Raw genomic sequence first — 56,732 nt, 5'->3', positions numbered from 1 at the left:
TCACCGCGGCGGTCGCGGTGCTGCGGCGGGAAAGCTTGTTCGAGTTGCCGCGCAGAAATCCCTGGCTGTGGCTGGCGGTCATGGTGCTGTATCCCGTGCTCAGTGTGTACCCGCAGGAGCTGATCTTCCGTTCTTTCCTGTTCCACCGGTACGCGCCGGTCTTCGGCGACGGCGTCGGGTTGGTGGCCGCCAGCGCGATCGCATTCGGTTACGTGCACATCATCTTCGGCAGTTGGCTCTCGGTCGTGCTGAGCGGTGTCGGCGGCTGGATTTTCGCCACGCGCTATTTGCGGACGCAATCGCTGTTCACCGCGTCCGTCGAGCATTCGGTCTACGGAATGCTCATCTTCACAGTCGGTTTGGGGCAGTACTTCTATCACGATGCCGCTCCGGCGGCGCGCATTCAGCGTTCAGGCGCGGCGGCGTAGAGCCTCGATAACGGTGCGTGTCGCATTGGACGGGGTGCGCAGGGCGCTTCAGGCGATGGCGAGCTTCCTCGGAATCGTTTCGGCCGCTTCGGAATACACGATGCCGGTAGCTCGGATGCCGACCGGCCTCGCCATGAGTGCGACGCCGAAATCGTTGGCGGTCAACTCCAATGCGAAAATTTGGTCCGCCACCGAGGAGCGCTACTCCGAGGTGCTCGCCTCGATCTTCGCGCTCCTCCGGACTCACCCGGTGCTACGACAGCGGATGGCGCTGGGTTGGCTTGGCATGGCGTGCTTTTCCCTGGTGTGACCTCGATCGTCTTCCTGCGCGCCGGTACGCATTCCAGTCCGTACCACTCGGAGGTCACCATAGGGCTTGTTCAGTCTGGCCGTGGGGTGCGCCGGTGGTACGCCGATTGGCCGATCACGGATTCCGGCGTGAGGTCACCACAGCGGTCTGGTGACGGTGCTTTCGAGCTGGCGCTGTTGGCGTGAGTGGACACAATGTCGTGGCCTTGATTGCCGGGCTGCTGGTCTTCTCGACCTGGGTGTCCAGGGCATCCAGCTGTCGAATCAGAGCGCGATCTATGCCCTCGATCCGGCCGCCCGCAGCAGGCTGAACACCGCAGCGTGCGATGGTTTCCGACGGGCCGCTAGGTGGTCGCGACCAGGAACTGCTCCGCGGTGGGGGGCCGCAGACCGTCTGTCCTGCCGGCGAAGTAGCGCTGGGTCAGGGTGGTTGTCGAAATGTGTTGTGCCGAAGCGAAACCCGCTGCCTCGGCAAGCGCAATCAGTTCATCGGGACTGAACAGGCTGAGGAATGGAACTCCGCTTGCTCGCGCGGCATTCTCGACGGCCTGACGTATCGCGCGTTCCTCGGCGTCCAGCAGGTCCAGTGGCAGTTGGAAAGTCATCGCCAAGGTGGAGCCGGGGGCGAGTGTCGAGATCCGCTGCAGTGTCTGGACATTCGCTTCGCGCGTGAGGTACATGGAGACGCCGGTTGCGGCGACCACCGCGGGACGCGACGGGTCGAAGCCAGCGGAAATGAGCCGGTCCCACCAGGATTCGGCCTCGAAATCTACCGGGACCAGTCGTAGCCACTGCGGAATTCCGTAGCCGAGTTCGACCAACCGCTGCCGCTTCCATGCCTGCGGGCCGGGTTGGTCTACCTCGAATACGGTTAGGTCGGAAGCGATTTCGGGACGGCGCTGCGCGAAGGTGTCGAGTCCGGCACCCAGGATGACGTACTGATCGACGCCGCCTGCCGCCTGCTCGACCACCAGATCCTCGACGAAACGGGCGCGCGCCACGACGCAAGCGCGCGAGAGGCTGGTCGTTTCGGGATTCATATCCCCGCGGGCGCGCCATCCGGCGTCGGGGTCGATCAGCCGCAGCCCGATCTCGTCGTCGAGCACATGTGGCGCCGGATCGATCTCGACGTGCAAGGCGCGCCACAGTGCGACGCGCTCCGCCGTGCTCTCGGGTCCGATGACCTGTTGCATTTCAGTCGACCTTTCCGACCTGCAGACTCCAGACTCGGCCGTCCGGATCACGCACCGTCATTTCCTTTGTCCCGTAATGGGTTTCCTCGAATGGCGTCACCACCTCGACGTCATTGCTCGGCCGGAACGCATCCGGTTCGGTCACCGTCAGCACGAGCTGTGTCTGTGGGGTCCGACTGCGCGGGATCTCGGCGATGAATACATACGGACCATCGCCATTGCGGAACAGTCCGGAGTTGTGGTCGGTGGTGAATTCGGGTTCGAAACCGAGCGCCTGAAAGAACCGCGCCGCCTTGCCCCAGTTGTGCGTCTCGACGAAAACGCCTTCGATGCCCTGCGTCGTCATATCGTCTCTCCTTCTTGCGCTCGCCGTTGCTGATCGTGGGTGTCGTCGAGGTATCCGCGCAGTGCATCCGCGACCAGTGCCGACAGCGACATGCCGGACTCGATCGCCCGGAACTTGACCTGCTTGATCAACCCCACCGGCAAATACACGTTGAACTGCTTCACATCCTCGTCGCCCACATCCCGATGCTAGCATCCTAGTAAGCTAGGAACAAGATCATCATGTGCTGGTGGCGGCAAACGTCAAGAGGCGTGCGCAGTCGATGCATGGTGATCTTGATCAGATGCCGGAATGTGGGGGCATTCGGCGGGCTGCGGGGCGGCGCGATAACTTGAGCGGGTGATCAAGAGTTCGGTATCCACGACGGCGGGGGCATGGCGGGCAGGTGACGGCGTCCCGGTGACGTTGCGGGAGGCGACGGTGGCATGGGCCTTTGCGGCACATGCGGAGCTGTCCCAGATCGCCACGGGGTACGGGAACTTCATCACTGTCGATGAGTTGGCCGAGCGGGTGCAGGAGGCGTCCGGGGTGCAGACGGGTGCGCCGACGCGGACATGGATGGAGGCGATCCTGCGCAAGGTCGCGCGTCGTTGTCACAACGCGGGCGAACCGCCGCTGACCTCGCTGTGCGTGCAGGCGAACCACACCGTCGGCGACACCTACAAGTACGTGCTGGAACTCGCCGGACTGCCGATTCCGAAGGACCTCGAGTTGCACGCCTCCTACGCCCGCTGGCAGTGCTACGAGCACCACGGCGCCGCGATGCCCGCCGAGCTGACCGCCCCGCCGCTGACTCCCAAGGTGGCGGGGCGCCGCTCCGCGAACACCACCACCACGCAGGAGGCCAAGCCTGAGCCTGCCCGCGCGGCGGTGTGCGACCAGTGCTTCATCCAGCTGCCTGCCAGCGGTACCTGCGAGTACTGCGTATAGGGAGGCGTCAGGGCGCAACGGACTTCCGGACGCTCAGTGCGCCATCCATATTCGCGTGATATCGGCAGTAGAAGGGGTGCGAGCCGACTTCGTCGGGTGCGGTGAACGTGATGGTCTGGCCCGGGCCGATCTCGTGATCGAAGAGGCCGGGGCGTTTGCTGGTGATGCTGTGCTTGACCGAATCGAGGTTGACCACCGTGAGCACCGCGCCCGGCGTGATCGGGGGCGTGCCGGTGTAGTTCTGATGGTCGATGGTGATGGTGACGGCGGGTATCGGGGCCGGGCCCGATGACGTGGGCGGGGCGATTTCCTCCGACGAGCCGCACCCTGCCGCCCACACGAACGTGAGCAGACCGATCGCGAGCCTGAGCCGCCACGGCGAGTTTCGAGTGCTGTTCACCTAGACCGGCTGCCCACAATTCGAGCCGCCATGCCCAAAGGCTATAACAAGTTGGCGAGGTCGCTGGGGTGTGCGCGACGGTGTTTAGGCCACAGCCGAAACATGGTGGGGGTGCCGCACGCTGATTCCTAGGCTGCTGAACAGTGCGGATTCAGGAGTCGGCGATGGTGGACGAAGTGGTGGCGCGGCCCGTATGGCCGGCGCTTGGACGGCTGAGCGTTGGCGCGGTGGTGGCCGGGCGGTGGAAACGGTGGTGGCCGAACGGGCTGCGCTGGACGGCGACATCGGCGGCCACCGATCAACTGCTGCGCGTGGATCCGGTCCTCGCCGTGATGGTGCGAGGTCCGCGGTGATCGCGGGTACCGTGAGGTGCCTGAGCACGACGACGCGGGGCAGCGTATGAAGCGGATCTATTGCACACCAGACGATCTGACGCGGATCCGGATCGGGGCACCACTCGGTGCGATGGGCGAAACGGTGCTGGCCACCCGGGTGGTGCAGCGCACCGACGCGCCGCTGTACGACGGCTGGCGCGGGCAGGTGCGGCGCGCGATGCCGGACAACTTCGGCGTGCTCGCGGACATCTTCCCGGGCGTGGACCACTTCGTCGACCTGATCACACCGACTCGTGGTGCGCGGTCGATGTCGGCCGGAATCGAGGCATTGCATCTGGCCTCCCGTGACGAACTCCGCCGCGAGGTAGAGCATGCCGCTCGCCGGCGCGCGCTCACCGACCACCCGCTCCCCGCGTGGACGCAGGACCTGTACGACCGCGACAGCGCCGCTCGTCGCGATGTCGCGGGCGCCGTCGAGGCGTTCCATGCGGTGGCATTCGCCGGTCGGTGGGCGCATATGCAGTCGTATCTGGAGGTGGCGGCCGAGCGGATGGCCCGCACCATTGCCACCGAGGGTGTCGAACGGCTCTTCGCCGGGCTGGCGCCCTTCGCGCGGTGGCGGGCGCCCGCGCTCGAGGTGCTGACTCCGATCGAATGCCACGACGAACAGCTCGACGGACGCGGCCTGATCATCATTCCTTCGCTGTTCATCTGGCCCGGACCGAAGCTGCTGAAGTCCACGATCGATAAGGACGCGCCGATGACGCTGGTGGTCCCGGTGCTGCGCGATATCGCCGATTTCGCCACGGCATGGGGTCCGCGTGCGATCAATGAGGCGTTGACCGCACTGCTCGGCCGGACGCGCGCTGCCGCACTGCAGGAGATCGCCGAGGGCTGCACGACCACCGAACTCGCACGCCGACTTGGTGTTTCACCCGCGACGGCCAGTGAACACGCGTCGATACTGCGTGCGGCAGGGCTCGTCGAGAGCTGGCGGTATCGCAATTCGATGCGGCATCAGGCGACGACATTGGGTATCGCATTGCTCGACGGTGACCTCGACAGTGGTGTGCGCATCGCTTAGTCCCGCGCCAGTATCGTCGGGCGGGTGCAGCTCATAACTGACCGGAAGACCGTGCTCCGGGTGGGTGCCGGTCTGGTCGCCGGATCGGCGCTGGTCGTCGCGGGTGCCAATATCCGATTGTGGCTGGTATCGGCCGGATATCGGTCCGGACCCGCGGCCGCGCCGACGGTTCCGGTGGTGATCGTGCCGGGCGCGAAGGTCGGGCCCGATGGTGCGCCGATGGCCTATATGCGCGGACGACTCGATGTCGCGATCGAACTGCTGCGGGCCGGAAAGGTGCATGAGATTCTCGTATCCGGTGATGCGGCGGGCACATCCGGCGACGAAATCGCTTCGATGACAAAGTATCTCGCGGACCACGGCATCGATCCGGCGGTGGTGCGCTGCGATGGCGAAGGCTTGTCGACCCGGGCGACGTGCGCTCGCGCCAAGAATTTGTTCGGCATCGACCGTGCCATCATCGTCACGCAATACCAGCATCTGCCACGGGCGGTCGCATTGTGCCGCGGCGCGGGCATCGATGGCCACGGCGTCGTCGCATATTGTGAGTGCAGGCGAAAAACCCTTGTGCGCAACACTATTCGTGAATGGCTGGCGGCGCCCAAGGCGGTCGCCGCACTGATCTGACGCTGATCCGAGCCCTACCGGGGGGCAGGAAGACCGGGATCCATCGGATCGACCGGACCACCGGGATTCGGGATCGGTGGCGGTCGCATCGGATCCGACTGTGGCCGAGGATCGGGGATCGGCGGCTCCGGTGTCGGGCCGGGCTGCGGCGGCATCGGATCCGGCGAGGGCCCGGGTACCGGCTCGGGACCGGGCTCCGGTGGTCTCGGATCCGGCGAGGGCCCGGGTACCGGCTCGGGACCTGGCTCCGGCGGTCTCGGATCCGGCGAGGGGCCGGGCACCGGCGCAGGGCCGGGTACCGGCTCGGGACCAGGCCTCGGCGGAATCGGCTGCGGCGCCGGACCAGGAAGCGGCTCCGGCTCCGGATGCGGTTCGGGCCCCGGCTCCGGTTCGGGCATGGGTTTCGGCGGCACCGGATCCGGGATCGGTGTCGGTGGTACCGGGTCCGGAATCGGCGTCGGCGGGATAGGACTCGGATTCGGTGGCACGGGACGAGTCATGCGCATACCTCCTCGGCACAGCGGTACCCATCCGAATGCGGGTGAATCAGCCGACGGATCCCAGGCGAGGTGACCAATCCGCGCATCGAAGTGTTCCCTTCCCCCGGCCGGGATCGGTCGAGCGGTTTCCCCAGCTGCGATTCGCGGCGCCGGTCGAGGAGATCCGCAATCTGCCGGTACTCACCCAGAACGACCTGGCTGCATTCCCGGTGTACCTCGCCTGCCGCGCTCAATTGGTTCGGGCGGCGTAACCGAGCGGCAGCTTGTGTGGCGGACAGTTGATCACCGTGTCGTCATCGAGATCCCGGGTTTCCAGGAATGTGATGCGCCCGGACGAGGCGACCAGGGTGAGCGGGTAGGTCGGTCCCTTCTCGCGGGCGGCGATGATCGCGTCGAGATTGTCCTCGCATCGGGTAAGGGTGCTTTCGGGATAGTCGAGCATCCATTGCGGGTAGGAGATCGTGGTGTGCACCCGACGATCGCCGAGCCAGATGATGAGCACCGTGGTGGTTCCGGTCGGCTCCACCCAGGCGATCTTGTACAGATCGTCATTGAGCTGGACCAGCTTCGCCGCCTGATTCTTGGACCAGCGCCCGAACATCGGCCCCATCAGACATCGCGATTCGATCGTCTGCGGACCCCGCACGTACAACTCGAATTTCCAGCCGTTCTCATAGGCGTAGATGAGATGTTTGCCGACAATTCCGGAGAGATCGCCGGTTAGTGCCGAGACCGTGATCGCTGACTGCTGCGCGCTCATCGGTAACTCCTCTCGGTCGACCAACGCGGTCGGTACCTGCGTCTTTGTCGTCAGCCTAATCACTGGCGCGAGCATTGCGAACGGTTTGCCGGGAACGGCGCAGTCATGTCCGAGCGGCCGCGTAGAGGACCTCGCGCATCCCGGGCAGTGATTCCTGATCCGCGCGCCACACCAGCCGCAGACTCAGATCGGGCACCGGGAAGTCCAAGCGGACGAGTGTGCCGTGCGCGAGGCCATCGGCGACCGCGAACTCGGGCAGCAGGGATATGCCGAGTCCGTGCTCGGCCCAGGCCCGCATGACCGGAACCGCACCGGCCTTCACTCGCCGCGGACCCGAGCCGAGCACCTTTTCACCGGCCATCCAGAACGAGCATTCGGGCACATTGACCAGCAGCCGTTCATCGATGAGGTCGGCGGGCGTCAGACCGGACCGCGCCGTCAGCGGGTGCGTCGGCGCGGCGACCAAGGCCAGCGGCACCGGATCCAGGTCGAGGAACGCCAGCGGTTCGGCAGGGGCCGGGAAACCCAGATCACCAACGGCGCCACCGGAATCCAGCAGCAGTGCCGCGTCGAGATCGCCGGCGACCACATCGGCGAGCAGGCCGTCGCGGGCGCGATCCGAGCGCACCTCGACCTCGATATCGGGTCGCCGCTCGGCCAGTCGCGCCAGTACCTGCGGCACATACGCGCCCGCGAGGGTTTCCAGCGCCCCGAGTCGCAGGACCGGTCGTTCTTCCCGCACGTCGCGCATCGCCTGCTCTGCCTGTTCGAGCAGCCGCCGCGCCCAGCCGGTGAGCCGCTGACCCGCCGGTGTAAGCCGCATGCCCTTGGGGTCGCGCACGAAAAGTGCCACCCCGAGCGCGGTTTCGAGGGTGCGGATCTGCTGGGACACCGACGACGGCGCGAGTTCGAGCGCGACCGCGGCATCGGTGACCGTGCGGTGGCGCACCACGGCCTCGAAGGTCCGCAGCTGACGTAACTCCATGGCTTGGCCAACAGCGATGCAGCATTCGGATATTCCGAATGCGGTATGCGCCGCGGCCGGTGGAGCCGTCGTGCCCGTCCGGCGAGAGTCGATCGGGTCATCGAACGAGCCGAGGAGTTGTCGCATCGGATGAGCATTCTGCAATCGCGGGCGAGTACGTCCGCCACGTCGAACAGGGCACTGCTGGGGATATCCCTCGGGTACTTCATGGTGCTGTTGGATATCACGGTGCTTTCGGTCGCCGAGCCGGATCTGGCGGCGTCCCTGCACACCTCGGTCGCCGGACTGCAATGGACGACCACCGGCTATACCGTCGCCTTCGCCGCGCTGCTGCTCTCCGCGGGCGCGGTCGCCGATCGCCATGGTGCGCATCGGGTATTCCGTTTCGGCACAGCGGCTTTCGGTGTGGTCTCGCTGCTGAGCGCCTTCGCACCGAACCTCTGGGTGCTCGTCGCACTGCGGGTACTGTTGGGCGTCGCGGCGGCGGCGTGCGTGCCCGCATCGATGGCGATGATCACCCAGCTCTATCCGGATCCGGGCCGACGCGCCCGTGCGATTTCGACGTGGGCGGCGATCAGCGGCGCGGCGGTCGCGGCGGGGCCGATCGTGGGTGGCGCACTGGTGGGCCTGGCCGGGTGGCGGTCGATATTCGTCGTCAATGTTCCCATTGCGGTGGTCGTATTGGTGCTGAGCATGGGATCCGCGGTGACGTGCGCGCGCGGTGATCGCCGCATCGACTGGCCGGCGCAGTTGACCGCGGCCGTTGCGCTGGCGCTGTGCACCGATGCGCTGATCGCGGCGGGTGCGCAGTCGTTGGGGCACACGGCGTGGTCGCTGAGCGGCGCGGTGCTGGCGGCGATCATCTTCGTCTATCTCGAACGACGCAGTGCCACACCGGTATTGAATCGGGAACTGTTGCGCGCGGGCCGAGTGCGGGCGGGGCTGCTGGTGGGTGCGGCGGTGAATTTCGCGCTCACCGGGGCACTGTTCGTCCTGCCGTTGCTGCTGCAGCGACATCTGAATCCACTGCAGACCGGGCTCGCCTTCCTGCCGCTCACCGTGCCGTTCGCCGTCATCCCGCCGCTCGCAGGCAAACTCGTGGCCCGCGTCGGACCGCGCCGACCGATCCTGACCGGACTCGGCCTGCTCGCGACGGGTGGTGTGGTGTTGGCGGTTGCGGTGTTCGTGGACCTCGGCTATCCGGTGCTGGCGGTCGGCCTGCTGTTGTCGGGATTCGGTGTCGCCTTTGCCCTTCCGGCGTTGGTCACCGCCATCGTCAACGTGGCACCTCCGGGGACTGCGGGCTCGGTCGGCGGTCTGCTCAACGCCGTCCGACAAGTCGGCGCGACCCTCGGTGTCGCGATCATGGGCGCACTCGTCACCCCTGGCATCGGCTGGTCCTTGCTGATCTCCGCGGCAGTCTGTGCACTCGCCTGCATCGTCTTCGGCTACCACCGCGCCGCCGAATCCTGACGTCGGCGAAGCGGAGTGCGGCCACGAAATACGGTGTCGAATGGAGGCTGGGATCTGAACGTGTTCAAGGAGGACCCGCGTTTTGGTCTCGCGGGAATGGCAGCCGGGAGACGACCACCTTCGGCTATCCCTATGTCGTCAAACGGTGGCATCGCGGCTGATCTCCTACTGACGCAGTCGAACTCGCGTGCGGCAAGAAGGCCGATCTGGCTACCACACCGAAGTTGCTGGACTATGGCAACGGCCGGCGGTTGAGTCTGGTGCGGGCACGGCGGCAGCACCGATATCGACGAGAAGCCCCGCACCAGCGCACTCGAATTCACCTACTTCATGCGCAAGCTCATGTAGGGATGGTTGACCATGTGTGGTTCGGCGGTGCATGGTTGGCCGATGACCGGCGAAGAGGTCCGTGCGGGTGTAAAGCTGACCAATCTCGACGCACCACTGTTCGACGGTGCCGACGCGACGAAGCGCGATCTGATCGACTATCTCGAATTCGTCGGTGATCGGCTGGTCGGGCAACTGCGCGATCGTCCGCTCTCGGTGGTGCGCATCCGGCCTGGCCAGGAACCGTTCATGCAGAAGAACCTGCCGAAGTACACCCCGGACTGGGTGCGTCGGGTGACAGTATGGGCCGAGACTTCCAAACGCGAAGTGACCTACGCCCTCTGCGATGACGTGCCCACATTGCTGTGGTTCGGCAATCAGCGCGCGGTCGAATATCACCCGACCCTGCTGCTGGCCGATCACAGCGCGGGCCCGACCCACCTGATCCTGGATCTCGATCCACCCGAGGGCGGCCCCTTCCGGCAGGTCGTGCTTGCCGCCGAACTGATCAGGCAGGCGCTCGCCGACGACGGACTCGCGGGAGCGGTGAAAACCAGCGGCGCAAAAGGTGTGCACGTCTTCGTGCCGATCCAGGCGCGCATCCCGATCGAGGATGTCGCCGCCGCCACCCGGGCGATCGCGGCCAGGGCCGAACGCATCGATCCGGATCTGGCCACCACCGCATTCATCCGCGAGGACCGCGCGGGCAAGGTCTTCCTGGATTCGACGCGTGCGGGCGGGGCGACCGTCGTCGCGGCCTACAGCCCACGCGTGCGTCCGGATGTGCCGGTGTCCTTCCCGATCGAATGGGCTCAGCTCGCAGATATCAGTCCGGGCGACTTCACTGTGCGCACCGCACCGAAGCAACTGGGCGATCGGGATCCGTGGGCGCAGGAAATGCCCGCACCACAAGCCTTGCCTCCCGATCTGATCGAGGAGGGCCACACTATCCCGGTGGCTCGGGTCCAAGCGATGCACGAGGGCAAGCGCCGGGCCCGGGCCCGCAGGCAGAGTTAGCTTTTCAGTGCTCGATGATGGTGCGGAAATGCGCCGCCCCGTCGGTGATCGCGTCGACAGTGACCAGAACCTGGAATTCGACGCCGTCATCGGTGACCGTGCAGACCTCCGTCACGCCGATATCGGCGTCGAGGGAGTTGGGGCAATGTACGTCCTGCGGGGTGTGCCCGGTCTGGTCGGTGAAATCGTTGGCGACCCGCCGGGCGAGCTGTGAACTGGAGATCGCGTCCATGTCGTCGTCGTCATTGCCCCAGCCGACGGAGGTTTGGGCGAAGCTGCCGAGAATGCCGACGATGAGCATGACGATCAGCAGCGTCCGGCCGCCGCTGGAGAGCACCAGCGGGCGGGTCGGCGACTGAGCGGGTTCGGGACCCCCCACCTCAGCACCACCCGTCATCGAATTGCCTGTGTATGTCGGACCGGATGGGGCCGCCTGCTTATCGCCGAAAACACCCTTCAGGTACGTCGAGGTCAGCAGGTACGCGTAGACGGACACCCGCATTTCGATGCGCAGCACCGCCGAAGTGGCCTCGAAGATCGCTCCCGGCATCCGTCCGGTGATCAGGACGATCAGCCACAGAATGAACGAAATGATCCCCCATCCGGTGGTGAACCAGCTCGACAGCACCAGGATCGGGAAGGCCAAGATGAGCCGGAACAGCACGGCGAGCCGGTTCAACGGCGTGGGCGCGGGGAACAGCAGGCGGATCGGATAGGCTGGCGCGGTCCAGGCGAACGGCGGGTAGTCGTCGACCAGCAACATGGCGTAGCCGTGCACGCGCACGGTGTATCCGTAATATCCGCGCAGGAACTCACCGCACCAGTCGGGCAATCGGCCGAGCACCAGCGCACCGAACCAGCCGCAGACGATCACCACGAAAGCGGCGATGCTCAGGAACCAGAGCACGATCAGCTGGGGTATGGCCAACAGCAGTCGCAGCAGAACGGTCCAGCGGCGGTGTTGCTCCGGCGGAAAGACATCCAGTTCGACCAATGGTTCGCTACTGGTCGGTGATCCTTCTCTCATTACCACGGCGACCCACTCACTTCCTTCGTCCAGCGGAATTGTCCAGAACTCGGATGAGTGAGATCGAATGTAGCCCGTGGATTGCCAATAGATCGGTAACCGCGCCGACCGGGCCGGACCGCGGTGCGACGAGCTCTCTGTTAAGGGATCTTAAATAACCGTATCCGGACAGGCGCCGCCGATGGGCACGGCGCACAATTCCGTTGTCGGAGAGAACAATCCACTCCCGACAGTTCGGGTCCTCAGTGGATCTGGTGAGACAGTTGTCAGCGGAGGAACCAGTGCCCCCACATGTGACCGTGATTCATAGAGTGCGCGGTGTCGACGTCCCCTACCTGGAGCGTATCGACCACAATGCCAATGCCGTCACCTACGTTTGCGCGAAGGATCTGATCGACGGAATTCCGCGGCATGCGGCTGCCGCCGTCGAATTACTCGAAGATATGGCGAACGCGCCAGATGCTGTGCACGCGCTCGCGGCTCGATTCGGAACGCCGGACCGCATTGTCGCGCTGCACGAATTCGATTTGCTGACTGCGGCCGAGTTGCGCAGGGAATTCGATATCGCGGGTGACAGTCCGGACTATGTGCTTCCGTTTCGCGACAAACTGGTGATGGGTGCGACGGTTGCCACCGCGGGCGTGCCGACTCCCGCCTTCACCCACGTCGGCGATGTCGAATCGATCATGGACTTCGCCGCAGCACACGGCTTTCCGCTCATCGTCAAACCCCGTCTCGGTGCCGGGAGCAAGGACGTCATCCGGCTGAATTCCATCGATGATTGCCCGGCATTGCCCGACCTGAGCGCGGAACCTTTTCTCGTACAACGTTTCTGCCCGGACGAGGTCGGCGCCATCGACGGCGTGTGGACCGGTAGTGAGCTCGGTCCGTGGCGGGCTTCGCAGTATCTCGGCAACTGTCTCGAATTCGCGAATGGAGGCACAACCCTCGGTTACGTCGAGCTCGACGATCCGGAATTGCTAGAGCCGCTGGCGAGCTTCGCCGAGGCGGTGCTCACCGCGCTCAGCGCCGACGTGCCGACGGTCTTCCACCTCGAATTCTTCCTCGGTCGCCACGGTGCGGCGCCGCGCATCCAGTTCCTCGAAGTGGCCGCGCGGGCCACAGGTGGCGAAACCACGCATATGTGGCGGGAGGTGCACGGCTACGACCTGCTCGGTGCGGCGGTCGATATCCAACTGGGACGGATTCCCGCCACCGATCCGCTCAGTGATGCATCGGTAGCCGGTGAATTGCTGATCCACCCGCCGGTGACCCCACCGTGCACCGTGGTGGACGTCGAGCTTCACGTACCGCAACAGCATGCGCCGTACCATGTCTCGGTCCCACAGCCGGGGACGACTATCACCCAGACCTTCGGCTACGCCGATATCGGTGCCGCCTTCCGTTTCCGGGGCAACTCCACGATGGAGGTCATCGACTCACTGCGACGCACCGCGGCTGGATTCCGGATGGATTGCGTGGCATACGATCCGGCCGCCGACCCGGCCATCGCCTGAGTCGCGGGAACGGATCGTGTCACGGTTCTCCGCTGCCCTGCCGCCGGTCGGCCCGCAGCGTGTGCTGACGCTGATCACTGCGGCTTCCGCCGTCTTCAGCGGAATCTATCTGTCCACCGTCGTCCTCTACTTCACGCGGATCGTGCATATCTCGCCGATGCAGGTCGGCATCGGCCTCAGCGCCGCCGGGGCCGTATCCATCGCCGTCTCGATACTGGCGGGAAGGCTGTCGGATCGACGCGGCCCGCTGGGTGTGCTGCGGGTCAGTCTGGTCCTGGCGGCCTGCGGCACCCTCGGCTTTCTCACGGTCGGCGAATTCGCGTGGTATCTGGTCGTCATTCCGGCCACAGCGGCCGCGCAGACCTGTGTGCAGCTGATGATCTCGACGGTCATCACTCGTGTCGTCACCGAACGGGCCAATGAATTCCGCGCTTACATCCGTTCGATTCTGAATGTGGGCATCGCCATCGGCATCGGTCTATCCGCGGTTGCCGTGCAATGGGATTCGGCGAATTTCTATCACGCGGCCATCGTCATCGGCGCTGGTTGTGCTGCCGGGGCCGCCCTCATGGTCGAGCGGCTGCCGGCGTTGGGGCCGGTGGCGGTGGAGTCCGGTGTGCCAGGACAGCGCTGGGCGGTGCTGCGTGATCGGCCGTATCTGGCGCTCACCGTATTGGATGGGGTGCTGTCGTTGCAGTACCGGATTCAGTCGGTCGCGATTCCGCTGTGGATCATCGGTGCGACGACGGCGCCGCGGTGGTCGATCGCCGCGATCGACATGCTCAATATCTTCATCGTGGTGTTCTTCCAGGTCCGCGCGAGCCGCAGCATCGATACCGCCCGCGCGGGCGGTGCCGCGCTGCGGCGCGCCGGGTGGGCATTCCTGCTGGCCTGCATTGCGCTGGCAGCGGCCGAAGGCCAGTCCGGCTGGCTCGCGGTGCTTACCCTCGCAATCGGCGCGGCGGTCTTGAGCGTCGGTGAATTGTGGCAGACGGCAGGCGGTTTCGAGGTCTCGAATGCCTTGGCGCCGCCGGAGGCCATCGGTGAGTATCTGGGCGTATTCGGCACCGGACTCCGATTGGCCGATGCGCTCGGTCCGGCCTTGTTGACCTGGTTGTGCATCGGGATCGGTGTCGCGGGCTGGTATGTCGCGGGACTGATCCTGCTGGCCGCCGGTCTGCTCGCACCGGTGATCGTCACGAAGGCGGAGTCGAGGCGGGACCGGCATGCGCTCGTGGCGGCATCGTAGGCCGCTACCCGGTAGCCGAGACCGCGGTATCAGCCGGACCGATGGGTAGGACGAAGTACAGCTCGCTGCGCCGGGCTACCCCGAGTTTGCGATAGACGCGGGTGAGATGTTGTTCGACGGTGCTGGTGGTGATGGCGAGTTTGTCGGCGATCTCGCGATTGGCCTTGCCGCGGGCCGCCAAATCCGCCACCCGGCGTTCGGCGGGGCTCAGCGTCGCGAGCCCGCCCGGAATCCTGCGCAGTGCGGGCATGGGTTGGGTCGGCTGCATAGCGGATTGGGGTTTGCCGTCGAGTAGATCGCGCAGCAGCACCCCGGCGCCGCAGGTTTCGGCGATACGCGCCGCATCGCGGATCAGTGTGCGAGATCGCTCGTGATCGCCGACGCTGCGGTGTGCCTTGCCGAGTTCGCCGAGGGCCGTGGCCAATTCGACATCATCACCGCCGGTGCGGGCGATCGCGGCCGACTCACGCAGCAGCCGGAAGGCTTGATAGCGATCGCTGGTGGTGGCGAGCAACCGGAGTGCGACGCCGCCGGAACGATGCCGGTCGGCGGTGCCGAGCAGCTCGAGATGTCTGGTCGCGAATTCCTGTGCCTGCCGGTGCTCGCCGAGTGCGAGGTGGGCGGCGGCAATGTCATTGCGCCACGGCACCAGCCAGGGGAAGTCCATATTCCACCGGTCCATGAGATAGCCGCAGCGGCGGAAACTGCGCAATGCCTCGTCGGCGCGGCCCACCGCGAGGTGATGGTGGCCCTGCGCCTGCAGATACGGCAGGCCGAAGCGCGATTCGAAAATCGTTCGGGGCACCGGCCTTTCGAGTTGGGCCGTGGCCTCGCCATGCCGACCGGCGATGGTCAACGCGTGCACCATCGTGGCGATCGGCGTGCCGACCCAGAGGCCGAGGTGTTCGGCGGGTACGTAATTCAGTGCCAGCGCCGCATCGCTGATCGCATCGCGAATGTTGCCCTTGCGCAGCATGGTTTCCGCGCGCAGCCCGGCGAAGATCGACTGCCAGGTCGGGGCGCGGCGGGCATCGGCCTCGGCCAGTAGCGATTCGCACCAGGCCGCCGCAGTATCGAGCCGGTTGCTGTAGATGAGGCAATGCACAGCCGCGACCAGGGTTTCGATCGTGGTCGAGGTGAGGCGATGGCTGGTGAGCAAGCGCTGCGCGAGCGTGGCGATCTCGTCGAGCGGATGGGTGAACAGGCCGGCGAGCAGATCTGCGCCGTGCCGATGCGGTGAATGCTGGTCGGTGCGCACCTTGGGCGGCCGGGCCGGGGCCGCGAAGAGTCGCGGATGACGTTGGACGTGCGGGGGATAGGAGTACCGCAGCCAGGCGCGCAGGAAGTCGATCTCCGGCGTCGCCTCGTCCGGTTCGCCGCGGTTCAATTGGCCGAGTGCGTGATCGGCCTGCTGCACCTGCCCGTGCCACAGCAGATACATGATGGCGGCGGGCAATTCGGGGTACGGCACCCGGCCCGCGCGCAGCGCCGCCTTCAACCGCGTGAACTGGCGCGAGCGGGTCGATGGGTTGATCCGCCATTCCAGGCAGACGAGCCGGATCGCGATGGTGGCCCGCTCGCCCGCGTTCCGGGTGGCGCGATAGGCCAACTCCAGCCGATCGACCGCCGGTTCGATCTGGTCATTGGTTATCGCATCCTCGGCGGCGGTGCGCAGGACATCCACGGCCCACGGGTAGCCGGCGGCACCGGCGTCGACCAGGTGGTCGGCGACGGTGCTCGCCGGAAAACCCCGATGGTGCAGCAGTTCCGCGGCCCGGCCGTGCAACTTCTGCCGGACTTGGTCGGGGGTGTTGCGCAGGATCCGCTCACCGACCTCCGGATGTTCGAAACGCGCGGTTTCGGCGAGTTGTCGGACGACGCCCCGCACCGCGGCCTCGTCCACCTCCAGCAGTTCGGCGACCAGGCCGACCGTGCTCGCGGTGCCGAGCACGGCCATGGCCTGACCGACCCGGGATTTGGCGAAGTCGGCCCACTGGTCGCGATGTGCTGGGTTGTCGCTGTGTGGCGGGACAGGCTGACACATACTCGGAGCCCTTCGTCGAGGTGGTGAGCCCGACTGAGGGAGAGCACCATCGAAAACGAGCAGCTCGGGTGCACTGAGGATGCGGCATCGTCGCAGCGGGAAGGACGCGTCCACGCGCCCGATGATCCAGCCGGTGAACACAGGTTAATTCGCCCGGCCGATCCTGTCACGACAACTGATGACACCTACGTAATATGAGGTGTTTCAATGCCTTTCGTGTCATTGACTCCCGGCGTGCGCGAATGCGTGCTGGTGGTAGGCCAGACAGGCGGCCGAGGTGTCGTCGGCGGCCAGGAAAAGCACCGTGCGTGCCGCGTCGAGAGCACCGCTGTCGCGCGCGCTCACGTACGCGTGCACCGGGGCCGCGGAGTACGGATTGTCCACCGAGGGATCGACGCCGACGACCGATTCCGGTGTGACTCCGAGCGCCGCCGCCAAGCGGGCACGGAAGGCGAGGGTCCAGGTGGGTGCGAGCAGCACCGCGCGGCCCTCGGCGAAATCGGCGACGTCGAGTCCTTCGGCGGTCAGGCAGTCGCGCGCGGCCACCGCGGCCAATTCGACCAGATCCTCGGCACCGGCGCGGATGCTCATGGTCGAGCGGCCGTTCGCGCCGGCCTCGCCCATCGCGACCCATGCGGTCGGATCGGCGGGCCCGGCGGTATCGGTGGCGTGCAGCCCACCGAATCCGCCTGCGGTGCCGGATGTTCCGAGCAGGATCGCCGCCGCGCTGGTGCTGTAGGGGAAGCCGTCGACATGACGCTCGGTCGACGGATGCGTATCACCGGCGACCAGCAGCGCATACGACACATCGCCGCTGACCAGGAAGCATTCGGCGGTCGCGATCGCGTGTAGCAGTCCGGTCCCGCCGTTCATCAGGTCGAAGGAGAAGGCGGGCACCCGGCCGGGGGCGTATTCGAGGCCGATGCCGACGCGCTTCTGGATCAGCGCCGATACCGCGGGTTCGGAGATGTTCTGATCGCGGAAAACCCCGGCATTGATCAGCATTCCGACCTGCTCCGGGGCAATGCCCGCCTGCTCGAGGCAGGAGGTGGCCGCGCGCGTCGCCAGTTCGAAATAACTGCCGGTATCGAGATCGGCATTGATGGCGGCCGCGAGGATGGTGGTCGGCATGGCTCAGGCCTCCAGACGGGAGATGGTGGCGGCGAGGTGTCCGGAGACGATGCCGGATGCCTCCGGAATCATCAGCACCTTGGACCCCTTGGGGATCTTCTGCTGCGCGAGGTGTTCGTGCAGGACCACGAAATGCGAGGTCGACGCGGTATTGCCGAAGTCGTGCAGCACATTCAGGGCTTGGGGCATCGGGGTGCCGAAGTGCTGCTCGGTGAGGTGCGATATGTACTCGATGGCGGGCGCGCTGAACTGGTGGTGGATCCAGTAGTCGAACTTCTCGCTCTCCCAGGTGCGCCCGGTCTCCTCGAGGAAGCTGGACATGCGGTTGATGGCCTGCAGATAGCGGCCCTCGTTCTGCATCGCGCGGTTATCGGTGTACAGCGCGATTCCGGGGGCCTGGTCGCTCGGCATGCCGATGCAGTGTTCGGCGCCGTCGGCGGAGGTCATCAGTTCGACGTAGTGGATTTCGTCGTCGTCGTCACCGCGATCGTCGAGCATTACCGCGACCGCCGCATCGCCGACGGTCAGCGCCGCGAACTGCGGGTCGTAGGGCTTGCTGATCTCACGCGCCGCGGTCTCGGCGATCGGCGTGATCTGTTCGCCGCTGACCACCAGCCCATTGCGGACCACACCGGCCTTGATCATGCGATCCAGTACCAGCACCCCGGTCATCATGCCCGCACAAGCATTCGAGACATCGAAATGGCGGGCCTTCGTCGTGCCGATCTCCTTGCCCAGCATGACCGCGAAAGACGGTGCATAGCAGAAGATTTCCTTCCCGCGAGTGCGGGTGATGGAGGCGGAGATGACCACGTCGATCTCATCGGGGGCGTAATCGGAGTGCGCCAGGCAATCCTCGATGGCGCGCAGGGCCAGATCGAAGGAGGATTCGTAGCCCTCGTCGCTGGAGTCGTAGACGCGCCGATTCTTGATACCGGTAATCCGTTCCAGGTCAAGGGATCTCGGCACCGCCAGTCCGGCGATGATCTCCTCGGTGGAACGGACGGTGGATGGTGTGTACGAGCCGATGGACTCGAAACGTGTGCGCAGCATTACCCCTGCTTTCTGTGTCGCATTTTTCCCTGTTGCCAGGAGTTTCGACAGCGCTGTCGTCGTGGACGCCCTATTCGGGCAGCCCGACCAAACTCGCGCTCACCTCGCACAATTGGCGGGCCCGCGCATCGTCGCGGGCCAGCCGCGACGGTTCGCGCTCGCGGGTCTTGCGGAAATAGGCACCGGTCACCTCGGCGACGCTCGGATCCGTCGCGAGGAAGGTGAGCGCGGCGGCGCCCTCGGCCGCGGTGATGAAGAAAAGGCGTTTGCTCAGCGCGACGATCGGTTGCCCGAACCATGGCAGCGAATTCCAGATGCCGGTCGAGACCGCGCCGGGATGGAAGGCATTGACCGTCACACCGGTGCCCGCCAGCCGATCGGCCAGTGCGCGGGCATAGAGCACATTGGCCAATTTGGACCGGCTGTACGCCTTTTCGCCCGAATAGCCTTCACGGAACCCGAGATCGTCGAAATCGAGAGTCGCGCCGTAGTGCATCACCGAGGAGGTGAAGAGAATGCGCGCGGGGGCGCTTTGCACCAGCAGATCGATGAGCAGTTCGGTGAGCAGAAATCCGCCGAGATGGTTGGTCGCGAAGGTCGCCTCGATACCGTCCTCGGTTTCGGTGCGGGTCTGGTGATAGCCGCCCGCATTGTTGGCAAGTACATCGATGCGGTCGTAGCCGGCTTCGACAGCCTTGGCGAGTTGGCGCACCGAAGACTGTGATGCGATATCGCATTCCAGCGTATCGACCGCGCCTGCCCCCGCGGCCAGCACCAATTCCGCACTGTCGGCGAGCTTCTGCGGATTCCGGCCGACCAACACCAGCCGATCGCCCCCCGCGGCGAGCTGTTGCGCGGCTTCGAGACCGATGCCCGAGGTGGCCCCCGTAATCAGGATCGTCTTCATGTTCGATCACCTTGCCATCTTTCGTATGGCCGAAATCCGCTCTCCGGGTTGCTTCGGCGAGTTGCCCGGTGTGCGCGGAAGGCCTGGTGGCAGCGCGTGATCGGTTGATCATGCAGATCAGCATGCGCGTGCCGAATTCGGTCCAATGATGCTGCACGCGAGTTGTAGCCGTCGCGCATGACTGTCGATAGGGGTGGATAGGGGTAGGTCGTTCCATCTGATGGCAACCGGCGCCGAAATCGGATTTCGGCGATTCCGCGGCTGTACGGAATTTCGATATGTGGTTGGGCGACAGGCGCTTTCCGCTCGATCGTCAGGCGTCGATCGGATCAGTGCGATGCGTTCATCCGGGCGATCTGTCCGGCCAGGTCGTCGGGGGCAGCGAGCAATTGCCTCGCCGGTGTCAGCCAACATTGCGCGAGCAGGTCGTACCCGATTCGACCGATCTCCGCATGCCGAGGCCATTGTTCACGCGTCCACGCGGGTTCGTCGCGATATGCGGCGACACCGCTGAGGTGATTGCCGACGAGTTCGAACTGCAGATCGCGACGCAAACGCAGTGCGGCTGGATCGGTCGGCGGCTTCGTACGCAGGATCTCGACCAGGTCCGCGGCCACCCGCAGCACCCTGGATTCGTTCCACCGCAGGTCGTGCCGGTGCGCACGCGGCACTATCACCCACATCGCGGCAACCGCGACGAGCGCACCGACCAGCGTCTCGATCAGCCGATCACGGATGGGAACCAGGATCGGTCCACCCAGCGCGCCACCGATCAGCAGCGCCAACGGCGTAATGAAGACGACGGCGATTCCGTAATTGCGCACTACGAACAGATCCGTCAGGAACATCAGCGCCATGAGCACGAGCACGAGGACGACGCCCGACGGCGCGAATGCGTGCAGCGCCGCGAACACGATCAGCCCGACGACCGTGCCCCCGACGCGATGCAATGCGCGCACGGTGCCGACAATGCGATCCGGCCCCAGATTCAGCACCAGGACGGCGGTGATCACGGCCCAGTCCGGTCGGCCGAGGTCCAACAGCACACTGAGGCCACCCGCGATCACGGCGGCGGCCAGCGTGCGCAGCGCCGTGGTCGCCGCATGCGAGCGGATCGTCAGTGACCGTCGCAGTCGCTCACCGACAGTCGGGCGGGTCATCGGCACCGGCGCGTCGAGCACGTCCGATGCGGAGTCCGCTATCCCGATGAACTGGCGATGTGCGGCCAGCAGCGTCCGGACGATCTCCGAATCCGGTTCGCGGGCAGGCAGACCCGCATCATGAACCGTGGCCCACGCCGAATGCAGCGCCGCGCCCGCTGCATGTCGCTGGGCGGCCGAAGGTTGCCCGTTCTTCCGGGATTCGACATAGGCATCGACGGCACGCAAGGCCGCCGCTGCAGCAGCGTTTTCCGGCGCACGCGCATCGCGCAGCATCGGACTCATCGAGACCAGCACCGAACTCAGCACGCCGAGCGCGGTATATCCCACGATGACCGGTACCGAAATTCCGGCGGCGGCCATGCGCGTCGCCACCGCGCAGACCAGCACGAAAAAGAACATGCCCGGCGGTCCGGCCCGCGTCGCGACCATGACATAGCTCGCGACCAGCGCGACAACGGAAAGTGCCGCCACACCGATGATTCCGGCCGTGCCGTGCCACAGATCGCCGATCACGGCACCGAGCGCCGCCGCCGTGAGAAAGCCCGCCCCCGCGATCAGCACTATCCGCCAACGCATTCGGTACGCGCGTGCTTCGCCGTAGAGCACAGCGAACGCACCCAGTGCGACGATCAACGCCTGCTGCTGATGACCCGCCGCGAGCACGATCAGCGCGGGCAACCCGAATGCGAGCGCGGACCGCGCGGCTACCGGCCACCGCCAACCCGTTTGCGCCGACCCGAGCAGCAGCGCGCGCCGCCGCGGTGGCGTCGGCACCGGATGGTGCGACGGATCGAAGGTCGGGTCGTCCACCAGGCCATTCAACACCAACCGACCATTGGGTTTTGTGTGTCGGGTCACGCGTTCGTCCCGTTTGCTCTAGCGTTGGCAAGGTTGCTGCCGAGAGGGGTTATCGATGCGTACCGGGATGCTGGAGTTGGTGCAGTTGCAGGCGCTCGTCGAGGCGGGCGAGATCGACACGGTGCTGGTGGCAATGACCGATATGCAGGGCCGTCTACAGGGAAAGCGTTGTGCGGCAAGGTTTTTCCTGGACGAGGTGATCGGGCACGCGACCGAGGCATGCAATTATCTGCTCGCGGTGGATGTCGATATGGCGACGGTCGACGGATACGCGATCTCGTCCTGGGAAACCGGCTACGGCGACTTCGTCCTGCGGCCGGATCTGAGCACCCTGCGGCTGGTGCCGTGGCAGCCGGGAACCGCGCTGGTGCTGTGTGATGTCGAGCACGTGGAACCAGCGCGTCAGCCGGTCACGGTTTCGCCGCGGCAGATATTGCGCGCGCAATTGGCACGGCTCGCCGAACGTGGGCTGCACGCCTACGTCGGGACCGAACTCGAGTTCCTGGTCTTCGACGACAGCTACGAGGACGCGTGGAATTCCGGCTATCGTGATCTGCGGCCCGCCAACCAATACAACGTCGACTATTCGATGCTCGGGACCGCGCGCATCGAGCCACTGCTGCGTCGCATTCGCAATGAAATGGCCGGTGCGGGACTGTATGTCGAATCGGCCAAGGGTGAATGCAATCCGGGTCAGCACGAAATCGCATTCCGCTATGACGAGGCGCTGGTCACCTGCGACAACCACAGCATCTACAAGAACGGCGCCAAGGAGATCGCCGCCCAGGAGGGGCGCAGTCTCAGCTTCATGGCGAAATACAATGAGCGCGAAGGCAATTCGTGCCATATTCACATAAGTCTGCGTGCCGAATCGGGTGCGGCGGTATTCGCTGGTGACGGCCCGCACGGCACCTCCGCACTCATGCGGCATTTCCTGGCCGGGCAACTGGATTGCCTGCGCGAGTTCACCTATCTGCTCGCGCCGAATATCAACTCCTACAAGCGATTCGTGTCAGGGAGTTTCGCCCCGACCGCACTGGCCTGGGGACGCGACAACCGGACATGTTCGCTGCGCGTGGTGGGCGAGGATCTGTCCCTGCGGATGGAGAACCGGATCCCGGGCGGCGATGTGAATCCGTATCTGGCCGTCGCCGCGACCATTGCCGCCGGATTGCACGGCATCGAGCACGCGCTCCCGCTCGAGCCGGAGTTCCACGGCAATGCCTACCGGTCCCAGCGCCCGCGGGTGCCGCGTACGCTGCGGGAAGCGGCGCAATTGTTCGGCGAGAGCAAGGTGGCACGGACAGCGTTCGGCGACGACGTGGTGGACCATTATCGGAATGCGGCACAGGTCGAGCTGGACGCCTTCGACGCCGCCGTCACCGATTGGGAGCGAATCCGTGGTTTCGAGCGGCTCTGAGCAGATCCGTCCGGTCATCGGCCTGCCGACCTACCTGGAACAGGCCCGATTCGGCGCCTGGGATGTGCCGAGTGCGGTGCTGCCGCACAACTACGTGCAGTTGGTGGAGCGCGCGGGCGGCATACCGGTGCTGCTGCCGCCCACCGGCGTGGCGCGCGCGGAGCTGGTGGATCGGCTCGACGGGTTGGTGCTGACCGGCGGCGCCGATATCGATCCGGCGCGCTATGGCGCGCCGCCGGATGCGGCCCTCGGCCCACTTCGAGCCGACCGTGACGATTCCGAGTTCGAGCTGTTGGCCCTGGCACGCGCTGCCGGTTTGCCGATCCTCGCGATCTGTCGCGGCTTGCAACTGGTCAATGTAGCGTTCGGGGGCACCCTGATCCAGCATCTGCCGGATCTGCTCGGTCACGACGACCATTCCGGTACGCCGGGCGGCTTCCACCCGAACCGGGTCACGACCGTGCCGCACAGCCTGGTCGCCACGATCGCCGGACCGGAGATGAAGGTGAATTGCCACCATCACCAGGCCGTCGCCATCCTGGCCGATGGCCTGGTCGCGACCGCGCACGCGTCGGACGGCACGATCGAGGCGGCGGAGGCGCCGGACGGTCCGTTCCTGATGGGTGTGCAGTGGCATCCGGAGGCGGACGCGACCGATACGCGATTGATGCGAGCACTGGTCGAGGCCGCGGTCACCTATCGAAAGGAACGGAATTCGTGACGACAACGCAGGTGGTCAACCCGGCGACCGAGCAGGTCGTCACGACACTCGAACTGGTGAGCGCGATCGAGACCGATGCGGCGATCGAGCGGGCGCAGCGGGCCGGGGCCGATTGGCGCGCGATCGCGCCGGGGGATCGGGCTCGGTTGCTGCGTCGATTCGCCGACGCCGTCGACGCGAATCTCGAGCAGCTGGCCCAGCTCGAGGTCGCCAATGCCGGGCACACCATCGGCAATGCGCGCTGGGAGGCGGGCAATGTCCGCGATGTGCTGCATTTCGCCGCCGGGATTCCGGAACGGCTGCTGGGCAATCAGATTCCGGTTGCGGGCGGGGTCGACATCACCTTCCATGAACCGCTCGGCGTGGTCGGGGTGATCGTGCCGTGGAACTTCCCGATGCCGATCGCGGCGTGGGGATTCGGCCCCGCACTGGCCGCCGGGAACACGGTGGTGCTCAAGCCCGCCGAGCTCACGCCGCTCACCGCGATCAGATTGGGTGAGCTCGCGCTCGAAGCCGGTGTGCCGGAAGGGGTTTTCCAGGTACTGCCCGGCAAGGGTTCGGTGGTGGGGCAGCGGTTCGTGACCCATCCCGCCGTGCGGAAGGTGGTATTCACCGGATCCACCGAGGTGGGCAAGGAGATCATGGCCGGATGCGCGCGCCAGGTGAAGCGGGTCACACTCGAATTGGGCGGTAAGAGCGCGAATATCGTTTTCGCCGACGCCGATCTGGAGCGCGCGGCGGCGACCGCGCCCTACGGTGTTTTCGACAACGCCGGGCAGGATTGCTGTGCGCGGTCACGAATTCTGGTGCAGCGCAGTGTATTCGACCGGTTCCTGGAATTGCTGGAACCGGCGGTGCGTGGGGTCAGGGTGGGTGATCCCGCGGCGGAGTCCACCGAAATGGGGCCGCTGATTTCGGCCGCGCATCGTGCCCGGGTGGCCTCGTTCGTCGAGCCGTCGACCAAGGTGGCATTCACCGGTACGCAGCCCGACGGACCCGGATTCTGGTATCCGCCAACGGTTGTGCTGCCCGACGCGCCGTCGGATCGGGTGCTCACCGAGGAGGTGTTCGGGCCGGTGGTGGCGGTGGTTCCGTTCGAGGACGAGGCCGATGCCGTTCGCATTGCCAATGACACCGAATACGGTCTGTCCGGCTCCATCTGGACCAATGATGTGGGCCGCGCGCTGCGGGTGTCTCGCGGTGTGGAAGCCGGGAATCTGTCGGTGAATTCGCATTCCTCGGTGCGGTATTGGACGCCGTTCGGCGGATTCAAACAGTCCGGGCTCGGGCGCGAACTCGGACCGGATGCGGCACTTGCCTTTACCGAGACCAAGAACGTCTTCATCGCCACCTAGTTAAGGAGATGTGTTGCAGCGCTTACAGGATCGAGTCGCCGTCGTCACCGGCGGCGGGAGTGGTATCGGCCTGGCCACCGTTCGCCGGTTCGCGGCGGAGGGTGCCAAGGTCGTCGTCGCCGATATCGATGCCGCCGCGGGAGAGGCCGCGGCCGGCGAAGTGGGCGGGGTGTTCGTAAAGGTGGACGTCACCGACGAGGCCCAGGTCGAGGCCATGTTCCAGACCGCCGTCGACACCTACGGCGGACTCGATATCGCCTTCAACAATGCCGGAATCTCACCGCCGGAAGACGATTCGATTCTGACCACCGGCATCGACGCCTGGCGTCGGGTACAGGAGGTCAACCTGACCTCGGTGTATCTGTGCAGCAAATACGCCATCAACCACATGCTGGACCGGGGCAAGGGCTCGGTGATCAATACCGCGTCGTTCGTCGCGGTCATGGGTGCGGCGACCTCGCAGATCTCCTACACCGCGTCCAAGGGCGGTGTGCTCGCGATGAGCCGCGAACTCGGAGTGCAGTTCGCGCGCAACGGCATTCGGGTCAACGCGCTATGTCCCGGACCGGTGAACACGCCGCTGCTGCAGGAGCTGTTCGCGAAGGACCCCGAACGCGCCGCGCGCCGCCTGGTGCACATCCCCGTCGGACGCTTCGCCGAGCCGGAGGAAATCGCCGCGGCCGTCGCATTTCTGGCCAGTGACGACTCCTCGTTCATCACCGCATCGCAGTTCCTGGTGGACGGTGGCATCTCCGGCGCATACGTCACACCGTTGTAAAGGTACGGTTGAGTCGGGCGGACCGCTGAGCGGCAAGCCAGGATTCGCCATACATCGCCGATCAGAGGAGGCTCGTGAGATGAGTACGGAAGATGGGCGATCGCCCGGGCTGTTCAGTCACGACGCCCTGACAACCGAACAGTCCGTCCAAACCGACACCGGCGGTGCCGATTTCCGCCCGGTATTCAGCCGCAGCGACGGCAGCGCACCCGGTTCGTATCCCCAGCCGGATCAAGGAAACTGAGCACGCGTAGCGCCGCATAAGTGCGGCGCTACGCCTACGGCCGTAGCGCCTAGATGCCCGTCGCGGCACGCGGAAGGTCGGCGGCGCGTCCCGACGTCGAAGAGCCCGGGACGGCCTTCAGGGAGTGTGCATCAGCTGACCGGCGAGCGTGAACAGGCGGCGGCCGAGCCGCATGACAGGCAGCCCCAGCGGAATGAGGATCAGCGTCACGCAGAGCACCGCGCCGACGAGCCAGACCACGGCTGCGAGGATCCCGACGACCGTGCCGAGCACGGCTGTCACGAGCCCCAACACCACGCCGAGCAGGCCCTTTAGCAATTGCATCATGACCTCCTGCTCCCATTCTGCGCTTTTTCGAGCGCGATGCCGAGTTCGGGAATGCCGGATTGTGTCCATGCCGCGCCGGGCCGTTTCGTCGGTCTATGCCGCTGCCGATCGACGCGGAGCGACGGACGAATCAGGCGTGTCCGTCTCGGCCGAATGACACGACAGGGCTTGCAGCTACTGGCTGGCGTTGTGCTGCGTGGCGTCGGCTAGCTCGCGCAACGCGTTGCGGAGCGCGCGGAAGCCCACCAGTTCTATCCTGCCCGGCGGCGCGTGTTCGCCCGCCTGAAATCCCGGCCCTGCTGGCTGTATCGAATGCGATGGCAGAACCTGGCGTGGGACCCGAATGGGGGTATGCACCGGCCTGGGCATGGGGCGCGTGCCTAGACTGACGGGGGAGAAGGAAGGACCGCTGATGAAGCGAAATCTGAACTGCCCCTGCGGCGAACAGATCGTCGGGACGGATGAGGACGACCTGGTCGAGAAGACCAAGGCACATCTGGCCGAGAACCACCCGGGGCACGACTATTCCCGGGACGAAATTCTGTTCATCGCTTACTGATCCACCACACCCGGCTTTTCGTCACCGCTTGTGACAAAAAGCCGGGCGAGGTGGGTTATTTGGGGGAGCCGAGGCGCGCGCCGCCGTCCACGCGTACCACCACGCCGGTGGTGAAGGTGTTGTCGGTGAGGAATTCGATGGCCTTGGCGATATCGTCGGCGGTGCCGATGCGGCCGACCGGGGTCTGGGCCGCGATTCCGGCGAACGCCTCGTCGCGGGCGTCCTCGGGGAGGAAGCTCCACCATTCGGTGTCGATCACACCAGGGGATACGGCGTTCACACGCACGGGTGCGAGTTCGACCGCGAGCACGGGAACGATGGCCTCGACACCGGCATTGACCGCGGCCAGTGCGGCGGTTGTCGGCATTGCGCCGCCCGCGGATGCGGCGGAGACCAGCGTGATCGACCCTTCGTGCGCGAGATGGGGCAGCGCCGCCTGAATGGTGGCGACGTGCGGCAGCAGTTTGCCGGAGACGTGGGCCTGCAGATGATCGAGGCCGAGTTCGCGGAACGGGGTGGTGCCGGATGGTCCGGTCACGGTGACCACCACGTGGTCGACCGGCCCGACATCTGAAAACAGTTGGGCCAGTTCATTTTCGGCGCGCGCATCCACGACCTTGCCGGTAACCTGCGGGCCGAGCTCGGCCAGTGCGGCGGCGAGTCGTTCTTCGTTGCGTCCGGCGATGACGACCTCCGCGCCGTTCGCGGCGAGTCGGCGAGCGGTCGCCAGGCCGATGCCAGAGGTTCCGCCAACGATGACGACTTTGTTGTTCACAAGATCCTCCTGAAGTTCGAACCACGATGATTTTCGAACCACCGTGCCTCGTTAATATATTCGAGGCACAGTGTCTTGTAAAGTGACCCGCATGACAGGAACCCGCGGTCGACCCCGCAGCGAGGACGCCAGGCGCGCGATCCTGCACACGGCGCTGGAACTCTGCGAGCGGGACGGCTACCAAGACCTGACCATCAAGGCCATCGCGGACGGGGCGGGCGTCGGGCGGCAGACGGTCTACCGCTGGTGGCCGGATAAGGCCTCGATTCTGATCGAGGCGCTGATCGGTTTGGCCGAAGAGCATGCGGCACTGCGGGTTTCGAACGAATCGGTGGATGTGCTCGTCGCCGTCGAGCGCCTGCTGACGGCAACTTTCGACCTCGCGCAGAAAGTGACGGGTCAGGCGCTGGTGGGTCTGATGGCCGACGCGCAGCGCGATCCAGCCCTGTCCGGACGATTGCAGGACACCGTGATCGGCCCGCGACGAGCGACACTGCGCGCACTGCTCCAGCGTGGTGTCGACGCCGGAAAACTGACTCCGGCCGTCCCGCTGGATCTCGTCGTCGATTTCGTCTTCGGCGCCATGTGGTACCGGCTGCTCAGCCACCACGCGCCGGTGAATGCCGCGCTGGCGAAGGATGTCACGAGCAGCGTCGCGACCATGCTCGCGCCGTGAGATCGCAAACCTGGGCAATGCATGCCTCACTCGCGAGGATGAGTGTCGGGTCATTCTGGCGGGGGAGGCGGTTTGGTTCGGGTGCGGGAGAAACTGGATTCGCTATGAGTTCTCCCGGTGTGCTCGCTCGGACCGTGTCCTGGTCGTCGAAGCGGTTGCACGCGTTGCCGTCAGGTGCGGTCGACATCGTGCTCGCCGCCGCGGTCACGGTGGCCAGCGTCGGGCCCGCGATCGTGACGCGTGCGCCGTGGTGGGTGATCGCCTGCTGCGGGCTCGCGTCCGCGCCGGTGCTGTGGCGGCGGCGCGCGCCGATTCTCGTATTGCTCGTGGTCGGACCCGCGATCACCATGCTGGCCTGTTTGCATGCCATGCCCGCATTGCCGTACGGAACCATCATCTGCGTGTACACGATCGCGGCCTACAGTCCGACTCGACCGCGACGGTTCGCGCTGATCAGCGTGAGTATCGGAATCCTGATCTCGCTGGTCATTCCGAACGAGAGTCCGGATTCCTATGGTTATGCGGCCATGTCGTTCGTCACGGCGTGGGCGCTCGGTACCGGTGTGCGGGCGCGCCGGCTGCAGATCGAGATGTTGGAGGAGCGGGCGCGGCGGCTCGAGGAGGAGCGGGGTGCGGCGGTCGCTCGGGAACGGCTGCGCATCGCGCGGGATTTGCACGATATCGTCGGCCATTCGGTCGGGCTGATGATCGTCCAGGCCGAGACCGGGCCGCTGCTGACCCGCACCGAGCCGGATCGCGCCGATGCCACCTTCGCGGGCATCGCCGATACGGGTCGCGAAGCGGTGCAACAGCTTCGGCGCAGTCTCGGTGCTCTGCGCGGCGCCGATGACCCGCCGCACCAGCCCGGGATCGAGGCGATTCCTGACCTGGTGGCGATGGCGCGGCGCAGTGGGCTGGTCGTGTCGTTCGACGAATTCGGTGCGCGCCGCGTGGTTTCCGGTGATATCGGAGTCACGGCGTATCGGGTGGTGCAGGAAGCGTTGACGAATACGATGAAGCATGCGGGAGCCACCGATGTGCGAGTGTCGTTGCGGTGGTTCGAGGATCGGCTGATGGTGCGGGTGTCCGATGATGGTCCGGCAGGTCCGGTCGGCCGTGGTGGCATCGGTTCCCTGGGGCATGGCTTGATCGGGATGCGAGAGCGCGTCACCAGCGCAGGCGGGCGGCTGCAGTCCGGGCGTTCATCAAGTCTTACCGGGGGCTTCGAAGTTACCGCCGAACTTCCTATCACACAGGGGAATTGAGCATGCGCGTGCTCGTCGTCGATGACCAGGACCTGTTCCGTGCCGGCTTTCGGCTGATCCTGGACACCCAGCCCGGCATCACCGTGATCGGTGAGGCCGCCGATGGACTCGAGGCCGTCGAGCGGGCTCTCGAACTCCAACCGGATGTCGTGGTCATGGACGTGCGAATGCCGCGTATGGACGGCGTCGCCGCAACCGCCCGAATCTGCGCCGAGACCAGCGCAAAAGTGTTGGTACTGACCATGTTCCACCTGGACGAATACGTCTACGCCGCGCTACGCGCCGGTGCCAGCGGATTCTTGCTGAAAGACCTACGCCGCGAACAACTGGTCGAAGCCGTACGCGTAATCGCAGCAGGCGACGCACTCCTCGCCCCAACCGTCACCCGCCGACTGATCGCCGACCTGGCCCACCGCGGCCACCCCCGCACCGACCTCACCCGCCGACTCGAAACCCTCACCGAACGCGAAGGTGAAATCCTGCGCCACCTGGCCCGCGGCCTCTCCAACGCCGAACTAGCCGCCACCCTCGTCCTCAGCGAACACACCGTGAAATCCCACATCAGCTCCGTCCTCACCAAACTGACCCTCCGCGATCGCGCCCAAGCCGTCGTATTCGCCTACGAATCCGGCCTGATAGTCCCCGGCCGCGACTGAACTACCGCCATCGCTTCGATCGGCCAGAACATGGTGTTGCCCAGCACGATCCCCCGCACCCGATCCGCGCGGGCAGAGACCGCGCCCAGACCGATGGGTCCGCAATCCTGCCCCATCAGAACGAAGCCGTCGAGCTGCAGGTGATCGATCAGCTCGCCGCGGGCCGCGGTGTGCTCGGCGATGGTGTAGCCGAAACCCGCAGGACGTTCGGACAATCCGAAACCCAGGTAGTCGACGGCGATACACCGGTATCGATCGCGCAGGTCCTTCACGATGTGGCGGTAGAGGAAACTCCACGCCGGAGCGCCATGACAGAACAGGATCGGTGTTCCGGTCCCCTCGTCGATGTAATGAACCCGGCGGACGAGTCGAACCAGCGCGACTCGAAAGGGTACAGACGCCCGTCGGGAACAAAGTCGATCAGCATTGGGCCCCTCCCTCCGACGCCAGACTACATGTGGTGCACCGGAGTACGCGGCAGCCTCTATCGAAATGGCCATCTCCGGAGCGGGTTCTCGGCCCGTCCGCAGGAGCGAGGTGGGGTTCGCTCGTTTCGGCGATGTGGAGGGAGGGGTGGGCCGGAAATATCGGAGAGCATCCGATCGAATGTGGAGCTCTCGATGAAGCGTTACTTGGTCCTGGTAGCCATCGTGGTGTCGGCACTTCTGTGGTACCTCGGCACCGGCCTACATCCGTTGCCCGGCTTGGTTCTTCTCGCACCGCTGCCGGTGCTGCTGATAGCTCCGCGCGTCGGTGCGGCCACAGCCTTCTTCGCGGGATTCCTGGCATGGTGTGGGAGCGGATTACGGTATCGGCCGTACTTCATCGACACGATCGAGCAACCTGTACTCGTCACGTTGCTGCTGCTAGGCGGAACCGCCGCTGTATTCGGCGGGTTGGTAGTGATGACGCGCGCATTTTTGGTGCGTGGCCGCGCGGGTCTGGCGGTGCTCGCGCTGCCGACTGGTTGGGTCACATTCGAATTCCTGGTATCGCTCGCCGGGCAGTTCGGTGCCTGGTGGAGCATCGCTTACACCCAGTTCGAACTGCTACCGCTGATGCAGACAGCGGCGCTGACCGGTCCGTGGGGAATCACCTTCCTCATCATGCTGATGCCCGCAACCGTTGCTGTCCTTACTGGACCCGAAGTTACTGGTGTGCAACGGCTTCGGTTTGCAAGTGCGACCGCACTGCTACTCGTTGCGGTCGGCGCATACGGCTGGTGGCGCCTGGCCGATGCACCGGAGCGGGATACCGTGCGCGTCGGTCTACTCGCGGTTTCCCAACCGCCGGAATACGTTCCGGCAGACTCGCCGGACGGTCGCGATATGGTCGCGCGTGTGGTGAGCGAGATCGATCGGCTCGCAGACCAGGGCGCGCAAGTTGTGGTTCTTCCCGAAAAGGCCTGGACCGCAGATGAATCGACATTGAGCGCCCTATCTGGTCCGCTCACCGAGGTCGCCACGCGGCGCGGCATCCATGTCGTCGCCGGACTCGTGAAAACCACCGGCGGAACCAGTGTCAACGCCGCCATCGCCTACCCGTCGGGCGTCGAATACGCCAAGCACCGCTTGATCCCAGGTCTGGAGGACGAGCTCGAGCCGGGTTCCGGCTGGCAGCGTATTCCAGGCGAACCTTGGGCGCTGGCAGTCTGTTTCGACCTGGATGGTCCGGATCTGGTGCGCGAGAACCGGAATCGTGGGGCGACATTGCTCCTTGTCCCCGCCCTGGACTTCACCGACGATCGCTGGTTGCACAGCCGTATGGCCGTCATGCGCGGCATCGAATCCGGTGTCGGCATCGCGCGCGCACCCCAACTCGGCGAACTCGTGGCCAGTGATTCGCGCGGCCATATCCTGGCGTCGGCGCGGACCGATGTCACGCTGACCCGATCGGTGCTCGCCACGATCCCGCTGGACTCGGATAAGACGGTCTACGCGCGATTCGGCGACTGGTTCGCATGGCTGTCCGTGGCTGTGTTCGTAGCATCAGCCATCGCCTCGTTCGGGCGGCGATCGCGCCTCCAGCGACGGCCGATAACGAACAGCATTCGTCGCTCAAAAGCGCAAGTGTGACCATGCTCACATTTGCCTGAGATCCCGCAGGTGGTGGCGGTCCCGTCACCGGCTCGGCGGACCCGCCGCTTGTTTGCCCAGTTTGGAACCTGGGTACCGGTTAATTCCGTGCCTGCACTCGGAAAAACCGGATCGGGCCGGTCGAACGAATCGAGGCCCGTGACCTGGGCTGGTGAGGAGGCGCAGGTGACGGATCGCGAATCGGAGAAGAAAACGCTACGCCGATCGGTCGCCGCCTCCGCGATGGGCAATGCCACCGAATGGTTCGATTACGGTGTCTACGCCGCGACCGCCACCTACCTCACCGACGCATTCTTCCCGGGCGAACTCGGCACCCTCGGCACCATGCTCGGCTTCGCCATCTCCTTCCTGCTGCGCCCGCTCGGCGGCATGGTCTGGGGACCGCTCGGCGACCGGCTCGGCCGAAAAGTGGTGCTGGCCACCACAATTCTGTTGATGGCAGCTGCTACCGGATGCATCGGCCTGATCCCGACCCATGCCCAGATCGGTTGGTTCGCACCGGTTCTGCTCATCGCCCTACGCGTCGTGCAAGGCTTCTCGACCGGCGGCGAATATGGCGGTGCCGCAACATATCTGGCCGAATGTGCCAACGACCGCAAGCGCGGATTCCTCGGCAGCTTCCTGGAATTCGGCACCCTCGGCGGGTTCGTCGGCGGCTCGGCGGTCGTGCTGCTGTGTCAGCTCATCTTCGGTTCGGATGCGATGCACGACTGGGGATGGCGCGTGCCGTTCCTGTTCGCGGTGCCGCTCGGCCTGATCGGCTGGTACCTGCGCTCGCATCTGAACGAGTCGCCCGTGTTCACCGAGGTGGCCGATCAACCGCACCCGCCGGGCGGCGTGTGGCAGGTGCTGACCACCTACCGCCGCGAAACCCTGACGCTGATCGGCCTGGTGGTCGCCCTGAACGTGGTGAACTACACCCTGCTCACCTATCAACCGACATACCTGCAGAACACCATCGGCGTCGGCGAATCGACCACCACCGCGATGATGCTGATCGGGCAGCTGGTGATGATGATCGTGCTGCCGTTTTTCGGCAGGTTGTCCGACCGGGTGGGCCGCCGGCCGCTCTGGCTGGTCTCATTGGTCGGACTCGCGATACTCGCGCTGCCCATGTATTGGCTGATGGGGCAGGGAACCGGTTGGGCCATAACCGGATTCATCGTGCTCGGTCTGCTGTATGTCCCCCAGTTGGCGACGATCAGCTCGACCTTCCCGGCGATCTTCCCGACGCATGTGCGCTATGCGGGGTTCGCCCTCGGCTACAACATCTCCACCGCCGCGTTCGGCGGCACGGCACCGCTGGTCAACGAGGCCGCGATCGAATCGACCGGCTGGTCGCTGTTCCCGGCCGCGTATATGGTGGGCGCCAGCCTGATCGGACTCGTCGCCTGGTCGTTCCTGCGCGAGACCGCGGGAACCTCGTTGCGCGGCACAGTCGTTCCCGATGCGCAGCAAGTGACGTCACCGATCGCGGCACAGACGGTCTGAACCTGGGATTCTGCTGAGCGCATACCCGTGCGAGTAGTGTCGGCATTGCCGACGGATTGCTGAGTTCGCGTTCCGCGAGTCGGCAACCGTGGGCGGAAACCTATCGGATTGGAGACGCTCGTGCAGATTCAGGTCAACACCGGCAGCAATATCCACGGCGGCGCATCGCTGGCCGAGCGCGTGGAATCGACGCTCTCCTCGACGCTCGACCGCTTCGGTGAGCAGCTCACCCGACTGGAAGTTCATCTGACCGATCTGAACGCCGATAAAGGCGGTCCGGACGATAAACAGTGCGTGCTGGAGGCCCGGATATCCGGTCAGCCTCCGGTCGCTGTAACCCATCGCGCGGCCACGGTCGAAGAGGCTTATACCGGCGCCGCCGACGCCATGGCGAACCTCCTCGACAGTCGCTTCGGCCGCCTCCATCAGACAAAAGGTGGCGATTCCATCAGGCACATGCGCGTCGAATAATAGACAACTTCGACCATATTCCCACCAGTGGGAATCGGTATACGATATCGGCGCAGCAGGTTACCCAGCCGCCTGCGGTCGTAACCATTCTCATAGGTAAGTCCGCCGCGTCCCGAACTTGTTGGTACCGAACAGATTAAAAAGCCCACACCGGCACGGAACTCGTGTGTAATACCGATCGGTAACTGGTGTGTGGGGGCTGATGAGGGTCCGGTGATGCATGTGAATGCCGTTGATATCGCGCCTCGATCGGAGGGTCCGGTCAACCGTCGGCGGACGGGAGCTTTCTGGTTCGGTCTGGTGTTGACGGTGCTCGGCACCGGCCTGCACCTTCCGATGTATCTCATGGCCCGCGACATGGGCTATCGGTTGGCGGGCATGCCCATGGACGGCGCCATGATCACGGGGATGATCCTGATCGTGATCGGTTTGGGCGTCACCACTTACGGTCTGTTCCCGCAGCGCGCGGTGCACGACACGGTGGCCGGGCTGCGGGTGCGGGCACTCGACGACGCGCCGATCAATCGCGTGCACGTGGTGCTGCTGCTGATCATGGCCGCCGCGATCACCATCGACGTGATGAAGCCGACGACCCTGGCCTTCGTCGTTCCGGGTGTCGGTGCCGAATACCACCTGCGCACCCCGGCGAGCCCGCATCTGGACGCGCTACCGGTGGCGCTACTGCCGCTGTCCGGTATCACCGGCACGGTGCTGGGGTCGTTCCTGTGGGGTTGGCTCGGTGACCGCATCGGCCGCAAGGCGGCGATCCTGTTGGCCGGAATCTTCTTCGTGGGAACCGCGATCTGCGGTGCCATGCCGAGCTTCGAGCTGAATGTCGCGATGTGCTTCATCATGGGCCTGAGCGCGGGCGGGATGCTGCCGATCGCCTTCACGTTGCTCTCGGAGACCATCCCGGCGCGCCACCGCGGTTGGCTGCTGGTGCTGATCGGCGGCGATATCGCGGGGGCCTACGTCATCACCAGCTGGCTGTCCTCGACGATCGGCGAGACCTACGGCTGGCGCAGCATGTGGCTGATCGGCTTGCCCACCGGGCTACTGCTGGTGCTGCTGGTCCGCTGGATCCCGGAATCGCCGCGGTTCCTGATGGCCATCGGCAGGCACCGCGAGGCCGAAGAGGTGCTGCGCACATACAACGCCGAGGTCGTCGAGGTCGAGCAGCCGCAAGCCGCCGCCGAGGATGATCTCGAGGGCGGGTTCGGTCAGCTGCTGCGCCGTCCCTTCGCCGGAATGACCATCGTGCTGGCGCTTTTGGGACTTGGGGTGGGACTGGTCACCTACGGCTTCCAGCTGTGGCTGCCGACGAATCTGCGCAGCCTCGGATTCACCGGCGTCACCGCCGACAAAATCCTGCGTGACTCCGCGCTGATCGGTTTTCCGCTGAACTTCCTGGTCGCCTACTGCTACCACCGCTCGACCAAATGGACGCTGATCACGCTCAGCACGCTGCTCGCCGTCGCCCTCGGCGGTTTCGTAATCCTCGGTGACCACGTCGCCGACAACACCACGCTGCTGTATGCCCTTCTCGTGGTGCCGATCTGGGGTTCCAGCTCGGTGGTCGCGGTCATCGTCGCCTATGGCGCGGAGGTCTACCCGACCCGGATCAGGTCCCGCGGCAGCGGCGTCGCGGCGGCCATGACCAAGGCGGGCGGTGTGCTGGTCATCGCGCTGGTCGTGCTCGCCATGGCCACGCCATCGATCACCGTGACCGCGCTGATCAGCGCGGCGCCGATCGCGATCGCGGCGGTGGTGGCCGTCGGGTTCATCGTCGAAACCCGCCGCAAGCCATTGGAAGAGATCACCGCCGAGGAGCTGGGCGTCGCGGCGGCATAGCAAGGACGAGCACTGCTAGGTGAGGTAATGATCGACACTGCAACTGCGTTGGAGCCCGCACTAACCGGCTCGATGCGCGATCGCCTGATAGCGGCCACAGTTCAACTCATCTCGACGGAAGGACTCGCCTCGTTGACCGTGCGTCGCGTGGCGCGGATATGCGGGGTCTCGACCATGGCGATCTATTCCAACTTCAGCGGTATGCCGGGCTTGATCCAGGCGGTCGGCTCGGAAGGTTTCGCGCAATTGGTCGCGCGGCTGGCCGAATGCGAGGTCAGCGACGATCCGATCGCCGAAATCCTGGTACTCGGCTTCATCTTTCGGGATGAAGCGGTGCGCAAACCCGAACTGTTCCGGCTGATGTTCGCCACCGAGTCGCCGAAGGCCGAGGTGAAGGTGCACCGCGGCAATGTGCTGGCCGATGGCAGCGATTCCGACTTCGAGAACTTCGCGGAGAGCTTCGATTTCGTGGTGCGCGCGACCCGGCGGGCGCTGGAGGCGAATCTGTTGCACGGCACGAACGAGCGCTCGGCCGCTGCGCAGTTCTGGACCGGGCTGTACGGGTTCATCCAGTTGGATATGGCCGGCCTGTACGGCGACCAAGGCGTGTCGGAGGTGCTGTTGCCCTCGATCGTCAACATCCTGATCGGCATGGGTGCCGAACGCGCGACGATCGAGCGGTCGGTGGCGCGTGCCCTCGAGCAGGTCACCGCGCTGACCGGCCCGCACATGTGATCAGCCACGGAGTTTGACCGCGAGGCGCTGGGCGCGGGCCATGGCTCGCTCGGCGAAACCGTTGCGCTTGGGCAGCAATTCGAGTTGCAGCAGTAGTTCGTTCAGATCCCAGGTGGCCTTGCTGCGCCAGATGAGTCCGGAGCGGAACTGCCAGATGTCGACCACGAACAGGTCGAATTTCTTGTTGGTGCCTGCGAATCCGGGCGGATCGATCATGCCGAGGTGGGTGCCCGTCATCCGCCACGGCACGATCGCCGCCAGCGCGTCCGAGGTGACGACCGGATCGAAGACGGTGGTGTAGCTGACATCTGGGAATGCCCGCTTGGTGTCGTGCACGAACTTCGCTACCCCGGCCCGGCCGATGATCAGCTCACCCTCGGACGGATCCAGCCAGCGGGTGTCCTCGGTGACGCAGGCCGCTACCGCGTCGCCGTCGCCGGTGTTCCACCCGGCGATGTAGCGCTCGACGAACTCGCGCAGCCAGTCGGTGTCCTCGATGGGCTCGGCGGCCGGGTCGAGGGCGAATTCACCAGATTTCATGGCCGACACCGTACTTGGATAACAATGTCATGGGTTCGAATTACATTGTTATTCGAGCCCATGACATTGTTATTCTTCGAGATCGCTGTGAGGTGCTCCGACCTATAACAGTGTCAGCCCTTGCGATAACAATGTCATGGCGTGTCCGATAACACTGTAATTTCACGATGTGGACCCGATCCGCGCTTGTTGCAACAGGTTTCAGCCATTTTGCGCTGCCGATCGAATATCGAAAGTATGCTGCCTACCGTTCAATGCTCAGGGTAGAAATCGAGGACTGCGCAATGTCCGATGCAGCAATCGTCGGTATCGGCTGCCGATTTCCGGGTGGAATCGACGGACCGGGAGCCTTTTGGGATTTCCTGATCCGCAGGGGCGACGGCATCGTAGAGGTACCGCCGGATCGCTGGAGTCTCGACAAATTCTACGATCCGGATCCGGACGCGCCCGGCCGGATGTACACCCGCAGTGGCGGATTCCTGACCCAGTCATTGTGGGAGTTCGACGCCGACTTCTTCGGCATCTCCCAGCGCGAGGCCTCGATCATGGACCCGCAGCAGCGGTTGCTGCTCGAGGTCGCGTGGGAGGCGCTCGACGATAGCGGAATGGCCGGACGGGTCGCGGGGCGCGATATCGGCGTCTTCGTCGGCGGCTTCATGAACGACAACGCGGTGGGCCGCAACGTGCTCCGCTCCGCGATCAACAGCCACACCCCGACAAGCTCGTCGCACACCCTGCTCTCGGCGCGCATCGCCTTCCTGCTCGACCTGCACGGCCCGACCATGACCATCGACACCGCCTGCTCGTCGTCGCTGGTGGCATTGCATCAGGCCGTCCGATCACTGGCGCTCGGCGAATGCAGCTCCGCCATCGTCGGCGGCGCCAATGCCATGCTGCAGCCGGAAACCTTCATCTCCATGTGCAAGGGCCGATTCCTGTCCGTGGACGGTCGCTGCAAATCGTTCGACGCCTCCGCCGACGGCTACGGCCGCGGCGAGGGTGCGGGTGTGGTGATCCTCAAGCCGCTCGAGGCCGCGGTACGCGACGGTGACCGCATTTATGCGGTGGTCCGCGGCAGCGGCGTGAATCAGGACGGCCGCACCTTGGCCATTCCGGTCCCGAATCCCGTTGCACAGGAAGAACTTGCCCGGCGCGTGCACACCAGCGCGGGCATCGCACCGCATGAGATCGGCTACGTCGAGGCGCACGGCACCGGGACACCGGTCGGCGATCCGGCGGAGATGACGGCCCTCGGCAGGGTGTACGGCGCAATCGACGGCCGGACCGAGCCGCTGCCGGTCGGGTCGGTCAAGAACAATATCGGTCACACCGAGGCGGCGGCGGGGGTCGCCGGAGTCATCAAGGCCGCGTTGACCATTCACCATCGGACGATCGCGCCGCAGGCCCGGCTGGACCAGCTCAATCCCGAGATCCCGTTCGACGAACTGCGGCTGCGGGTGCCGATGGCGGCCGAACCGCTGGCCCGGCCGCTGGTGGCGGTCAACAGCTTCGGCTACGGCGGCACCAACGCGCATGCGCTCATCGGCCCTGCGCCGACCACAGTCGAAACCCGTTCCGACACAGAGGTAATGCGGCTGCCGATGCTGCCGCTGTCGGCGCGCAGCGAACCGGCGCTACGCACACTCGCCGCAGGGCTGTTGACGGCGGCCGACACCGAACCGCTCGACACCCTGACCGAGGCAGCCTGGGTGCGCCGCGCGCATCACCCGTTGCGAACCGCTTTCCGCTACCGCGATTCCGGCGAATTGCGTTCCCAGCTGGCCGAATTCGCCGCTGGCGGTGGTCAACCACCCGCTCGTGCCATCGCCGAAGGCCACACCGATCCGGTATTCGTCTTCAGCGGTATGGGGCCGCAGTGGTGGGCCATGGGCCGCGGACTGCTCGCGGGCGAAGGCCCGGCAGCCGAACTGGCGCGCGAAATCGATAGGGAATTCACCGAACTCGCCGGCTGGTCGATCCTCGAGGAGATGGGCCGCGACGAGGGGGACTCCCGGATCGCGCGCACCGAAATCGCGCAACCGGCCAACTTCCTGCTCCAGGCCGCGCTGACGGCGGAACTCGCCGATTTCGGCATTCGACCCGCCGTCACGGTGGGACACAGCGTCGGCGAGGTGACGGCGGCCTATGTATCCGGTGCGCTGTCGTTGACCGAGGCGGTCACGGTCAGTTACCACCGATCCCGCCTGCAAGCCACCACGGCGGGGACCGGCGGCATGCTGGCGGTCGGGCTGACCGAGGCCGAGGCGCGCGAACTGCTGACCGACCTCGACGGCGTGTGTATCGCCGCCGTGAACAGTCCGTCGGCGGTCACCTTGGCCGGGGACAGCCAGGTACTGGCGGACCTCGGCGAACGTCTCACCGCCGATGGAGTTTTCGCCAAGGCGCTGCGTGTCGAAGTCCCCTACCACAGCCATCTGATGGATCCGATCCTCGATGATCTGCGCACCGCACTGGCGACGCTCGCACCGGGGGATACCACCGTTCCCGTCTACTCGACGGTCACCGGTACCAAAGCGACGCAACAGGATTGGGGTGCGGAGTACTGGGCACGCAACGTCCGCGATCAGGTCCGGTTCGCGGACGCGATCGGCGAGTTGCTCGATGCCGGACATCGGGTTTTCTTGGAAGTCGGCCCGCACCCGGTACTGAGCGGCAGTATTCGGGAAATCCTGGTGCAGCAGGGCATTACCGGCGCCGCCATCAGCACGCTGACGCGTGGCGGCGATGACAGCGAGAACATACTGACCGCGATCGGCGAGTTGTACCGGGCGGGTTCGTTGGACGGTGACCGCCTGCCCGGCGCGATCGATCCGGGTGCGGGTCACGTCGACCTGCCGCACTATCCGTGGCAGCGCCGGTTCGTGTGGACCCAGGAGCCGGAAACGGAGCTGGATCGGATCGGCACCCCGAACGGATTCGCCATGCTCGGCGATCGCACTGGCTCGGTGGCCACGGAATGGGAAGTCCAACTGTCGGTTTCGAATCTGCCGTGGCTGCGCGATCACGTTGTGGCCGGTGCCGTGGTGCTGCCGGGAGCGGCCTACCTGGACGCCGCCATGAGCGCCGTCGCACTACGCACCGGCCGGGATTCGTTCGGGCTCGAATCCATCGAATTCATCAGCCCGCTGGTCATCGACGAGCACGATGTGCCGGTCGTGCGGATCGGCGTGGAAGAGAGCACCCGCCGGTTCACCATCCAGTCCCGGCCCGCAGGTGGCGGGGGATGGACGCTCAACGCGCACGGCCGTCTCATCGAGGCGGACGCCGATGCCACCACCGTCGCCATCGCGCCACCCCGGGATTCGGTGGAGGTAGCGGTCGAGGAGCTCTACGAGAGCATGGCCGAGCACGGACTCCGCTACGGCCCGGCCTTCCGGCTGCTGAGCCAGGTCTGGGTCGGGCCGGATAGCGTTGTCGCACACCTCGATTCGTCCGCAACGATCGGGCAGGGCCATCTTGCCCACCCGGCGATAGTCGATTCAGCGCTACAGTGCTTTGCCGCGCTGTATGCGAGAACGTCTGCGACACAGCTGAATTCCGGAACCGATGCCGAGGTGGTCGTGCCTGCCGCGATTTCCGGGATCCGTTGGACCGGTCCGATTCCGGTCGATCCGGTCGTGGTCCTCACCCGTGTACCCGGTAATCCGCTACGCGCCGATATCCGCATCGCGTCCGTGAGCGGCGACGTCGCACTGACGATGTCAGGAGTGCAGTTCCGCGCTCTTACACCGCAGTCGGCGCTATCCGAACAGCTCGACGGGCTGTTCTACGAGCCGGTGTGGGAGATCGTGACCGACTCCGCGGAACCGGCGATGCAAGATCTGCCCGGTGACGAGGAGTTCCTGCTCGTCGTCAACCTCGGCGCGGAAATCTCCCAGCGCGCCAAGGAAATCGCGAATGTGCGGATCCGGGCCGAAGTGGTGACGGTCGGCGAGCATGCCTCGGCGGCCGACAACGAACAGTTGCTCGACCTGCTGCGTGCCGCGCATTCCCGGCCCGAGATCGAGCGCCTGCGGCTCGTTGTCGTCGCCGGGTCCGAACTCGACGGCATGCACAATGTGTACGGGCTCGCGCAGGTCGCCCGGGCGATCAAGGCGCTGCTTTCCGACGAGCTGCCCCTCGTGGTGCACGCAGTCGTGGTCACCGAAAATGCGTTGTGCCTGCCGATCGACCGGTTCGCCCGGCTCGAGCATTCGGTATTGACCGGAGCGCGTCGCGAACTGCTCAACGAACTTCCGGCCGGACAGTGGCGACTGGTGGATACCGAACCCGCCTCCGCCGCGGCCGACATCCTCGAGCAGATCTACACCGACACCACCACCGACGAGGTGGCGCTGCGTGCGGGCGCGCGCTGGACGATCCGTTGGCGACAGACCCTCACCGACCGGCTGGCCGGATGGGATGTGCCACGGCCGCTCACCGATCCCGAACAGTCCTTCCGGCTCGATATCCCACGTTCGCGACTACTGCCGGAACTCGCACTGCGCACCTGCGATCGGGTCGCGCCGGGAGCCGACGAGGTCGAGATCCGGATGCAGGCGGTCGGCCTGAACTACAAGGACACCCTCAAGGTGCTGGGTGTGCTCACCGAAAAGGAGCTGGAAGGCACATTCTTCGGCACCGAGATCGGCATGGACGGCTATGGCGTGGTGACAAGGGTCGGCGGCAATATCACCGATATCGCACCGGGAGACGAGATTTCGGTCGTGGCACCGGGAATCGTGCAGCGCTACGTGACGATCCGGCCGGACACCGGCGCCACCACCAGGATGGATATCTTCGCGCCCGGCACCTTCGATCCGCTGCACTGCACCTCGGTAATGCCGCTTTTCACCGCCGAAATCGGGCTCGGCGAACTGGCGCGGGTGCAGCCGGGCGAAACGGTGCTGATCCACGGCGCGGCGGGCGGCATGGGTATGGCCGCGGTTCAGGTCGCGCTGCGGATGGGGGCGCGGGTGATCGCCACAGCCGGTACCGAGGAGCGGCGCGCTCGGGTGCGGGCGCTGGGCGCGCACGAGGTGCTCGGTTCCCGGTCGATCGGCTTCGTCGACGAGGTGCTGCGCTTGACCGACGGTGCGGGTGTCGATGTCGTCTACAGTTCCGCGCCCGGGGAGATCTTGCAGCAGAACTTCCGGGTCGCGGGCGAATTCGGCCGCATCGTGGATATCGGCAAGGCCGACATCTACGGCTCGGGCACCATCGACCTGCGCCCCTTCGACCGGAATCTGGCATTCTTCGCCGTCGATATCGACCGCATCCTGGCCCGGCGTCCCGCGCAGGTCCGCCGGGCGGCCCGGCGCGTGGTGGACGCGATGTTCCACGGCGACTACACCGCATTGCCGAACACGCCGTTCGCACTCGACCAGCTGACCGCGGCATTCGAAACGGTGGCGCGCTCCGCCCAGATCGGCCGGGTGGTGCTCGATCTGCGCGAAGAACACCCGGCGGTACGCCATATCCCGGGCGAATTCGAATTCGACCCCGCCGCAAGCTATCTGGTGACCGGCGGCTTCGGGGCCTTCGGTCTGGCCACCGCACGTCAGCTGGTGCGTGCCGGCGTGCGTCACCTGGTGCTCGTCGGTCGCAGTGGGGCGTCCACCGATGCCGCGCGAGAACAGCTGGCGCGGTTCGCGAACGAGGGTGTCGACGTGCGCGAGGAACGCGTCGACGTCGCCGACTACGACGCGGTCGCCGATCTGGTCGCGCGCATCCAAGCCGGCGGTGCACCGCTGCGTGGTGTCATCCATGCCGCGGGTGTGGTCAACAACACCGAGATTCCGGAGGTCACCGCCGAATCGCTGCGCGAGATCTTCGATCCGAAGGTGATCGGCGCGACCAATCTCGATCGGGCCACCACCGCCGCGGGCGTCGAGCTCGACCTGTTCGTGCTGTACTCCTCGGCCAGCGGCATCGCCGGGCTCTCGCCCCAATTGGGCTATGCATCAGCCAATTCCGCGCTCGACGCACTCGCCTGGGCCCGGCGCGCGCAGGGCAAGCCCGCACTCTCGGTGGACTGGGGATTCATGAGCGGCGACGGCGGTATGGCCGACTCGCGGGCGGTATCCCGCTATGCCGAGATGACCGGATACGGCTCGCTGGATATGGATTTCGCGACCCTGCTGCTGCGGGAATGTCTGCGTTTCGACATCACCCAGCTCGCCCTGCTCGACATCGACTGGGCGCAATGGGCACTCGCGCACCGGTCGTCGGCACGCGCGCCGCGGTTCGTCGAACTGGTCACCGCCGCGGGCGGCGGCGCGGCGGGCACGAGCGCACTGCGCGCCGAAATCCTGGCGCTGGACCCGGAATTCCGCGGCGAGGTGGTCGCCTGCCTGCTCGCCGAACAACTCGCGGTCGTCCTCGGTGTCGACGCGGACACCGTCGACCTGGCGACTCCGACCATGGAATTGGGGCTGGATTCGCTGATGGCCATGGAATTCGGTGCCCGCGTCGTGAAAAGCCTCGGCGTCAAGATGTCGGTCCTCTCGATCGGGGCCGGACTCTCGCTGGCGGGCCTCGGCGTGAAGATCGCCGCTCAGATCGCGCACGAAGAAGCAAGTACCGAAACGACAGCAGCGTGAGGACTACTGCATGACAACTGAGAGCATCGATCCCCGTGCGCTCGCCCGTGCCCTGATGGCCAAGCACGATGCGGGCAATGGTGCCGGTACCAATCGGGCAGGCACGGCGACGGCGCCGGGACCCGAACGCGGCGCGGCCGATGTGCGGACCGCTCGCGGCCCGAACCTGCAGACCTCCTTCCGCGATCATCCGGGTGTGCTCGAGGCCAACGAGAAGTTCGCCGCCTTCGATGCCTGGACGCGCGAGGCCGGTGTGCTCAATCCCTACTATCTGCCGCACGACGGCATCAGTGGGGCGGTGACCAGCTTCGCGGACCGGGACATGTTGAACTTCAGCAGTTTCGGCTATCTGGATCTGGCCGCCGAGCCGCGCGTGCATGCCGCCGCCATTGCCGCGATCGGTCGCTACGGGACGTCCGCGGCCGCGGTCCGGATGGTCGCGGGGGAGCTACCGCTCTACGGCGAGCTGGAACGCGAGCTCGCGCGGATCTACGACACCGAGGCCGCCATCGTGACGGCCAGTGGCTTCCTCACCAATGCGGCGGCCGTCGCCTTCCTGCTCGGAAAGCGCGATATCGCGGTCTGCGACTCACTGATCCACAACAGCATCGTCTCCGGTACCGAATGGGCGGGCTGCAAACGCGTCACCTTCCGGCACAACGATCCCGAATCGCTGGACGCGATTCTGGCAATGTCGCGGCGCAGCTTCGATCGGGCCCTCGTGCTGATCGAGGGTGTGTACAGCATGGACGGCGATGTGGTCCGGCTGCCCGAAATCATTGAGGTGGCAAGGAAATACGACTGCTCGATCATGATCGACGAGGCGCACTCGTTCGGTGTACTCGGCGAACGCGGGCTCGGCGCGCGTGAGCTGTTCGATCTGCCCGGCGATGCCGTCGATGTCTGGATGGGCACGCTGTCGAAGGCGCTCGGCAGCGTCGGCGGCTACCTGGCGGCCAATCGCGAACTCGTCGAAGGGTTCAAATACTCCGCTGCTGGCCTGAGCATGTACACGGCCTCACCCGCGCCGTCCGCGGCGGCGGCCGCACTGGAGGGTCTGGCCGTGCTGCACGACGAGCCGCAACGCGTCGCGGCACTGCGGCACAACGCCGAGTACTTCCATCGCCGGGCGCGCGAACTCGGCTTCGACACCGGCAACGGCCAGGCCACACCGATCACCCCGATCATCACCGGCGCGAACGAACCCGCGGTGCGCGCCTCGATGGAACTGCTGGAGCGCAATGTGATGGCCAATGCCATCGGACATCCGGTGGTCCCCGAGGGCGAGGCGCGATTGCGGTTCTTCATCAACTGCCGTCATACCGAGGCGCAGCTCGATCACGCATTGGACACCCTGCGGTCGGTGTTCGACGGTCTCACCACGGAAGAGAGTCACCACTCGTGAAACTGCCGGTCAGTTCTTCTCTGTTGCGAAAAGCGTTGGTGCCATTGGCATCACTGACGCTGATGGCGGTGCTGTTCGTACCGGCTCACTCGGCCATGATCGCCCCGGTCGAGACCGATCCGAACAGTCCACTGGCGAGCCGGTTCCATTTCACCGAGATGCCGATCGCGCTGCCACCCGGCTTGCCCGAGCGCAAGATCCGGCATATCGAGCCACGGTACGAGCATGTCGTCGCCTGGATGTCCTCGGTCAACTCCGCGGCGGCGATCAACGATATCGACGGCAACGGCCGCGCCGATGATCTGTGCCTGGTCGATTCCCGATCCGATACGGTGATCGTGACGCCGACGCCGGACAGCGACACCAGCCGCTACGCACCGTTCGCACTCGACCCGGCACCGCTGCCGACCGACGACCGGATGGCCCCGACCGGCTGTGTCCCAGGCGATTTCGACCACTCCGGGCGCATCGGTCTGATGGTGTACTACGGCGGCCGCACCCCCATCCTGTACCTGCCGCGCACGGGTGCCAAGCATCTGGACAACAAGGCATTCCGGCCGGTGGAAATGGTGGAGCCGCCTGCCACCAAGGACGGCAGTTATCAGGGTGCGCGCTGGTTCACCCTGGCCGCCTCCGTCGCCGATTTCGACGGTGACGGCAACCCTGATGTCTACCTCGGAAACTATTTCCCGGACAGCGATTTCATCGGTCCGGACGGTCAGCACAGCCTGACCCTGAACGAATCGTTCTCCAAAGCGACCAATGCGGGGACCGACCGCATCCTCACCTTCCAGCAGGGCACCGGCGGTGCCGAACCGACCGCGGTGTACCGCGAGGTGGTCGATGCGCTCCCGGAAGGGAAAGCGAACGGCTGGACGCTGGCATCGGCCACCCAGGATCTCACCGGCGATCAACTACCCGAACTGTATGTCGCCAACGATATGGGCCCGGATCGCCTGTTCGTGAACAAGTCGACGCCGGGCCACATCAGCTTCGGCCCGGCCGAAGGTGAGCGCGGCCCGACGGATCCGAAGTCCTTTGTGCTCGGCCATGATTCGTTCAAGGGCATGGGCGCGGACTTCGCCGATCTCGACGGCGACGGCATGCCCGATCTGTTCGTCAGCAATATCGCGCAGCGCTGGGGCATCGTCGAAGCCAACCTCGCCTTCTACAACACCGCGGCCGATCCGAAACAAGCCGCGGCGCAACTGGAGTCGGGTATCGCCCCGTTCAAGAACCGGGCCGTGGAGAAGGGCATCGCCTGGGACGGCTGGTGCTGGGATACCAAGGTCGCCGACTTCGACAACAGTGGCCGAACGCAGATCGTGCAGACCAACGGCATGTTCAAGGGTTCGAGCACGCGTTGGCCGCAGGTGCAGGAAATGGCCACGATGAACGACGACTTCAGCAAGTACCCGTGGGCCTGGCCGAAATTCACCGAGGAATCCGACCTGGCGGGCAATAACCGGATCGGTTTCTTCGCCCAGGACGACAGCGGCAAGTTCACCAATATCTCACCCGCCCTGGACACCTTCGCGGCGACACCCACCCGCGGCATCGCGGTCGGTGACTCGACCGGAACCGGCAACCTCAGCTTCGCGGTCGCCAGGCAATGGGAAGCGCCGGTCTTCTACCGCAATGACGCACCGCATCCCGGGCAGTACCTCGGCCTGCGACTGTTGACCCCACCGACCACCGCTGCCGCCGGCGAGACAACGGTCGCAGGCAAGCCGGTGCTCGGGTCTCCGGCCCTCGGCGCCGAAGTCACCGTGACGATGCCGGACGGCAAGACCCATGTGGCACAGGTCGACGGCGGCAGCGGGCACGCGGGTAAACGGTCCACCGATATCCACGTCGGACTCGGCGATATCGATCCCACTACAGCGCTGTCGGTGCAACTCGCGTGGCGCGACAACCACGGCGCCGTGCACACCCAGCAGCTGCAGCTGCAACCGGGGCAACACACCCTCGTACTCGACTCCGATGCCCGGGAGGTGCACCAGTGAGTGTTCAAGCACATTCGAACGGAACAGTCGTCATCGAAGACACCAACGGCTCCGAGCCCGCGCTCACCCCAGTGCAGGCTTGGCGGCGAAAGTGGTTGGGCGTCAATATCGAAGGACGTGATCCGCGCTATCTCGCGCTGCGCAACTTCGCGGCCTCGCTGACGATCTTCAATATCCTGGGCTTCCTGTGGCTCGGCTTCGAACAGCCGTGGCTGTGGCCGTTCCTCAGTGCGGGCACCGCATACGTGGTGGAGATGATCCTGGAAACGCTGGCGGCATGGGCTTATCGCCGCCCGGCGGGTTATCGGGGCAACGGACTTCGCGGGCTGATCGTGTTCCTGCTGCCCGCGCACATCACCGGTGTGGCCTTCAACTTCCTGATGTACGCGGCAGACCAGTTCCTGCCGATCATGTTCGGCATCACGGTCGCGGTCGGCACGAAGTGGGTGCTGCGAGCCAAGGTCAACGGCAAGGTCAAGCACTTCATGAACCCGTCGAACTTCGGGATCGTGGTCGCGCTGCTGGTCTTCCCGACGATCGCCGTGGTCGGTCCGTATCACTTCGTCGAGAACGTCTCGGGTCCGGCCGATGCGCTGATCGTGCTCGGTCTGCTCGGCGCGGGCACCATGCTCAACGCCAAGCTGACCAAGAAGACACCGCTGATCATGGCCTGGCTCGGTGCGTATGTGCTGCAGGCGGTGGTGCGCGGCCTGCTGGACAGCAATATCTCGATCATCGCGGCGCTGCTGCCGATGACCGGTATCGCCTTCGTGCTCTACACCAACTACATGATCACCGACCCGGCGACGACACCGTTCGCCAAGCGCGATCAGATCATCTTCGGCGCCTCGGTCGGTCTGATGTACGGCGTGCTGATGGCCATGCACGTCTCGTTCGGCTTGTTCTTCGCGCTGGTGATCGTCTGCGCGAGTCGCGGAATGTTCTGGTGGAGCCGGAATATTCGGGAGTGGCTGGCTAATCGCGCGACCGTCGTGGTGGTGGACGTCCAGGAGGCGGCACCTGAGTCGGGTGAATTGGTGGCGGTGTCGGGTGAGGCGGTGGCAGCGGAGTCGGGTGAGTCCGGAGAGCTGGTGGCAGCTGAATCGGGAGAGCTGGCGGCAGTTGAGTCCGGCGATCTGGCGGTGGTCGAGCATGCCGATCCGGCGGTGGTCGAGTCGGGAGAGCCGGTGGTAGCTGAGTCGGGAAAGCCGGTGCCGGTTGAGTCTGGCGATCTGGCGGTGGTCGAGCATGCCGATCCGGCGGTGGTCGAGTCGGGTGAGCCGGTGGCGGTTGAGTCGGGTGAGCCGGTGGTAGCTGAGTCGGGCGAATCGGTGGCGGTTGAGTCGGACGATCCAGGGGCGGTTGAGTCCGGCGATCCGGCGGCAGTCGAACCGGAGAAGGAACCGGCGCGGTCCTCATAGCCGAAACAAACACCGCCGCAATAGAATCGAGGTTCATATGCCATCACTGATCGGACCACTTCGCTCTACCCTGCTCGGTACCAATATCGAGCAGGAACCGCTGAAACGCCCCGGCTTCGCGACACCGAGTCCGGCGACCGCCGCCGAACTGGAGCGGGTCGCCACCCACCTCTCCACGAGCATTCACGTCGCGGTGTGCAGTAAGAACAACGCGGAATTGATCGAGCAGATCCAACAACTGCCCGAGCAGTACCAGGGTTTCGCATTCGAGGGCGCCGCAACGGGTCTCGCGGCCGTCGACTCGATCACCCCGTTCAGTCATCGCGCCGCGGACCTGTTCACCGGCCCCGCGGCCAAACATGACCTGACCATGTACGTCGGCGTCGGTCTTGCGATGGGCAAGATTCCGAAACCGATTTGGAAGAAGGTCTTTCCGAAGCATCCGGTGTACCGCTGGCTCGCGATCGACGGATACGGCTTCTACAACGCCTTCTTCCGCACCGAGAAATACATCGAGCGCCAGCACGTCGATGAGCGGTACCCGTCCTGGATGGGGGATACCGCACCATTGAAACGGGCTGCCGATCAGGGTATCGGGCGCGCACTCTGGTTCATCGGCGGCGGCTCGGTCGAGGGTGTCGCGGCCCGGATCGCGGAGTTCGACCCGAGCAGGCATGCCGACCTGTGGAACGGCATCGGCATCGCGACCACCTTCGCCGGTGGTGTGGAAGTCGCCGACCTGGAAGCGATTCGGTCACTGGTGCCGCAGTTCCATCAGCAGTTGGCGGCGGGATCGACCATGGTCGCGAAGATCCGGCAGCAGGCCGACAGCGCCACCCCGCACACCGAGGTCGCGGTGCGGACCTATACCGGCCGCACCATCGACGAGGCCGCGGCCTTGATCGACAAGGCATTCGTCGGCATACCGGAGGACGGCACGGCCACCAGTTATCACGCCTGGCGCGACCGTCTCGGTGAGCTCGCCGGACCCGGCGGGAACTGAAAATGACTGTGCGCTGGACAAATAAGCATGTGATCGTCACCGGCGGCTCCGATGGCATCGGAGCCGCCGTGGCCGCCGCGTTCGCCATGCGCGGCGCGCGCGTCTCGGTCATCGCCCGGCGGGAGGCGCCGCTGCGCGCCACCGCCGAGCGGATCGGTGCCGACTGGCGCACCGCCGATGTGACCGACCGAACAGGACTCGCGGTCGCCGTAAAAGAACTCGAGGAACGTAACGGAGACTGCGCGGTGATCGCCTGCTGCGCGGGTCTCACCCTGCCCGGACTCTTCCTCGACATCGACATCGATGAATTCGGCATCCAGAGCGATGCGAACTATCTCGGTTCGGTCAATGCCATTCGATGTGTACTGCCCGGCATGGTCGAACGTGGCGAAGGGCGTGTCCTGCTGACCAGTTCGACGGCGGCCTTCCTCGGCATCCCCGGATATTCGAGCTACGGGCCGACCAAGGCGAGCGTCCGCCAGCTCGGACTGTGCCTGCGCTACGAAGTCGAGCCCGCCGGGGTGACGGTATCCGTGCTGTACCCGGCCGACACCGACACTCCCGGACTCGCCAGGGAGAACCTGCGCAAACCGGCCGAGACCAAGGCCATTACCGGTTCGATCAAGCCGATGCCCGCCGAAAAGGTCGGCGAAGCGGCGGTACGCGGCCTGGAGCGCGGCCGCCGCCACATCACGCTGGATCCACTCACGACGTTCTTCATGCGGTGGGCCAATCTTCCGGAGGATCTGTCGCGGCCGTTCTTCCGCCGCAGTATCGCCCGAGCACGTCGACATGCACAGCAGGAGCAGACCTGATGTCCACCACAGTCAGCGGCGGGGAAGCCTCGTTGCGTGCACAATTGCGCCGCATCTTCACCGCGGGCTCCGGCGAGGAGGGGCGTCCGCTGCCGCTGCGCACGAAGATCAACTACGCGCTGTGGCTGACCCGTCCCGAAATCGCGCCGATGTCGGGTGCGGTCATGGTGGCCGATGTCCTGTTCAGCGCGCACACCGGCGCCGAGATCTGGTCGGCGCCGATGATCGTGGCCGCGGTAATGCTGGCCGCCGCGATTCAACTGTTGCACGTCGCCAATTGCCTGGCCGATCGCTGGGTGGACGTCGAATACAAATCCAAGTTCTCCCGCATGGTTCGAGATCTCGGCGTGCGATTCGTGGCCTGGCAGATCTACCTCACCACCGCGGGCATCGGCGTCGGGGCCGTCTACCTCGCCGTGGCGACCGGGCATCTCGATCTGCTGCTGATCATTCCGGTCGGCACCCTGTTGCTGCTCGAATATTCGCTGCCACCTTGGCATTTCAAGGCCGCCGGATTCTGGCAGATTCCCTGGACCTACGTCATGACCATGGTGTTTCCAGGCATCGTCGTGCTCCGGCTGTACGACCGGCCGATCGAAATACCCGCGCTCATCGCCATTCTCGGCTTGGGGCTGACTACCACCGGAGTTTTCGTCGCGAACACCGCCGAAGACATTCCGGAAGACACCGAGCACGGATTCCGGACCTCAGTGGTAGCGCTCGGTCTGCGCGTCTCGCTGTTCGAGTCGATGACGCGGGTCACCGTCGGCGCCGCACTCGTCGCGGGGTCCGTCGTCGCCATGGTGGGATTTACCTGGACATTGCTCGTATATGCCGGTGGCGTGTCGATCGTTATCGGCTACCTGGGCCGGACCCAGCTCGGCACCTGGGGCAAGCCGCTGGACGACGCCATGCCGCTCGTCCGGTCGCAGGCGAAACTGTTCGTATACATGGTTGCGCTCGTGGCCTGGGCGGCCGTCGTTCCGGCTGCCGCGGTGTTCTGCCAACGATGAGCGGATCGCGAAAGACCATGGAGCCACGATCATCATGACCACCGAGATTCGCTCCGACCGCGAGGCTCTGCTCGTCGAGCTGGTCGATGAGCACGGCCGCGCGATCGGATCACGTTCCGTGGCCGAGGCACACCGCCCGCCCGGGTACCTGCACCGCGCCTTCTCAGTACTGCTGTACGACGCGTCCGGACGGATCTTGCTGCAGCGCCGGGCCGCAGTCAAAACACGCTTCCCGCAACGCTTTTCGAACACCTGCTGTGGTCATCCCGCACCCGGCCAGGATGTGGTCGCGGCAGCATCGATCCGGCTGATGGAGGAGTTGAACCTGACCGTCACGGAGTTGACCGAGGCGGGCATCTACCGATATCGGGCCGCCGACCCACGCGGCGATCAGGTGGAGCACGAATGGGATCATGTGCTGGTCGGCGTCATATCCGGCGACCTGCCCGACCCCAACCCGGCCGAGGTCTCCGAATGCGCCTGGGCCGACCCCGCCGAGCTGCTCGGACGCATCTCGGCGGCACCCGACTCCTATACCCCTTGGCTGCGAGGTGTCCTCGAGATCGCCACGCGTGCAGCTGATTTCACTCATTTGGGTATCAAGAAGCCCTCAACCAGGGGCTCGATTAGTGGGTCTTCCTGACGTGCGGCCGACATCCCGTAGCCCCGTAGCGCAGGTCGCGCTTGCCCGAACCCCGCGCACAACTACCGAAAGTAGCGGACGAGAATGCGCTGGTGGAGAGGCGCTCTCGACATTTGCCGCCACCATCACATTCTCGGCGATTTCATGGCTTCCAGTTTGTTTGGTGTAGCCAGGTTGGCAGGTCCATCAGGGTCGGGTGGTCTGCGCGTAGTGCTGCGAGGTCAAGGGGGGCGTCGGGGCGGTCGTTGAAGTAGCTGAACATTTTTGCTACCTGTTCGTCGAAGGCGCGGACCTGTTCGATCGGCACCTGGAAGCTGCGGGCGGGTAATCCTGCTGTGCGGCCGAAGGTTTCGGCGATTTGAGGTGGGGTCAGTCGGTCGCCCGCGATGGGGACCTTGCGGCCGAGGAAGTCCGCGGGCCGGTCGAAGGCGATGGCGGCGAAGGCGCCGATATCGTGCACCGAGATCAGTGATACCGGGATATCCGCTCGGACAGCGAGATTCAGCACCAGACCGTCCTCGTCGAGCATCGGGCGGTTGTACGAGTTGAAATTGTCCATGAAGAAGACCGGGCGCAGCACTGTGGCCGGAAGGCCCAGCGATTCGATGTGATCCTCGATCGTCTGCTTGGCCGCGTAATACTCGACACCCGAATCCTCGCCCGCACCTTTGAGCGAGCTGTACACCAGATGCTCGATGCCCGACTCCGCCGCGATCTCGGCCACTGCCTTGCCTCGCCGCTCTTCGGCCGCGATGCCCTCGGCGGTGATGTGTGCGCCGGTCATCATGGTCAGCATCAGGAAAACGCCGTAGGCGCCGTCCATGGCCGACCGCACCGACGCGGTGTCGTCCAGATCGCCTTCGATGAGATTGGCACCGCTTTCGCGCAGTGCGTGCGCCGCTGCCGACTCCAGATCACGCACGAATGCGTGGACTTCCCAACCGCGTTCGAGTAGTTGCGCCGTGGTCGCCCGACCTTGCTGACCGGTCGCGCCGATCACAAGCATCGGTCCCTTGCCGCCCGTCATGCCAGATGGGATTCGTTGGCGGGGTTCGGGTTCGGCGGTGTCAACATCCGGCATTTGATCATGGTGATCCTGTTGATGCCGACTGCTCGTCGTAAACCCGACGCGCCGAATCGATCTCGTGTCGGTGACGATCGGCCCAGCCCGTCAACGCCAGCAGCGTCTCATAGAGCTCTCGGGCCATCGGTGTCGCTTCGTATTCGGTCCTGGGCGGCACTGTTGGATAGACCGTCCGGACCAATAGGCCGTCGCGCTCGAGGTTGCGGAGGGTTAGCGTCAACATTCGACGACTGACTCCCTTGATTTCGCGCTCGAGATGCGTGAAGCGCATCGGTCGCTGCGTGGTCAGCAGCAAGACGCCGATAGCCCATTTGCCGCTGATCCGGTTGAGCACTTCCAGCACCGAACACGCCTTGTCGATGGATGAGCCCGCAGCTTCGCCAACACTGATTGCCTCCACCTGCGCTGGAACATCAATGTGCCCCTGAGACATGAAAGTGCCTCCTTCCGCTGAACGTGATGGTGACAGATCATGCACTTAGTTACAAATAGTGCACCATTACGGAGGGCAGCCCGTGACCGACATCCATGAAACTTCGTACGAGCCAGGCCGCGGAGCGCCGCCGACGCGACTCTCCGCGGAGAGGTTGGAGCGATTCCTCGGCGCTAATCGGATGGGGGCGCTGGCAACGATCAAGCGTGACGGGCACCCACATCTGTCAACGGTTGCCTACAGATGGGATCCGGCAACGCGCATGATCTCGATCGGTTCGACAGCCGATCGCGTCAAAGTACGCCAGCTCACCCGGGATCCGCGTGCTGCGCTCTATGTGAGCAGCGCTGACCAGCTCACTTTCGCGGTCGCCGAGGGCGCGGCCGAAATCTCCCCCGTCAGTACTACTCCCGGAGACGCAACCGGCCGCGAAATGCTCTCGATGTTCCCCGAGTTCGACAACCCTGAGGACGAAGCGACCTTCCTGGCGAACATGGTCGAGGACAACCGACTGGTGATCAGGCTTCGTGTGTCCAAGCTATACGGAGACACCCTCGCCGCCGGGCACTGACCAGGCGAGAGCGCATGTGGGTGCTCGCGATGGCGGTTCGGTTCCCCCACACCGGGCGGCGCGCGGTTAGCGCGTCGCTCGTCATCATGCTTGGGGCACAACAGATTTCGTGGGATTACTGAGCACGACATCGAGGCGCGCCGAGATGGCGGGGGTGAGCCTCACTTGGTACACCTGGCTCGAACAGGGTCGCAAGATCGCGGCGAGTCCACAGGTGGTCGATGCGCTGGCCAGGGCATTGCGCCTCGATGCCGGACAGCACCGCCACCTGCGCCGCCTGGCCGGTCTCGCCGATCCGGTCGCCGCGGCCCAGCCAGGCGATGCGATATCGCGTCTACAGCGTCTGGTCGATTCGATTCGCAGCGTTCCGAGCGTCGACGGCCCACACATACGCTTGCGCGGTCGCCGCGATCCGTGGGACAAACCGCTCGATCGTCGGGTCTTCGGAGAAGCGCAGTACCTGCCCCGGTTCGGGGTACACCTCAGTCGCCCTCGGGGGCGTCTTCCGGCCAACCATCCTCGATGACCAGGCGGCCGGATTGCATTGCCTGCGTGTATTGTTCGGCGACTACGGGGGTGGGGTACGTGGGCCAGTAGGAGATCGCGCCGGTGGGTTTGTCGATGACGCAGACCGAACCGCCGATGGTCGGGGGGAGTGGGGGTTTGTGTGGGTCGATACCGGGTGGGGGCGCGAAGATGGCGACGACAGTGAACCCCGTGTCGAATTCGGTGAGCAGGTTGCTGATGCCGTCGACGGTGGACAGGTAGTGGTCGGCGAGGCGTTGTGCCTCGGCGAGATCCACAGGGGTGTTCGCCTCGGTGGGATAGGCGTGGATATCCATGTCAGAGAATTTACGGCCAAAGGTGAACGGGCCGTGGTCATTCGAAGTGGACGGTGGCGATCATCCGGCGGGCCAGGGTTTCCGGATCGGAGCTGTCACCGAGTGCCGAATCCTGCAGTGCCCCTTCGCGCCACAGTGCGGCGAAGCCGTGGACCAGTGACCAGGCGGCGAGGCGGGTGGCTTGTTGCTGCTCAACGGTGTTGTCGGGCTGCATGACCGAGACCCCGGAGCGCAGCGCCGCGCCCGCCGCCGTGCGGGCGGCGACCAAGCGCTCGTCGTCGGCGTGCAGGAGTTCGCGCCGGAACATCACATCGAAATGGCCGGGATGTTCGCGGGCGAAGCGCGTGTAGGCGACCGCGACCTCGCGGAATTCCGGTCCGGCCGCGGCCAGCTGCGCGGCGAGCAGGTCGAAACCTTCGATGGCGAGTGCGGTCAATAGCCCCGCGCGATCACCGAAGTGGTGCGCGGGGGCCGCGTGCGAGACATCGGCCCGGCGGGCCAGCCCGCGCAGGGATACCGCGTCGACACCGTCGGTCGCGATCTGATCGGCGGCCGCGGCCAGGATGGTGGCCCGCAGATCGCCGTGGTGATAGCTGCTCTTCGCCATGTCTCGATAGTCGCCCAAAATCTAGCCATTGACAAGTTTCCCGCTCAGACCTAATCTAGTCACTGTCAAGATTTGGTGCTCGACCCACAGGAGACTCTGATGGCACCGCTGGTTGTACTAATCGTCATCGCCGGACTCGCTCGGTTCATCGGCTGGCTCGGCAACCTCGGTTGGCTCGACTCCTGGCCGCACGCGGCCGCACTCGGACTGGCCGCGATGTTCGCCCTCACCTCGAGCGCACACTTCGTCGAGCCGAAGCGCGGCGCACTGATCGCCATGGTGCCGCCGCGGCTGCCCAACCCGGCGGGCTGGGTGACTTTCACCGGCTTGCTCGAAATCGGCGGCGCGATCGGTCTTTTGATCCCGCCCGTCGCCAAACTGGCTGCTGTGGGCCTGATCCTGCTGCTGATCGTGATGTTCCCCGCGAATATCCGTGCGGCACGGGCGGATATCGGCATCAAGACCATGCCGCTGCCGCTCCGCACCATCGTGCAGGGCATCTTCCTCGGCGCGGGCGCGCTCGTCCTGCTCGGCTGATCACCGAAACCGGCGTGGGGGGGGGGGCGGGGGGGGCGGGGGGGGGCGCCGGGGGGGGGGGGGGGCCGGGGGGGGGGGGGGGGTGGTGGGGGGGGGGGGGGGGCACCGCCCCCGCCCCGAGAAAAAA

At 65.5% G+C, this 56,732-nt stretch carries 54 protein-coding genes and 2 pseudogenes (1 of these 56 running past the window's edge); 35 read left to right on the top strand and 21 right to left on the bottom strand.

The window, feature by feature from the left end:
* Both ACFYOW_RS19415 and ACFYOW_RS19410 read left to right on the top strand, forming a co-directional pair.
* Nucleotides 1-428, top strand: the 3' portion of a protein-coding gene (locus tag ACFYOW_RS19415) for a CPBP family intramembrane glutamic endopeptidase (RefSeq protein ID WP_387289661.1). The gene continues 253 nt to the left of window position 1, outside the view; only the last 428 of its 681 coding nucleotides appear in the window; the start codon falls outside the window, past its left edge; it ends in the stop codon at nt 426-428.
* 25 nt (nt 429-453) lie between these two features.
* Nucleotides 454-738: a hypothetical protein gene (locus tag ACFYOW_RS19410; protein WP_387289660.1), complete on the top strand. Its 285-nt coding sequence runs from the start codon at nt 454-456 to the stop codon at nt 736-738.
* Between the two features lie 343 nt (nt 739-1,081).
* Here ACFYOW_RS19410 and ACFYOW_RS19405 read toward each other — a convergent pair whose 3' ends face one another.
* The 3 genes from ACFYOW_RS19405 to ACFYOW_RS19395 are packed head-to-tail and all read right to left on the bottom strand — an operon-like array spanning nt 1,082 to nt 2,455.
* A complete protein-coding gene (locus ACFYOW_RS19405) occupies nt 1,082-1,930 on the bottom strand; it encodes a class I SAM-dependent methyltransferase (RefSeq protein WP_387289658.1) in 849 nt (282 codons plus the stop codon).
* Between the two features lies 1 nt (nt 1,931).
* Complete coding sequence (locus tag ACFYOW_RS19400) at nt 1,932-2,276, bottom strand: VOC family protein (RefSeq protein ID WP_387289656.1); 345 nt, start codon at nt 2,274-2,276, stop codon at nt 1,932-1,934.
* Nucleotides 2,273-2,455 carry a CopG family transcriptional regulator gene (locus ACFYOW_RS19395; RefSeq protein ID WP_387289654.1) on the bottom strand — a complete coding sequence of 61 codons (183 nt, stop codon included), beginning with the start codon at nt 2,453-2,455 and terminating at the stop codon, nt 2,273-2,275. Before ACFYOW_RS19395 ends, ACFYOW_RS19400 begins: the two co-directional genes overlap by 4 nt.
* Nucleotides 2,456-2,615: 160 nt before the next feature.
* Here ACFYOW_RS19395 and ACFYOW_RS19390 point away from each other — a divergent pair, with 160 nt between their 5' ends.
* Nucleotides 2,616-3,206: a hypothetical protein gene (locus tag ACFYOW_RS19390; RefSeq protein ID WP_387289652.1), complete on the top strand. Its 591-nt coding sequence runs from the start codon at nt 2,616-2,618 to the stop codon at nt 3,204-3,206.
* Between the two features lie 7 nt (nt 3,207-3,213).
* Here the strand turns inward: ACFYOW_RS19390 and ACFYOW_RS19385 are convergent, their stop codons facing one another.
* On the bottom strand, nt 3,214-3,606 hold the full coding sequence (locus ACFYOW_RS19385; RefSeq protein ID WP_387289650.1) for a cupredoxin domain-containing protein: 393 nt from the start codon (nt 3,604-3,606) through the stop codon (nt 3,214-3,216).
* 164 nt (nt 3,607-3,770) lie between these two features.
* Here ACFYOW_RS19385 and ACFYOW_RS19380 point away from each other — a divergent pair, with 164 nt between their 5' ends.
* Genes ACFYOW_RS19380 through ACFYOW_RS19370 form a run of 3 tightly spaced genes read left to right on the top strand, consistent with a single transcriptional unit; the run spans nt 3,771 to nt 5,652 of the window.
* Nucleotides 3,771-3,959 (top strand): hypothetical protein, encoded by a 189-nt coding sequence (locus tag ACFYOW_RS19380; protein WP_387289649.1) that lies wholly within the window; start codon nt 3,771-3,773, stop codon nt 3,957-3,959.
* 16 nt (nt 3,960-3,975) lie between these two features.
* On the top strand, nt 3,976-5,025 hold the full coding sequence (locus ACFYOW_RS19375; protein WP_387289647.1) for an ArsR/SmtB family transcription factor: 1,050 nt from the start codon (nt 3,976-3,978) through the stop codon (nt 5,023-5,025).
* Nucleotides 5,026-5,049: 24 nt separating this feature from the next.
* On the top strand, nt 5,050-5,652 hold the full coding sequence (locus ACFYOW_RS19370; protein ID WP_387289645.1) for a vancomycin high temperature exclusion protein: 603 nt from the start codon (nt 5,050-5,052) through the stop codon (nt 5,650-5,652).
* A 729-nt stretch (nt 5,653-6,381) separates the two neighbouring features.
* On the opposite strand, the gene ACFYOW_RS19365 is transcribed toward ACFYOW_RS19370, so the two are convergent.
* Together ACFYOW_RS19365 and ACFYOW_RS19360 are read right to left on the bottom strand one after the other, a co-directional pair.
* Nucleotides 6,382-6,912 carry a phenolic acid decarboxylase gene (locus ACFYOW_RS19365; protein WP_387289643.1) on the bottom strand — a complete coding sequence of 177 codons (531 nt, stop codon included), beginning with the start codon at nt 6,910-6,912 and terminating at the stop codon, nt 6,382-6,384.
* Between the two features lie 103 nt (nt 6,913-7,015).
* Nucleotides 7,016-8,023, bottom strand: a complete 1,008-nt coding sequence (locus ACFYOW_RS19360; RefSeq protein WP_387289641.1) for a LysR family transcriptional regulator — start codon at nt 8,021-8,023, stop codon at nt 7,016-7,018.
* Between the two features lie 3 nt (nt 8,024-8,026).
* Here ACFYOW_RS19360 and ACFYOW_RS19355 point away from each other — a divergent pair, with 3 nt between their 5' ends.
* Both ACFYOW_RS19355 and ACFYOW_RS19350 read left to right on the top strand, forming a co-directional pair.
* Entirely contained in the window at nt 8,027-9,370 is a 1,344-nt protein-coding gene (locus tag ACFYOW_RS19355; RefSeq protein ID WP_387289639.1) for an MFS transporter, read from the top strand.
* A 390-nt stretch (nt 9,371-9,760) separates the two neighbouring features.
* A complete protein-coding gene (locus ACFYOW_RS19350; RefSeq protein ID WP_387289637.1) occupies nt 9,761-10,714 on the top strand; it encodes a DNA polymerase domain-containing protein in 954 nt (317 codons plus the stop codon).
* 4 nt (nt 10,715-10,718) lie between these two features.
* Here ACFYOW_RS19350 and ACFYOW_RS19345 read toward each other — a convergent pair whose 3' ends face one another.
* A complete protein-coding gene (locus ACFYOW_RS19345; RefSeq protein WP_387289635.1) occupies nt 10,719-11,741 on the bottom strand; it encodes a DUF4389 domain-containing protein in 1,023 nt (340 codons plus the stop codon).
* Between the two features lie 281 nt (nt 11,742-12,022).
* Here ACFYOW_RS19345 and ACFYOW_RS19340 point away from each other — a divergent pair, with 281 nt between their 5' ends.
* Both ACFYOW_RS19340 and ACFYOW_RS19335 read left to right on the top strand, forming a co-directional pair.
* Entirely contained in the window at nt 12,023-13,258 is a 1,236-nt protein-coding gene (locus ACFYOW_RS19340; protein WP_387289633.1) for an acetyl-CoA carboxylase biotin carboxylase subunit family protein, read from the top strand.
* A gap of 16 nt (nt 13,259-13,274) precedes the next feature.
* Nucleotides 13,275-14,507: an MFS transporter gene (locus tag ACFYOW_RS19335; RefSeq protein ID WP_387289631.1), complete on the top strand. Its 1,233-nt coding sequence runs from the start codon at nt 13,275-13,277 to the stop codon at nt 14,505-14,507.
* Between the two features lie 4 nt (nt 14,508-14,511).
* Here ACFYOW_RS19335 and ACFYOW_RS19330 read toward each other — a convergent pair whose 3' ends face one another.
* From ACFYOW_RS19330 to ACFYOW_RS19310, 5 genes are all read right to left on the bottom strand, one after another.
* A complete protein-coding gene (locus tag ACFYOW_RS19330; RefSeq protein WP_387289629.1) occupies nt 14,512-16,551 on the bottom strand; it encodes a LuxR C-terminal-related transcriptional regulator in 2,040 nt (679 codons plus the stop codon).
* A gap of 219 nt (nt 16,552-16,770) precedes the next feature.
* Nucleotides 16,771-17,682: a hypothetical protein gene (locus ACFYOW_RS19325; RefSeq protein WP_387289627.1), complete on the bottom strand. Its 912-nt coding sequence runs from the start codon at nt 17,680-17,682 to the stop codon at nt 16,771-16,773.
* Between the two features lie 3 nt (nt 17,683-17,685).
* Nucleotides 17,686-18,735 (bottom strand): 3-oxoacyl-ACP synthase III family protein, encoded by a 1,050-nt coding sequence (locus tag ACFYOW_RS19320; RefSeq protein WP_387289625.1) that lies wholly within the window; start codon nt 18,733-18,735, stop codon nt 17,686-17,688.
* A gap of 70 nt (nt 18,736-18,805) precedes the next feature.
* Nucleotides 18,806-19,642 carry an SDR family oxidoreductase gene (locus ACFYOW_RS19315; RefSeq protein WP_387289623.1) on the bottom strand — a complete coding sequence of 279 codons (837 nt, stop codon included), beginning with the start codon at nt 19,640-19,642 and terminating at the stop codon, nt 18,806-18,808.
* A 329-nt stretch (nt 19,643-19,971) separates the two neighbouring features.
* Entirely contained in the window at nt 19,972-21,615 is a 1,644-nt protein-coding gene (locus ACFYOW_RS19310; RefSeq protein ID WP_387289621.1) for an FUSC family protein, read from the bottom strand.
* 103 nt (nt 21,616-21,718) lie between these two features.
* Between ACFYOW_RS19310 and ACFYOW_RS19305 the strand changes: the two genes are divergently transcribed.
* The 5 genes from ACFYOW_RS19305 to ACFYOW_RS19285 all read left to right on the top strand — a co-directional run bounded on the left by ACFYOW_RS19305 (nt 21,719) and on the right by ACFYOW_RS19285 (nt 26,181).
* The gene (locus ACFYOW_RS19305; RefSeq protein WP_387289619.1) at nt 21,719-23,083 is read left to right on the top strand and encodes a glutamine synthetase family protein; all 1,365 of its coding nucleotides are present in this window, start codon (nt 21,719-21,721) and stop codon (nt 23,081-23,083) included.
* Nucleotides 23,064-23,804, top strand: coding sequence for a gamma-glutamyl-gamma-aminobutyrate hydrolase family protein (locus tag ACFYOW_RS19300; protein ID WP_387289617.1), 741 nt, complete (start codon nt 23,064-23,066; stop codon nt 23,802-23,804). Before ACFYOW_RS19305 ends, ACFYOW_RS19300 begins: the two co-directional genes overlap by 20 nt.
* Nucleotides 23,801-25,159 (top strand): aldehyde dehydrogenase family protein, encoded by a 1,359-nt coding sequence (locus ACFYOW_RS19295; protein WP_387289615.1) that lies wholly within the window; start codon nt 23,801-23,803, stop codon nt 25,157-25,159. Before ACFYOW_RS19300 ends, ACFYOW_RS19295 begins: the two co-directional genes overlap by 4 nt.
* Nucleotides 25,160-25,172: 13 nt before the next feature.
* Nucleotides 25,173-25,937, top strand: a complete 765-nt coding sequence (locus ACFYOW_RS19290) for a 3-oxoacyl-ACP reductase (RefSeq protein WP_387289613.1) — start codon at nt 25,173-25,175, stop codon at nt 25,935-25,937.
* Between the two features lie 79 nt (nt 25,938-26,016).
* Nucleotides 26,017-26,181 (top strand): hypothetical protein, encoded by a 165-nt coding sequence (locus ACFYOW_RS19285; RefSeq protein ID WP_387289611.1) that lies wholly within the window; start codon nt 26,017-26,019, stop codon nt 26,179-26,181.
* A gap of 117 nt (nt 26,182-26,298) precedes the next feature.
* Here the strand turns inward: ACFYOW_RS19285 and ACFYOW_RS19280 are convergent, their stop codons facing one another.
* Nucleotides 26,299-26,505: a hypothetical protein gene (locus tag ACFYOW_RS19280; protein WP_063046497.1), complete on the bottom strand. Its 207-nt coding sequence runs from the start codon at nt 26,503-26,505 to the stop codon at nt 26,299-26,301.
* A 415-nt stretch (nt 26,506-26,920) separates the two neighbouring features.
* Here ACFYOW_RS19280 and ACFYOW_RS19275 point away from each other — a divergent pair, with 415 nt between their 5' ends.
* Entirely contained in the window at nt 26,921-27,067 is a 147-nt protein-coding gene (locus ACFYOW_RS19275; RefSeq protein WP_063721623.1) for a DUF1059 domain-containing protein, read from the top strand.
* A gap of 55 nt (nt 27,068-27,122) precedes the next feature.
* On the opposite strand, the gene ACFYOW_RS19270 is transcribed toward ACFYOW_RS19275, so the two are convergent.
* The gene (locus ACFYOW_RS19270; protein ID WP_387289609.1) at nt 27,123-27,842 is read right to left on the bottom strand and encodes an SDR family oxidoreductase; all 720 of its coding nucleotides are present in this window, start codon (nt 27,840-27,842) and stop codon (nt 27,123-27,125) included.
* 91 nt (nt 27,843-27,933) lie between these two features.
* Here ACFYOW_RS19270 and ACFYOW_RS19265 point away from each other — a divergent pair, with 91 nt between their 5' ends.
* The 3 genes from ACFYOW_RS19265 to ACFYOW_RS19255 all read left to right on the top strand — a co-directional run bounded on the left by ACFYOW_RS19265 (nt 27,934) and on the right by ACFYOW_RS19255 (nt 30,439).
* The gene (locus ACFYOW_RS19265; RefSeq protein ID WP_387289607.1) at nt 27,934-28,518 is read left to right on the top strand and encodes a TetR/AcrR family transcriptional regulator; all 585 of its coding nucleotides are present in this window, start codon (nt 27,934-27,936) and stop codon (nt 28,516-28,518) included.
* Nucleotides 28,519-28,622: 104 nt separating this feature from the next.
* Complete coding sequence (locus ACFYOW_RS19260) at nt 28,623-29,783, top strand: sensor histidine kinase (RefSeq protein WP_387289605.1); 1,161 nt, start codon at nt 28,623-28,625, stop codon at nt 29,781-29,783.
* 2 nt (nt 29,784-29,785) lie between these two features.
* Entirely contained in the window at nt 29,786-30,439 is a 654-nt protein-coding gene (locus ACFYOW_RS19255; protein ID WP_387289603.1) for a response regulator, read from the top strand.
* Nucleotides 30,440-30,441: 2 nt separating this feature from the next.
* On the opposite strand, the pseudogene ACFYOW_RS19250 reads toward ACFYOW_RS19255, so the two are convergent.
* Nucleotides 30,442-30,866, bottom strand: a pseudogene (locus tag ACFYOW_RS19250) (alpha/beta fold hydrolase); the annotation flags it as partial.
* 193 nt (nt 30,867-31,059) lie between these two features.
* On the opposite strand from ACFYOW_RS19250, the gene ACFYOW_RS19245 reads away from it, so the two are divergent.
* The 5 genes from ACFYOW_RS19245 to ACFYOW_RS19225 all read left to right on the top strand — a co-directional run bounded on the left by ACFYOW_RS19245 (nt 31,060) and on the right by ACFYOW_RS19225 (nt 37,083).
* On the top strand, nt 31,060-32,514 hold the full coding sequence (locus tag ACFYOW_RS19245; protein ID WP_387289601.1) for a nitrilase-related carbon-nitrogen hydrolase: 1,455 nt from the start codon (nt 31,060-31,062) through the stop codon (nt 32,512-32,514).
* 243 nt (nt 32,515-32,757) lie between these two features.
* A complete protein-coding gene (locus tag ACFYOW_RS19240) occupies nt 32,758-34,026 on the top strand; it encodes an MFS transporter (protein WP_387290081.1) in 1,269 nt (422 codons plus the stop codon).
* A gap of 120 nt (nt 34,027-34,146) precedes the next feature.
* The gene (locus tag ACFYOW_RS19235; RefSeq protein ID WP_387289599.1) at nt 34,147-34,497 is read left to right on the top strand and encodes an HPF/RaiA family ribosome-associated protein; all 351 of its coding nucleotides are present in this window, start codon (nt 34,147-34,149) and stop codon (nt 34,495-34,497) included.
* Between the two features lie 222 nt (nt 34,498-34,719).
* Entirely contained in the window at nt 34,720-36,348 is a 1,629-nt protein-coding gene (locus tag ACFYOW_RS19230; protein WP_387289596.1) for an MFS transporter, read from the top strand.
* Nucleotides 36,349-36,375: 27 nt separating this feature from the next.
* Nucleotides 36,376-37,083, top strand: a complete 708-nt coding sequence (locus tag ACFYOW_RS19225) for a TetR/AcrR family transcriptional regulator (protein ID WP_387289594.1) — start codon at nt 36,376-36,378, stop codon at nt 37,081-37,083.
* On the opposite strand, the gene ACFYOW_RS19220 is transcribed toward ACFYOW_RS19225, so the two are convergent.
* Nucleotides 37,084-37,623, bottom strand: coding sequence for an ester cyclase (locus tag ACFYOW_RS19220; protein ID WP_387289592.1), 540 nt, complete (start codon nt 37,621-37,623; stop codon nt 37,084-37,086).
* A 284-nt stretch (nt 37,624-37,907) separates the two neighbouring features.
* Here ACFYOW_RS19220 and ACFYOW_RS19215 point away from each other — a divergent pair, with 284 nt between their 5' ends.
* Genes ACFYOW_RS19215 through idi form a run of 8 tightly spaced genes read left to right on the top strand, consistent with a single transcriptional unit; the run spans nt 37,908 to nt 52,531 of the window.
* Nucleotides 37,908-44,225, top strand: coding sequence for an SDR family NAD(P)-dependent oxidoreductase (locus ACFYOW_RS19215; RefSeq protein WP_387289590.1), 6,318 nt, complete (start codon nt 37,908-37,910; stop codon nt 44,223-44,225).
* Nucleotides 44,226-44,235: 10 nt separating this feature from the next.
* Nucleotides 44,236-45,630, top strand: coding sequence for an aminotransferase class I/II-fold pyridoxal phosphate-dependent enzyme (locus ACFYOW_RS19210; protein WP_387289588.1), 1,395 nt, complete (start codon nt 44,236-44,238; stop codon nt 45,628-45,630).
* Nucleotides 45,627-47,636 carry a CRTAC1 family protein gene (locus tag ACFYOW_RS19205; protein ID WP_387289586.1) on the top strand — a complete coding sequence of 670 codons (2,010 nt, stop codon included), beginning with the start codon at nt 45,627-45,629 and terminating at the stop codon, nt 47,634-47,636. The genes ACFYOW_RS19210 and ACFYOW_RS19205 overlap by 4 nt, the downstream gene beginning before the upstream one ends.
* Nucleotides 47,633-49,057, top strand: a complete 1,425-nt coding sequence (locus tag ACFYOW_RS19200; RefSeq protein ID WP_387289584.1) for a hypothetical protein — start codon at nt 47,633-47,635, stop codon at nt 49,055-49,057. The genes ACFYOW_RS19205 and ACFYOW_RS19200 overlap by 4 nt, the downstream gene beginning before the upstream one ends.
* Nucleotides 49,058-49,094: 37 nt before the next feature.
* The gene (locus ACFYOW_RS19195; RefSeq protein WP_387289582.1) at nt 49,095-50,060 is read left to right on the top strand and encodes a DUF1702 family protein; all 966 of its coding nucleotides are present in this window, start codon (nt 49,095-49,097) and stop codon (nt 50,058-50,060) included.
* Nucleotides 50,061-50,062: 2 nt separating this feature from the next.
* Nucleotides 50,063-50,875: an SDR family oxidoreductase gene (locus ACFYOW_RS19190; RefSeq protein ID WP_387289580.1), complete on the top strand. Its 813-nt coding sequence runs from the start codon at nt 50,063-50,065 to the stop codon at nt 50,873-50,875.
* Nucleotides 50,875-51,888, top strand: a complete 1,014-nt coding sequence (locus tag ACFYOW_RS19185) for a hypothetical protein (RefSeq protein ID WP_387289578.1) — start codon at nt 50,875-50,877, stop codon at nt 51,886-51,888. Before ACFYOW_RS19190 ends, ACFYOW_RS19185 begins: the two co-directional genes overlap by 1 nt.
* Before the next feature lie 34 nt (nt 51,889-51,922).
* Nucleotides 51,923-52,531 (top strand): isopentenyl-diphosphate Delta-isomerase, encoded by a 609-nt coding sequence (gene idi, locus ACFYOW_RS19180; RefSeq protein WP_387289576.1) that lies wholly within the window; start codon nt 51,923-51,925, stop codon nt 52,529-52,531.
* Nucleotides 52,532-52,673: 142 nt separating this feature from the next.
* Here idi and ACFYOW_RS19175 read toward each other — a convergent pair whose 3' ends face one another.
* Together ACFYOW_RS19175 and ACFYOW_RS19170 are read right to left on the bottom strand one after the other, a co-directional pair.
* Nucleotides 52,674-53,612 (bottom strand): NmrA/HSCARG family protein, encoded by a 939-nt coding sequence (locus ACFYOW_RS19175; protein WP_387289574.1) that lies wholly within the window; start codon nt 53,610-53,612, stop codon nt 52,674-52,676.
* Between the two features lie 4 nt (nt 53,613-53,616).
* Nucleotides 53,617-54,048 carry a winged helix-turn-helix transcriptional regulator gene (locus tag ACFYOW_RS19170; RefSeq protein WP_387289572.1) on the bottom strand — a complete coding sequence of 144 codons (432 nt, stop codon included), beginning with the start codon at nt 54,046-54,048 and terminating at the stop codon, nt 53,617-53,619.
* Between the two features lie 82 nt (nt 54,049-54,130).
* Between ACFYOW_RS19170 and ACFYOW_RS19165 the strand changes: the two genes are divergently transcribed.
* Together ACFYOW_RS19165 and ACFYOW_RS19160 are read left to right on the top strand one after the other, a co-directional pair.
* Nucleotides 54,131-54,619 (top strand): TIGR03618 family F420-dependent PPOX class oxidoreductase, encoded by a 489-nt coding sequence (locus ACFYOW_RS19165; RefSeq protein ID WP_387289571.1) that lies wholly within the window; start codon nt 54,131-54,133, stop codon nt 54,617-54,619.
* Nucleotides 54,620-54,764: 145 nt separating this feature from the next.
* Nucleotides 54,765-54,830: pseudogene (locus tag ACFYOW_RS19160) on the top strand (hypothetical protein); the annotation flags it as partial.
* 123 nt (nt 54,831-54,953) lie between these two features.
* Here the strand turns inward: ACFYOW_RS19160 and ACFYOW_RS19155 are convergent.
* The 3 genes from ACFYOW_RS19155 to ACFYOW_RS19145 are packed head-to-tail and all read right to left on the bottom strand — an operon-like array spanning nt 54,954 to nt 56,068.
* Entirely contained in the window at nt 54,954-55,136 is a 183-nt protein-coding gene (locus ACFYOW_RS19155) for a DUF6886 family protein (RefSeq protein WP_387290079.1), read from the bottom strand.
* Complete coding sequence (locus tag ACFYOW_RS19150) at nt 55,102-55,461, bottom strand: hypothetical protein (RefSeq protein WP_387289569.1); 360 nt, start codon at nt 55,459-55,461, stop codon at nt 55,102-55,104. Before ACFYOW_RS19150 ends, ACFYOW_RS19155 begins: the two co-directional genes overlap by 35 nt.
* A 37-nt stretch (nt 55,462-55,498) precedes the next feature.
* Nucleotides 55,499-56,068, bottom strand: a complete 570-nt coding sequence (locus ACFYOW_RS19145; protein WP_387289567.1) for a TetR/AcrR family transcriptional regulator — start codon at nt 56,066-56,068, stop codon at nt 55,499-55,501.
* Nucleotides 56,069-56,167: 99 nt separating this feature from the next.
* On the opposite strand from ACFYOW_RS19145, the gene ACFYOW_RS19140 reads away from it, so the two are divergent.
* Nucleotides 56,168-56,605 (top strand): DoxX family protein, encoded by a 438-nt coding sequence (locus ACFYOW_RS19140; RefSeq protein WP_387289565.1) that lies wholly within the window; start codon nt 56,168-56,170, stop codon nt 56,603-56,605.
* Nucleotides 56,606-56,732: the final 127 nt, after the last annotated feature.

The sequence above is a fragment of the Nocardia sp. NPDC006982 genome, assembly GCF_042869435.1.
Taxonomy (GTDB): Bacteria; Actinomycetota; Actinomycetes; order Mycobacteriales; family Mycobacteriaceae; genus Nocardia.
This window is presented reverse-complemented; position numbering and strand designations above follow the sequence as displayed.

Excerpts from the sequence above, each read along its gene's own strand:
- ACFYOW_RS19170 (WP_387289572.1), bottom strand. The coding sequence starts at position 54,048 with ATGTCTCAGGGGCACATTGATGTTCCAGCGCAGGTGGAGGCAATCAGT.
- ACFYOW_RS19155 (WP_387290079.1), bottom strand. The coding sequence starts at position 55,136 with ATGGTTGGCCGGAAGACGCCCCCGAGGGCGACTGAGGTGTACCCCGAA.
- ACFYOW_RS19245 (WP_387289601.1), top strand. The coding sequence starts at position 31,060 with ATGAAGCGTTACTTGGTCCTGGTAGCCATCGTGGTGTCGGCACTTCTG.
- ACFYOW_RS19150 (WP_387289569.1), bottom strand. The coding sequence starts at position 55,461 with ATGGATATCCACGCCTATCCCACCGAGGCGAACACCCCTGTGGATCTC.
- ACFYOW_RS19355 (WP_387289639.1), top strand. The coding sequence starts at position 8,027 with ATGAGCATTCTGCAATCGCGGGCGAGTACGTCCGCCACGTCGAACAGG.
- ACFYOW_RS19225 (WP_387289594.1), top strand. The coding sequence starts at position 36,376 with ATGATCGACACTGCAACTGCGTTGGAGCCCGCACTAACCGGCTCGATG.
- ACFYOW_RS19325 (WP_387289627.1), bottom strand. The coding sequence starts at position 17,682 with ATGCCGACCACCATCCTCGCGGCCGCCATCAATGCCGATCTCGATACC.
- ACFYOW_RS19285 (WP_387289611.1), top strand. The coding sequence starts at position 26,017 with ATGAGTACGGAAGATGGGCGATCGCCCGGGCTGTTCAGTCACGACGCC.
- ACFYOW_RS19400 (WP_387289656.1), bottom strand. The coding sequence starts at position 2,276 with ATGACGACGCAGGGCATCGAAGGCGTTTTCGTCGAGACGCACAACTGG.
- ACFYOW_RS19260 (WP_387289605.1), top strand. The coding sequence starts at position 28,623 with ATGAGTTCTCCCGGTGTGCTCGCTCGGACCGTGTCCTGGTCGTCGAAG.
- ACFYOW_RS19215 (WP_387289590.1), top strand. The coding sequence starts at position 37,908 with ATGTCCGATGCAGCAATCGTCGGTATCGGCTGCCGATTTCCGGGTGGA.
- ACFYOW_RS19305 (WP_387289619.1), top strand. The coding sequence starts at position 21,719 with ATGCGTACCGGGATGCTGGAGTTGGTGCAGTTGCAGGCGCTCGTCGAG.
- ACFYOW_RS19140 (WP_387289565.1), top strand. The coding sequence starts at position 56,168 with ATGGCACCGCTGGTTGTACTAATCGTCATCGCCGGACTCGCTCGGTTC.
- ACFYOW_RS19210 (WP_387289588.1), top strand. The coding sequence starts at position 44,236 with ATGACAACTGAGAGCATCGATCCCCGTGCGCTCGCCCGTGCCCTGATG.
- ACFYOW_RS19280 (WP_063046497.1), bottom strand. The coding sequence starts at position 26,505 with ATGCAATTGCTAAAGGGCCTGCTCGGCGTGGTGTTGGGGCTCGTGACA.
- ACFYOW_RS19320 (WP_387289625.1), bottom strand. The coding sequence starts at position 18,735 with ATGCTGCGCACACGTTTCGAGTCCATCGGCTCGTACACACCATCCACC.
- ACFYOW_RS19350 (WP_387289637.1), top strand. The coding sequence starts at position 9,761 with ATGACCGGCGAAGAGGTCCGTGCGGGTGTAAAGCTGACCAATCTCGAC.
- ACFYOW_RS19405 (WP_387289658.1), bottom strand. The coding sequence starts at position 1,930 with ATGCAACAGGTCATCGGACCCGAGAGCACGGCGGAGCGCGTCGCACTG.
- ACFYOW_RS19185 (WP_387289578.1), top strand. The coding sequence starts at position 50,875 with ATGTCCACCACAGTCAGCGGCGGGGAAGCCTCGTTGCGTGCACAATTG.
- ACFYOW_RS19190 (WP_387289580.1), top strand. The coding sequence starts at position 50,063 with ATGACTGTGCGCTGGACAAATAAGCATGTGATCGTCACCGGCGGCTCC.
- ACFYOW_RS19380 (WP_387289649.1), top strand. The coding sequence starts at position 3,771 with ATGGTGGACGAAGTGGTGGCGCGGCCCGTATGGCCGGCGCTTGGACGG.
- ACFYOW_RS19220 (WP_387289592.1), bottom strand. The coding sequence starts at position 37,623 with ATGAAATCTGGTGAATTCGCCCTCGACCCGGCCGCCGAGCCCATCGAG.
- ACFYOW_RS19330 (WP_387289629.1), bottom strand. The coding sequence starts at position 16,551 with ATGTGTCAGCCTGTCCCGCCACACAGCGACAACCCAGCACATCGCGAC.
- ACFYOW_RS19360 (WP_387289641.1), bottom strand. The coding sequence starts at position 8,023 with ATGCGACAACTCCTCGGCTCGTTCGATGACCCGATCGACTCTCGCCGG.
- ACFYOW_RS19315 (WP_387289623.1), bottom strand. The coding sequence starts at position 19,642 with ATGAAGACGATCCTGATTACGGGGGCCACCTCGGGCATCGGTCTCGAA.
- idi (WP_387289576.1), top strand. The coding sequence starts at position 51,923 with ATGACCACCGAGATTCGCTCCGACCGCGAGGCTCTGCTCGTCGAGCTG.
- ACFYOW_RS19175 (WP_387289574.1), bottom strand. The coding sequence starts at position 53,612 with ATGCCGGATGTTGACACCGCCGAACCCGAACCCCGCCAACGAATCCCA.
- ACFYOW_RS19345 (WP_387289635.1), bottom strand. The coding sequence starts at position 11,741 with ATGAGAGAAGGATCACCGACCAGTAGCGAACCATTGGTCGAACTGGAT.
- ACFYOW_RS19240 (WP_387290081.1), top strand. The coding sequence starts at position 32,758 with ATGGGCAATGCCACCGAATGGTTCGATTACGGTGTCTACGCCGCGACC.
- ACFYOW_RS19145 (WP_387289567.1), bottom strand. The coding sequence starts at position 56,068 with ATGGCGAAGAGCAGCTATCACCACGGCGATCTGCGGGCCACCATCCTG.
- ACFYOW_RS19265 (WP_387289607.1), top strand. The coding sequence starts at position 27,934 with ATGACAGGAACCCGCGGTCGACCCCGCAGCGAGGACGCCAGGCGCGCG.
- ACFYOW_RS19275 (WP_063721623.1), top strand. The coding sequence starts at position 26,921 with ATGAAGCGAAATCTGAACTGCCCCTGCGGCGAACAGATCGTCGGGACG.
- ACFYOW_RS19255 (WP_387289603.1), top strand. The coding sequence starts at position 29,786 with ATGCGCGTGCTCGTCGTCGATGACCAGGACCTGTTCCGTGCCGGCTTT.
- ACFYOW_RS19365 (WP_387289643.1), bottom strand. The coding sequence starts at position 6,912 with ATGAGCGCGCAGCAGTCAGCGATCACGGTCTCGGCACTAACCGGCGAT.
- ACFYOW_RS19195 (WP_387289582.1), top strand. The coding sequence starts at position 49,095 with ATGCCATCACTGATCGGACCACTTCGCTCTACCCTGCTCGGTACCAAT.